Origin of the sequence: Micromonospora sp. NPDC023814 (assembly GCF_040639595.1) — a bacterium.
Taxonomy (GTDB): domain Bacteria; phylum Actinomycetota; class Actinomycetes; order Mycobacteriales; family Micromonosporaceae; genus Micromonospora.
On the sequence record NZ_JBFAAF010000026.1, the window covers coordinates 55,134 to 101,062 of the forward strand.

Below are 45,929 nucleotides of genomic sequence, written 5' to 3' on the forward strand. Positions count from 1 at the left end.
GAGCGATACTCCGACGGCGGTGGGTGGGGCCGGCCAGTGTCACCGCGCCCCGGCGGCGGCACTGCGGAGGGGTGGCCCTGGCCCGGGCAGGACGACCGGGACGAGGGGTCCTGGTCGGGCACCCGCCTGGCGGGCGACGCACCGCGGGCGCGGGCGCTGGGTTCCCTGGCATCAGGCCTGCCGCGATTCGGGTTGGCGCTGGCCAGCAGCCTGGTCGTGGCGCTGCTGCTGCACCGGGTCGGCACCACCTGGCGTTCGGCCACGGTGGCGCTGGCTGCGGCGGTGGTCGGCGGTGGCCTCTCGACGGTCATGATCAGCGCGGTCACCGGGCAGCCGATCGGCTGACGGGCCACTACCCGGCCGGGCCGGCTCGTCGAACGCGAACAGGGCCCGCACCGGTCGGTGCGGGCCCTGTCGTGGTGCTGTGGTGAGGCGTCAGCCCTGGACGACGTTGAGGTCGAACTTGGCGGTCACCTCGGGGTGCAGCTTGATCCGCACCGGGTAGGAGCCGGTCGACTTGATGGGACCGGACAGCTCCAGCCGACGACGGTCGAGGACCGGACCACCGGCGGCCTTGACAGCCTCGACGATCTCGGCCGGGGTGACCGAGCCGAAGAGCCGACCACCGTCACCGGCACGGGCCTTCAGGTTGACCTTGAGGCCCTCGAGCTGGCCCTTGACCTCGTTGGCGTGGCCGAGGTCGCGGATCTCCCGGGCCGAGCGGGCCCGCTTGATGACCGTGACCTGCTTCTCCGCACCCTTGGTCCAGGCGATCGCGAAGCCCTGCGGAAGCAGGTAGTTACGGCCGTAGCCGTTCTTGACCTCGACGATGTCGCCCGGGGCACCGAGGCCGGACACCTCCTGAGTCAGGATGATCTTCATATCGGTGCCTCCTCTCAGCGGGCCGTGGCGGTGTACGGCAGGAGCGCCATCTCACGGGCGTTCTTGACCGCACGGGCGATCTGCCGCTGCTGCTGCGAGGTCACGCCGGTCACCCGCCGAGCGCGGATCTTGCCGCGGTCGGAGATGAACTTGCGCAGCAGCGCGGTGTCCTTGTAATCGATGTAGGTGATCCCGTCCTTGTCGAGCGGGTTCACCTTCTTCTTCGGCTTGCGAAGTGCAGCGGCCTTGGCCATTGCTCGTGCTCCTGGTTTGCGATCGCGGGCGCTCGGCGCCATTAGAACGGGGGCTCCTCGTCGAAGTTTCCGCCACCCGAACCACCGCGCGAGGGTGCCGGCGCGGCCGAGGCCCAGGGGTCGTCGAAGTTGCCTCCGCCGCCGCCCTGGCCACCTCCACCACCGCCGCCGAAGCCGCCGCCACCGCCGCCGGAGCGGGACATCTTCTGCACCTTCGCCGTGGCGTAGCGCAGCGACGGGCCGATCTCGTCGACCTCGAGCTCGATGACGGTGCGCTTCTCGCCCTCGCGCGTCTCGTACGACCGCTGACGCAGCCGGCCCGAGACGATCACGCGGGCGCCCCGCTGGAGCGACTCGGCGACGTGCTCCGCCGCCTGCCGCCACACGGTGCACGCCAGGAAGAGCGGCTCGCCGTCCTTCCACTCGCCGGAGGCCTTGTCCATGAACCGGGGCGTCGAAGCGACCCGGAACTTGGCGACCGCCGCACCGGAGGGGGTGAACCGCAACTCGGGGTCATCGGTCAGGTTGCCGATGACCGTGATGGTGGTGTCTCCTGCCATGACCATCTCCTCGCGCACTCATCTGTTCTGCCGTACAGGCTCTCAGAGCCCTCCGACAGCACCGATGAGGCTGGTCCGGGTGAACCGGGTTTGAATGCTTAGCGCATCTCCGGCCGGATGACCTTGGTGCGCAGCACGGACTCGTTGAGCCGCAGCTGACGGTCCAGCTCGGCCACCGCCGCAGGCGTCGCCTGCAGGTCGATGACGGCGTAGATGCCCTCGGCCTTTTTGTTGATCTCGTACGCGAGGCGCCGGCGGCCCCACACGTCGGTCTTCTCCACCGAGCCACCCGCGGTCCGGATCACGTTCAGGTACGTGTCGAGCGACGGGGCGACGGTGCGCTCCTCGAGGCTGGGGTCGAGGATCACCATGATCTCGTAATGACGCAAGACGTGCTCACCTCCTGTGGGCTAAGCGGCCACGGTCCTTCCGTGGCAGGAGGTCGTGCGTCGTGGCCCACGCCGGTCCCGGGGGGACCCGGCCGGACGCGGACAACCGGACCAGGATACCCGGTCCGGACGATCATGCCCGGAGTGGTCGGTCCACCCGGCCCGGGCAGAGGCGACGGGGGCCCGCCTCGACGTCACTGTCGATGCGAGCCCCCGTGCACGAGGCCGCGGGGCGTCCCGTCCGCATTCCTTGGGTGGGACCTGGGGAGGAACGACCACACCGATGAGGTTGGACCGGGGACGCCCCGCGGAGCTTTATCGTGTTGTTACCTGACGTTACAACGGCTCTTGACCCTTGTCGGTGTAAATGGCGGATTTCTCCGAAATTTTTTGGCCGGCCCCGGTATCGGTTCCGGGGCCGACCCCCGTCGCGCCGGGCCGCGCGACGGGGGTACCCCCGCTTCCCGGGCGGCTCGGCCACCCGGCGGGCCGACCTGCGGCCGCCTCGCCCGGGAGCACCAACCGTGGATCCCACTCGCATCAACGACCGCCGACGTCGGGAGGTGACGCGGGCACGCTTCCCACTCCCCACCGCCGTCGCTCCGGCTGTCGGCGCGGCGACGTAGGCTCCCGTGCATGCGTATCGGAGCCCACGTCGATTCGACCGACCCGCTGGCGGAGGCGACGGCCCGAGAGGCCGGGGCCGTGCAGTTCTTCCTCTCCGACCCGCAGGGGTGGAAAGCCCCGAAGCCCCGGGAGGACGCGGAGCGGCTGCGGGCGGCGAACGTCGACCTCTACGTCCACGCGCCGTACGTCATCAACGTCGCGACCCTGAACAACCGGATCCGGATTCCCAGCCGGAAGCTGCTGCTCGGGCACGCCCAGGCGGCCGCCGCCGTCGGCGCGAAGGGGCTGATCGTGCACGGCGGGCACGTCAACGCCGGGGACGACCTCGCCATCGGTTTCGACAACTGGCGCAAGACCTTCGCGTACGCGGCGGACTCGGGCGGCTTCGAGCTGCCGGTCCTGATCGAGAACACCGCCGGTGGCGACAACGCGTGCGCCCGGCGGCTCGACGCGCTGGCCCGGCTCTGGGACGCCGTGGGCGACTACGAGGTGGGCTTCTGCCTGGACACCTGCCACGCGCACGCCGGCGGCGAGGAGCTGCTCGGTCTGGTCGACCGGGTCAAGGCGATCACCGGACGGATCGACCTGGTGCACGCCAACAACTCCAAGGGAGCGTTCAACTCCGGGCAGGACCGGCACGACAACCTCGACGGCGGGACGATCGATCCCGAACTGCTGGTGGCGGTGATCCGCGCGGCCGGCGCGCCGGTGATCGTCGAAACCCCGGGCGGCGTCGAGGGCCAGGGTGCCGACATCGCCTTCCTGCGTGACCGGCTCGGTGCGGAGAGCCCCGCCGCATGACGACCGACCAGTCCGCCACCGGCGGCCCCCGCCCCGCCGCCGACCCGTCGGCGGCTTCCGGCGACGGCTCGCCGGCCAGTCCACCCCCGGGCCCGACCACCTCCACCGACGCCGCGCGCGCGGGCGTTCCCGACCCGGCCGACCCGGCCAGCGGTACGGATGGCGGCACCACGCCGACGGCCGGTGCTCCCGCCGGGACCCGCTCGACCGACAAGGACCCGGCCACCAGGGACGCCCGCGGCACGAGCGGCAGAGGCAACGACCGGCCGGGCACGGTCAGCGGCACCGGCGACGCCAAGGCCGGCGACGCCACGAACAGCGGAGACGCCAGGACCAGGATCGGCGACGCCGGAACCAAGCCCGGTGACGCCGGAACCAGCGACGACGTCACGACCGACGGCGACGTCAAGGCCGCCGCCGGTGACGCCGGCACCACCGGCGACGGTGGGGCCAAGGGCGCCGACGGCAAGGACCGCAAGGCCAGTGCGGCCGAGGCCGGTGCTGCCAAGGCCGGCAAGGACCGCAAGGACGGTGCCGCCAAGGAGGGTGCCGCCAAGGAGGGTGCCGCCAAGGAGGGTGCCGCCAAGGAGGGTGCCGCCAAGGCCGGCACGGACAAGGCCGGCACGGACAAGGCCGGCACGGACAAGGCCGGCAACGGCAAGGAGAGCGGCAAGGCCGAGGAGGGCGGCAAGGAGGCGGGGAAGCCGGACCGGTGGGCCGCCTTCGCGTCCGCCCCGGAGCCCCGGCCGAGCTGGGTACGGCGGGCCGCCCGGGCGGTCGGTCGCGTGCTGATCCACGAGTGGACGCTCGCGACGCTCGGCTCGCTGGCACTGGTCGTCCTGATGACCTGGCCCACCCTGCGCTACCCGTTGCACACCCTCCCGCAGGACTACTGGGACCCGAGCCTGCAGGCGTGGCAGATGGCCTGGTCCGGGCACATCCTGCTGACCAACCCGGCGCAGCTGTGGCAGTCGAACACCTTCTTCCCGGAGGACTGGAGCTTCGCCTTCTCCGACACGCTGCTCGGCTACGCCCCGGCGGGCATGATCGGCACCGGCCCCGAGGCCGCCGTGCTGCGCTACAACATCATGTTCGTGCTGGCCCACGCGCTCGCCACGCTCGGGGCGTACGCGCTGGCCCGCCAGCTCGGCGCGGGCCGGATCGGCGGGGCGGTGGCCGGGGTCAGCTACGCCTACGCGCCCTGGCTGCTCGCGCAGGCCGGGCACCTGCACGTGATCTCCAACGGCGGCATCCCGCTGGCGCTGGCCATGCTGGCGCGAGGCCACGGCTACTCGCTCCGCCACGGCTACCGCCCGGAGCGCCGGCACGACGGCTGGGTCTACACCGGCTGGCTGGTGGCCGCCTGGCAGCTCAGCCTGGGCTTCGGCATCGGGCTGCCGTTCGCGTACTTCCTCGGCGGCACGGTGGTCGTCGCCGCCGTGACCTGGTATGTCCGGCGAACCTGGTCCTGGGCCGTGAAGCGCCCGTTCGGGCGCCGGCTGCTGGCCGCGGACCTGGTCGGCGGGCTGCTCTTCGCCGGTGTCGGTGCGCTGCTGGCGGTTCCGTACTTCACCGTGAAGGAGCAGCACCCGCAGGCGGAGCGGACGGTCGCCGACATCGGCATCTTCTCCCCGCCGGCGAGCGGCTTCTTCACCGCGCCTGCCGAGTCGCGTGTCTGGGGCGAGCTGCACGAGGGCGCGCGGGCGGCGCTGCCCTGGCACCCGGAGATGACCCTGCTGCCCGGGTTCGTGCTCTACGCCCTCGCCGCCGGCGGGCTCTTCTTCTCCGTCTGGAAACTGCGCCACCGGCTGCTGCTGCTCGCCGGGGTGGTGGTGACCATGGTGCTCGCCATGGGCACCCGGTTCTTCGACGGCACGTACACCTACGTGCCGCTCTTCGAGCACCTGCCCGGGTGGAGCGGCCTGCGCACCCCCGGCCGGCTGATGCTCTGGACCACGCTGCTGCTCGGGCTGCTCGCAGCGGGCGCGGTCAGCGCGTTCGCCACGCGGGTGCGGGAGATCTGCGCCGAGCGGATCCCCTCCTGGCCGGGCCCGTGGCTGCGCCTGGCCACCCTGCTGCCGCTGGTGCTGGTGATCGCCGAGGGCCTGAACGTCACGCCGCACCCGGTCGTGCCGCAGCAGCCCGCCGCGATGCGGACCGTGGCCGGCCCGCTGCTGGTGCTGCCGAGCAGCCAGAACCTCGACCAGCCGGTGATGCTCTGGTCCACGACCAGGTTCCAGGACGTGGTCAACGGGGGCAGCGGCTTCACCCCGCACCAGCTCGACGAGGTACGCCGGGTGACGCTCTCCTTCCCGGATCAGACCAGCGTCGACTACCTGCGCGTCCTCGGTGTCCGCAACGTGCTGCTGATGCGCGACCAGATCGCCGGCACGCCGTGGGAGGTCACGGTCGACGTGCCGGTCGACGGCCTGGGCATCACCCGCGAGGAGATCGGCCAAGTGGTGGTCTACCGGCTCTGACCCGCGTGCCGCCGGCCGCCCGGGTGTCACCTCGGGCGGCCGGCGGGACGGGTCACGCCGGAAGGGGTGCCGGCTCGGCGGGTGCGGTGGGCCGGCGTCGCCAGCGGTCGAACCAGGGTGCGTCCGGCGAGCCGTCGAGGAGACCGCCGTCCGGGTCGTCGGCGTACGTGGCCCGCACCGGGTCGAGTTCCGGCCGCAGGATCTCCCGCACGACCAGCACGCAGAGCACCACCACGGTGGTCAGGCGCAGCGTGGCCGCCAGCACGAAGACTCCCTCCGGGAAGACCGGCTTGCCGGTCGACGCGCCGAGCAGTTCCCCGTAGAAGGCCGCGAAGTAGCAGACCTCGGCCACCTGCCAGGCCAGGAAGGCGCCCCACTTGGGGCGGGCCAGCACCACCAGCGGCAGCAGCCAGAGCACGAACTGCTGCGACCACACCTTGCTGAAGATCAGGAACGCGGCGACCACCAGGAACGCGAGCTGGGCGAGCCGCGGGCGGCGCGGCGCCAGCAGCCCCAGCGCGGCCACCCCGAGGCAGGCCAGCCCGAAGAGGGCGTACGACAGGGCGTTCAGCGCCGGGATGTTGACGTTCAGCCACTCGAAGGGCCCGAGGTCGGCGGGGTTGGCGCTGCCGACCTTTCCGTCCAGGTAGCGCCCGATGTACCAGAGGGTGCCCCAGTCGATCGGCCGGGTCGAGTTCAGCTCGAAGAACCGGTCCCAGTTCTCCCGGTACGGGACGGCGACCGGCAGGTTCACGGCGACCAGGGACACCAGGGCCGCGCCGACGGCGGTGAGGGCGGCACGGAGCCGCCCGGCGCGCAGCGCCAGCACCAGGATCGGGCCGAGGACGAACAGCGGCCACATCTTGGCCGCCCCGGCGAGGCCGAGCAGGACGCCGGCGAGCAGGGGCCGGCTGCGGGCCCAGGCGAACAGGCCGAACGCGGCCAGCCCGATGGCGAGCAGGTCCCAGTTGACCGTGGCGGTGACCATCAGCGCGGGGGCGAGCGCGAAGAGCGCGGCGTCCCAGGGTCGTCGGCGGCGCAGGGCGAGGATCACCGCCACCGTGGCGACCGCCAGCGCGCCGAGCACCAGCGCATTCAGGTTGTAGAACCACTGGCCCTGGTTGATCCCCGGGTCGTTCTCGCCGAGGGCGTGCACGGGCAGGCCGAGCGCGCCCATGAAGTAGCCGGTGAGCACCGGGTACTCGACGGGGTGGTCCCGGTAGGGGACCGCGCCCTCGTTGAGCCGCTCGGCGTAGTAGAGCGCCAGCACGTCGGTGTAGCAGAACCGGGTGTACTGCACGTTGTTCTGCCACGCGCCGTCCTGGCAGGGCGACTTCTGCACCCAGTGCAGCGCCAGGGTCAGGCAGACCAGGGCCAGGACGATCCTGGCCGCCGTCCAGAACCGGCTCTCCCGCCCGGCGGGCCGGTCGAGCGCGACGGCGTGGTCGCCCAGCGGGCCGCCGATGACGCCGGAGACGCCCCGGACGAAGCCGTCGGACCGGGACGGGTGGTCGGCGGCACCGGCGTCGTCGATGCCTCGCGTCGGCTGCGTGCTCATGAGGGTGCATCCTGCCGTACGACCGGCCACCGCGTCCCCTTCAGCACCCGACACGTCGGTACGCGGAAACGCCGCCGGCGGCCGGACAGGTCGTCCGGCCGCCGGCGGCGTTCGTGGCTCAATCGTCGTCGGGTCGGGGTGTGAGGCTCGGGAGCAGCCCGTCACCGCCGCCCCCGCCACCCGGCCGCGGGTCAGTCGGGTCGGTGGGACTGGTGGGACCGCCCGGGTTGCCGCCGCCGTTGTTGCCACCGCCGTTGTTGCCGTCCGGCGGGCAGAACGGGTTCAACGGGTTCGGGCAGTTCGGCGGGGTCGGGGGCGGGGACGGCGGGGGCGCCTCGCCGTTGCCGGAGTTGGGGTCGCCGATGTTCGCCGCAGGCGGGAAGTCCTTCTTCTCCCGATAGTTGTCTGAGGTCTTGTGCGCCTCTTCCATGAACCGCTCCCAGATGTCACCCGGGAGGTTCGAACCACTGACCCGACGGCCGTCCTTCAGCTTGAGCGGCAGTCGGTTCTGCAGGTTGCCGACCCAGACTGCGGTGGCGATCTGTGGCGTGTAACCGATCATCCAGGCGTCGCCGTTCTCCGGGCTGTCCGGCTTCTGCTCCCAGGTGCCGGTCTTGGAGGCCGCCTTGCGGCCCTCCTCCAGCCGGTGGTTGACCTGCGCCGGGTACTGCTCCAGCACCGAGGTCACGTCGGCCACGACGTCCTTCTCGATGCGCGGCTTCGGGGAGAGCTTCTCCCCGCCGACCTTCTTCCACTTACCGGTTATCTCGTCCCGCTCCTCCACCGAGTAGAGGAAGTGGGCCTTGTTGTAGACCCCCTCGTTGGCGAAGGTGGCGACGCCGTTGGCGTGGTCGAGGACGGTGACCGGGTACTGGCCGTAGCCGACCACGTGGAAGAACGGGCTCGGCGCGATCTTCTTCGGATCGGTCTTGGTCAGGTCGTACGCCTTCGCCGGGTTGGTGTCCGTCCGCCACATGGTGGTGACGCCGGCGTCGGCGGCCATCTTGATGACCTTGTCCGGACCGATCTCCTGGGTCACGTGGTAGAAGGGCACGTTGAGCGACTTCAGCGTGGATTCCTTCAGGGTGCAGGAGTCGCCGCACTTCGGGTTGTCGACGCCCGCGTTACTGACCTTGAACTCGGTGCCCTCCGGGGTGAACGCCCGGCCCTTCCAGCGCGACTCCAGAGCCTTCTGCGCCCGGAGTGCCGCAGCCAGCGTGTAGATCTTGAAACTGGAGCCCGGCGAGTGACCGCCGGTGACGTTCCCATTGGCGTCGGTGTTCTTGCCGGCGTAGTCGGTGCCGGTGCCGTTGTCGCCGCCGTAGTAGGCGAGCACCCGGCCGTTGTCCGGGTTGATGGCCACCACCGCCGCCATCAGGTTCTTCGGCTGGCCGGCGAGCTCAGAGCCCTTGGTCTTGCGCTGGGCCGTCTCGACCGCCGCCTTCTGGATCTTCGTGTCGATGGTGGTGCGGATCCGGTAGCCGCCGGACATCAGCGCTTGCGAGCAGAGCTTCTTCTGCTCGGTGACCTGGGACTCGTCGTCGACGCAGAGGCCCTGGTCCCGCATCTCCTGCTTGACGTAGTTGATCACGTTGCCGTACGGGGTGTCGACGCCGTAGTCGAGGCCGGCGCCGCCCTGGTTCGGCTTCTTCACCGTCGGGTACTCGGTCGGCGCCGCCGGCTTGCCCGGGGCGTTCAGCCAGCCCTTCTCGACCATGCCGCTGATCACGTAGTCCCACCGGGACTTGGCCTCGGCGGGGTTGACCGCCGGGTCGTAGCCCTTGTGGCCCGCGCCGGCCTCCGGCTGCTTGATCAGCGCGGCGAGGACCGCGCCCTCGGCGACACTGAGGCTCTTCGCCGGCTTGCCGAAGTAGGTCTGCGCCGCCGCCTCGATGCCGTGCGCGCCCCGCCCGAAGTAGATGATGTTCAGGTAGTGCTGCATGATCTCGGGCTTGCTCTTCTGGTCGTTCAGCTTCGAGGCGAGGATCGCCTCCTTCACCTTCCGGGCGTAGGTGTCGTCCTTCAGGTTGTCGTAGGCGTTGCGGGCGTACTGCTGGGTGATGGTCGAGGCACCCTGCTTGTCGCCGCCGGTGAGGTTGTTCCACGCGGCGCGGGCGATGCCCTTGTAGTCCACACCGGAGTGCTCGTAGAAGTTCCGGTCCTCGGCCGCGGCGACCGCGTCCTGCACGTGCTTCGGGATCTGGTCGATGGTAACCAGGGTCCGGTTCTGCGTGCCGACCTTGGCGATGGGCGTCTTGTTGTCGAACGCGTAAAGGGTGGTCGCCTGCGGCGGCGTGGTGTCCTCGGGAAGCACGACGCTGGTCGAGTAGTAGGTGAAGCCGACCACGCCGAGGCCGGCGAGCATGATGAAGACCGCGAACGCGGCGATCAGCATGTTCATCCGCTTGCGCTTCTTCGCCCGCGCCGCCTTGGCCGGGTCGCCCGAGCCGCGACCGCCGCGGCCGGGGCCGGTCGGCCCCCCGGGGCCACCCGGGCCACCCGAGCCCGGCGAGACGCTCGCCCGCGCCGACGCCCGGCCCGCGACGCCGCCGACGGCCGCCGAGCCGACGCTGGCCCGCCCGGCCGAGGCGGCACCGACCGTGGCGCGGCCGGCCGATCCGCCGGCCGCCGGGGAGACCGGCACCGATGCGCGGCCCGCTCCCGCCCGGCCCGCGGCCGGCGCCGGGGAGACCGGGACGGAGGCCCGGCCGGCGCCGGCACGACCGGCGGAGGCGGAGCCCACCGAAGCCGAGCCGGCGGCCGGACCGCGCGGCGGCACGGCCGCCGAGCCGCCGACCGAGGCCCGCCCACCGGCGGCACTCCGGGGCGCGACCGAGGCGCGACCGGCCGGTGCCGTACCCTCCTGCGCAGCCGACCAACCGCCCCCGCGGGCGTCACCGCCGGGGTCGCCGTGCCGGCCCGGAATATGGGCCCGCCCGCGCGGGGAACTGGGATCGCCGTACGAGTTCATTCCTCACACCCTGCCGTCGCGGTGGGGCACGACCGCGCCGCCACCGGTTTGCCGTGAGATGGGACACCCGCCGGTGTGGCACAAGCGTGCCGGTCGACCGGTGTCAGTTGTGAATCAATCGGGCCAATCAGACCAACGAGCCGTCGGTCACCCCGGGCGCGCGCGTGCTGGCCGGGGTCGGCCGATCGAGCCAGGATCACCGTTGCGCCTCTCGCCTCCGTCGACCGACCGCACCGGTGCCCGAGGCGGCCGCGCCGCCCACCGCGTCCTGCTCCGGCCCGCCCTCCGGGTCCCCGGCCAGCCCGTCCCGGCCGAGCAGGTACTGCTCGACGAGATGGTTCCAGTCACAGCCGAGGCACACCTCCACCACGAAGACCTGGAACTCACGCAGCGTCATCGCCAGCACGGGCAACTCGGCCAGCGTCCGGGCCTGGCCGGCGGACTGCTTGAGTTCGTCGCCGTAAATGTAGTGGACGCGCGTCAGGTTCTCGCTCCGGCAGATCGGGCACCGCTCGTCCGTCGGTTCGCCGTGGTAGCGGGCGGCGTTCTTCAGGTACGGCGACGCGTCGCAGACGTCGTACGTGCCGACCCGACCGGCGAGGAGCTCACGCAGCACCGCTCGCTTCCGGAGCGAGTAGTCCACCACCTGGCGCTGCGTACGCATGCGGAAGAGGGTACGCGGTCTCGCCGGACGGGGCGACCACGGTGACGATGCGTGACCACAGAACCGCGGAAACGGGGGTTTGCCCTGATCACGGTGATCCGCTAGCGTGCGATGTATCGGTCCGATACATCGCGGCGGTTACCACTCCGCGTAGAGGGTACAGAGAGGATGGCCCGTGCTCGAGTTCGCCATCCTCGGCCTCCTGCAGGAGTCTCCGATGCACGGCTACGAGCTGCGCAAGGAGCTGACCGCCAAGCTCGGAGCGATCCGGGCGGCGATCAGCTACGGCTCGCTCTACCCGACCCTGCGTCGGTTGCAGGCGGCGGGGTGGATCACCGAGGCCGCCGAGACACCCGCCACCGCCGAGGAGGTTCCCGCGCTGACCAGCCGACGAGGTCGGGTGGTCTACAAAATCACCGCGGAGGGCAAGGAACGCTTCGCCCAACTGATCGCACAGGCCGGGCCCGAGACGTACGACGACACGGGCTTCGGCGTGCACTTCGCGTTCTTCGCCCGGACCGACCAGGCGACCCGACTCCGCATCCTGGAGGGTCGCCGGCGAAAGATCGAGGAGCGTCGCGAGGGGCTTCGCGACGTGCTCGGCCGGGCGGCCGAGCGCCTCGACGCGTACACGCTGGAACTGCAGCGCCATGGCTTGGACGCCTGTGAGCGCGAGGTCCGCTGGCTGGAGGAGCTCATCGCCAACGAGCGCTCCGGCCGTGCCCCGACGGTCCCGGGAACCGGGACGGCCGGCGGCCGACGAGAAGACAACAGCCCGCCTCCGCCTGGAGAGTCCAGGAAAGAGCGGCCGTGATGAAGAAGAAGGAGGCAGACGCTATGGGCTCCGTCCGCGTCGCCATCGTCGGTGTGGGTAACTGCGCCTCGTCCCTCGTGCAGGGCGTGGAGTACTACCGGAACGCCGACCCGAACGACCGCGTCCCGGGTCTCATGCACGTCACCTTCGGCGACTACCACGTCTCGGACGTGCAGTTCGTCGCGGCGTTCGACGTGGACGCCAAGAAGGTGGGCATGGACCTCGCCGAGGCGATCGTCGCCAGCGAGAACAACACCATCAAGCTCTGCGACGTGCCGCCGACCGGCGTCAGCGTGCAGCGCGGCCCGACCTTCGACGGTCTGGGCCAGTACTACCGCGAGATCGTCGAGGAGTCCGACGCCGAGCCGGTCGACGTGGCGCAGGCGCTGCGCGACGCGCAGGTCGACGTCGTCGTCTCCTACCTGCCGGTCGGCTCCGAGCAGGCCGACAAGTTCTACGCACAGGCCGCGATCGACGCCGGCTGCGCGTTCGTGAACGCCCTGCCGGTCTTCATCGCCTCCGACCCCGAGTGGGCGAAGAAGTTCGAGGACGCGGGCCTGCCGATCGTCGGTGACGACATCAAGAGCCAGGTCGGCGCCACCATCGTGCACCGCGCGCTGGCGAAGCTCTTCGAGGACCGCGGGGTCGAGCTGCTGCGCACGTACCAGCTCAACTTCGGCGGCAACATGGACTTCATGAACATGCTGGAGCGCAACCGGCTGGTCTCGAAGAAGATCTCGAAGACCCAGTCGGTCACGTCCCAGATCCCGCACGAGATGAGCAAGAGCGACGTGCACATCGGCCCGTCGGACCACGTGCCGTGGCTCGACGACCGCAAGTGGGCGTACATCCGCCTGGAGGGTCGCTCCTTCGGCGACACCCCGCTCAACGCCGAGCTCAAGCTCGAGGTGTGGGACTCGCCGAACTCGGCCGGCGTCATCATCGACGCCGTCCGCGCCGCGAAGATCGCGCTCGACCGGAAGATCGGCGGCCCGATCCTGTCGGCCTCGTCGTACTTCATGAAGTCCCCGCCGGTGCAGTACGCCGACCACGACGCGCACGCCGCCGTCGAGGCGTTCATCGCCGGTGAGGTCGAGCGCTGACGCGCCGACCACCAGCACCGCCGAAGGCCGGGTCCGCACGGACCCGGCCTTCGCCGCGTCCGGCTCTCCCACCGCCGTACGCGCGACACCACCGGCGTCGCACGGGGTCGAGCAATCGGCGACGCGCGGTTAGGCTGACCGCCGTGACGTCCGTCCCACGCCCCGGCCGCCGCCGAGCGGCACGATGGGCGATCGGCGCGGTCGCCGGCACCGTGCTTCTTCCGGTCCTCGCCGGCTGCGCGGCTCCGGGCACCGGTCCAGGCACCGGTCCCGCCTCCGCACCGAACGACAGCATCACACCGGCCCTGCCGGCCACCTCCGCGACGGTCACCGAGGCCCGCTGCGTCCGCGCGAAAGCCCCCGTCGCGCGCCCAGGAGAGATCACCCGGGCGGCCGGCGGTGCCCCGACCGCCACGCCGAGCCGACCGGGCAGCGGCCAGCCGCTGACCGACGAGCAGCGGCGCGAGGAGGAGTTCCGCCGTCAGCAGGCGGCCAATGACGCCTTCCGGCAGCGCGGCACGCTCGATGCGGAGGCGGCCAGCGGTGCCCGAGCCTGCGCGGCGGAAGTCATGCGGAGCCTCAACCTCCTGGCCGCTGGTGGGCGGGACGACCCCGGGGAGGAATCCGTCCGGCGGGCCGTCGCCGCGACCGGGCTGACCGACGTCACCGTCCGGCCGCCGGGCCGGCTCGACCTCGGCCCCGGTGACGGCCTGCTCTTCGCGGGGTGGACCGGCCGGGCGTGCGTCTTCGGCAGCGTCCGGGCGGGCGACGTCGCCGTGGAGATCGGCACCCGCATCGCCGACGGCGGCTGCCTGCCCGCCCCGGGCTGACGTCGCCGGGGGCCGGCGGGGCGGCTTGGCCCCAGATCCGGACCAGGCGCGTCGCACAGCGACCCGCATCAGGACCGGCCCGTCGCACGGCGGCCCAGCGTCAGGACCAGGCGCGTTGCAGGGCGACCCCGGCCTCCAGTTCGAGCAGCTTCACCTTGCGGTCCAGGCCGCCGCCGAAGCCGACCAGCTTGCCGCCCGCCCCGACGATCCGGTGGCACGGCACGAGCACCGGGATCGGGTTGCGGTTGCAGGCCACCCCGACCGCGCGGGCGGCGCCCTGGTCGCCGAGCCGCCGGGCCACCTCGCCGTAGGTGAGCGTCTCCCCGTACGGGATGCGGGTCATCTCCCGCCAGACGCCACGCTCGAAGTCGGAACCGCCCGGCACCGCCAGCGGCACCGCGAACTCGGTCAGCTCGCCGGCGAAGTACGCCCGCAGCTCCGTCACGGCCTGCCGGGCCGTCTCGTCGCCCGGCTCCTCGTCGGCCGTGCCGACCCGGCCGAAGTGGGCCCGGCACACGTGTGTCCCGTCGGTGGCGACGGAGAACTCGCCGATCGGGGAGTCGAGCACGGTCCAGCGCATCTCCCCATTGTCCCGGTCGCGCCCGGCCTGGCTGGTGCGCCCCGGCGACGCCGTCGGGTGGCCGCCGGCATCCCGCCCCGGACGGCTCAAAGCAGGGTGAAGCCGAGCAGCAAGGCACCGGCGCTGAGGCTGGCGCCGCCCGCGACCGTCAGCCAGATCAGCTTGTTGGGCCTGGTGTCCTGCGGCCGGGCCACCGAGAGGAAGAAGCCGAGTGGCATCAGGATCGGCGCCGCCACGAGCAGGGTGCGGATGAGCGCGCGGGTGCCGTCGGACGCGTCGGCCTGGTCGGCGTAGGGCAGCACGGCCAGCGCGAAGAGGACCAGCACCCCGGCGTGCGCGTGGCCGGCGGTCCACAGGCCCCGGCGGACCGGGTTGTCGAGGTAGCCGGCCTTGCGCCGGGTCAGGTGCATGAGCAGGGTCAGCCCGCCGTACGCCACCGTGACGACGGTGATCAGCAGGATGCCGGCGGTGGTCAGGGTTGCCGAGGACATGGGCACCTCCGTCTTGTCAATGTCAAGATTGGCTGCTCGCCGGAATCTTGTCAACAGCTAGATTCGTGTCCGGCGAGTTCGGCGGCACGTTGCGCCAGATCGGTACGGTGCGGGTCGTGGCCACGGGGACACTGATCTTCCTCATCATCGGCGGAGCGGGCGTCGCGGTGCTGGCGCTCGCCCTGCTCGGCACCGAGCTGCTGCACTTCGGCAACCCGGACTTCGACGGTCCCGTGTCGGTCGAGGCGGTCGCCGGGTTCACCGGGGCGCTCGGCTTCGGCGCCGCGATCGCCAACGAGCTGCTCGGCGGGCGTACCCCCGGGATGATCGCGGTGGCGCTGGCCGGCGGCCTCGTCGCCGCCGTGCCCACCGCGTGGGCGGCGTCCCGGCTGAGCCGGGCGGCCCGCGACATGCGCACCGACCCCACCCCCACCCGCCACCACCTGGTCGGCGCGCTCGGCCTGGTGGTCACCCCGGTGCCCGCAGACGGCTACGGCGAGGTCCGGGTCCGGGTGGCCGGCCAGCCGGTCAAGCTCAACGCCCGGGCCGACCGACCGATCCCGGTCGGCGCCCAGATCTTCGTGGTCGAGGCGCTCAGCGAGACCAGCGTGCACGTCGAAACCTACTGAACCCCCTCATAGCAGATCAGGACGGTCACATGCCCCTTCTCATCGCCATCGGCGGCGCGGTCCTCCTCGTCATCGTGCTCGTGCTCTTCGTCCTCTCCCGGATCAAGGTCGCCGGACCGAACGAGGCCTTCATCGTCACCGGCCGCAAGGGCCGCACCACGCAGACCGCCGACGGCGGCCGGTCCACCGACATGTCCGGGCAGAAGGTCGTGCTCGGCGCGTCCGTCTTCGTCCTGCCGGTGGTGCAGAAGCTCCAGTCGCTCGACCTGTCCAGCCGGCGCATCGACGTCGGCATCAAGGGCGCGGTCAGCAAGCAGGGCATCCGCGCCGACCTGCACGGCGTCGCGATCGTCAAGGTCGGCGGCACCGAGGACGCCATCCGCGCCGCCGCCCAGCGATTCCTGCACCAGCAGGACGAGATCGAGGACTTCACGCGGGAGGTGCTCGCCGGCGCGCTGCGCTCGATCGTCGGCCGGCTCACCGTCGAGGAGGTCATCCGGGACCGGGCGGCGTTCGCCAGCGCGGTCGCCGAGGAGGCCGAGCACTCGATGACCAACCAGGGCCTGGTGCTGGACACCTTCCAGCTCCAGGACATCCTGGCCGAGGGTTCCTACCTGCAGGACCTGGGCCGGCCGGAGGCGGCCCGGGTGCTCAAGGACGCGGCGATCGCCGAGGCGCGCGCCCGCCAGCAGGCCGAGCAGGAGCGGCTGCTCGCCGAGGAGGCCATCGCCGAGGCCAACCGGAACCTGTCACTCAAGCAGGCCGCTATCCAGGCGGAGATCGACGCGGCCAAGGCCAAGTCCGCCGCGGCCGGGCCGCTCGCCCAGGCCGAGCGGGACCAGGCGATCCTCTCCGAGCAGCAGAAGGTCGCCGAGCGCAACGCCGAGCTCAAGCAGCGCCAGCTCGACACCGAGGTGCGCAAGCCGGCGGACGCGGCCCGGTACAAGGTGGAGCAGGAGGCCGAGGCGGCCCGCAACGCGGCCGTGCTGAACGCCGACGCGCAGCGGCAGGCCGTCATCGCCGCCGCGCAGGCCGCCGCCGAGCAGGCCCGGCTCACCGGTGAGGGCGAGCGGGCCCGCCGGGCCGCGCTGGCCGAGGCCAACGCGATCGAGGGCGCCAAGGAGGGCGAGGCCGAGCAGCGCCGCCGCTCCGCCATCGCCGAGGCGGTCGAGCGGGAGGGCCAGGCCGAGGCCGCGGCCATCCTGGCCAAGGGCCAGGCCGAGGCCGACGCCATGGCACGCAAGGCCGAGGCGTTCGCGGCGTACGGCGAGGCCGCCGTGCTGGACCTGCTGGTCAAGGTGCTGCCGCAGGTGGTCGAGGCGGCCAGCGCCCCGATCGGCGCGATCGACAAGATGACCGTCATCTCCACCGACGGCGCCTCGTCGCTGACGAAGTCGGTGGCGGGCAACGTGGCCCAGGGGCTCCAGCTCGGCAGCGACCTGACCGGGATCGACCTGGCCGGCCTGCTGGCGAAGCTCGGCTCGGCGTCGTCCGTTCCCGGCAACGGCAAGCCGTCGGTCGACGCCACGGCGGTCGAGACCCGCTGACGTCACCGGGGCAGCGGTGTGGCCGCTGCCGCGACAGGGCGCCGTCCCCGGCCCGGGGGCGGCGCCCTGGTCGGGTGGCCGACTACTCGACGATGCCCTCGTCGCGGGCCCAGCGCAGCAGCTCCGCCTCGGCCTCGTCGCGGTCCAGCGGGCCGCGCTCCAGGCGCTGCTCCTTGAGGTGTTTCCAGGCCCGCCCGACGACCGGCCCCGGCGGCACGCCCAGCAGCTCCATGATCGCGTTGCCGTCCAGGTCGGGCCGAACCCTCGCCAGGTCCTCCTCGGCGGCGATCCGGGCGATCCGCTCCTCCAGCGCGTCGTAGTCCGCGGCGAGCTGGGCGGCCTTGCGCCGGTTGCGGGTGGTGCAGTCCGACCGGGTCAGCTTGTGCAGGCGCGGCAGCAGGTCGCCGGCGTCGGCGACGTAGCGGCGCACCGCCGAGTCGGTCCACTCGCCCCGGCCGTAGCCGTAGAACCGTAGGTGCAGCGCGACCAGCGCGGTGACCTTGGAGGTGATCTCCTTGGGGTAGCGCAGCGCCTTCATCCGGGCCTTCGTCAGCCGGGCCCCGACCACCTCGTGGTGGTGGAAGCTGACCCGGCCGTCCGGGCCCACCGCCTTGGTCGCCGGCTTGCCGACGTCGTGCATCAGCGCGGCCATCCGCAGGATGAAGTCCGGCCCCTCGGTCTCGTACGAGACGGCGTTGCTCACCACCGTGAGGGTGTGCTCGTAGACGTCCTTGTGCTGGGCGTGCTCGTCGATCGTGAGCTTCAGCCCGGTCAGCTCGGGCAGGAAGCGCTCGGCGAGCCCGGTGTCGACCAGCAGCCGCAGCCCGGTGATCGGGTCTGCGCCGCAGAGCAGCTTGGTGAACTCGTCGCGGATCCGCTCGGCGGTGATCCGGTCCAGGTCGGCGGCCATCAGGGTCATCGCCGCGTGGACGTCGGGGTGCACCGCGAAGCGCAGTTGGGCGGCGAACCGGGCCGCGCGCAGCATCCGCAGCGGGTCGTCGCCGAAGGACTCCCCGGGCGTGCCCGGAGTGCGGATCACCTTGGCGGCGAGGTCGTCCAGCCCGCCGTGCGGGTCGGTGAAGCGGTGCTCGGGCAGGCTGACCGCCATCGCGTTGATGGTGAAGTCGCGCCGCCGCAGGTCCTCGGCGAGGTCAGTGCCGTACTCCACGATCGGGTTACGGCTGACCTGGTCGTACGCCTCGGCCCGGAAGGTGGTGATCTCCAGCCGCAGCCCGTCGCGCTGGCACCCGATGGTGCCGAACTCCCGGCCGGTCTCCCAGACCGACTCGGCCCAGCCGCGCACGATGCGCAGGGTCTCGTCCGGGTGCGCGTCGGTGCAGAAGTCGAGGTCGTCGCCGAGGCGGCCGAGCAGGGCGTCGCGGACCGAACCGCCCACCAGGTGCAACTCGTGGCCGGCCCGCGCGAACCGGCGGCCCAGCTCGTCGGCAACCGGGGAGACCCGGAGCAGTTCGGCGACGGCGTTGCGCTGCGCGGCGGTGAGTTCGCGGCGGTCGGCGGCGTGGGGAGCGGAGGCTTCGGACATGGGAGCGCCAGACTATCGGTCCCGGCGGGGATGCGGTCCGCCGGGCGCGGGTATCGGGCGACTGTTGACTATCGTCTGTGACGTGCGGGCCCGTGCCCGGCTCGGACGTACCCCCTCTGCCTTGGAGGCGACAAGATGAGCGGCGGTCTCTACCGCAGCGCGAACGCCGCCCAGGGCGGCGCCGCGCCCGGCCGGCCGTCGGACGGCGCCACGTTCATCTCCGCCGAGCCGCTCAACCAGCCGGCCATGGAGTCGACCGCGCCGCCGCAGGAGCAGGTGGCCGAGGCCAGCGCCGCGACCAACAGCGCGGTGATGGCGATCGGCAGCCTCGTCAGCCGGGGTACGGGCTTCCTGCGCACCCTGGTGCTGACCGCCGCGCTGGGCGGCGCGCTGGTCGGTGACGCGTACACCACCGCGCAGATCCTGCCCGGGATGGTCTACGAGTTCCTGCTCGGCGGCATCCTCACCAGCGTCCTGATCCCCGTGCTGGTACGCCGGCGCAAGGCGGACGCGGACGGCGGTCAGGCGTACGCCCAGCGGCTGCTCACCCTCGCGGTGGTCACTCTGGCCGGGGCCGCGCTGCTCGCGGTGCTCGCCGCCTCCTGGCTGACCGAGCTGTACACCAGCGACAACCGCGGCGGCGACTACCAGGACCTGGTCACCAACCTGTCGTACCTGATGCTGCCGATGATCTTCTTCACCGGCCTCAGTGCGCTGATCAGCGCGGTGCTCAACACCCGGGGGCACTTCGCCGCGCCGATGTGGGCGCCGATCCTGAACAACCTGGTGGTGATCGGTACCGCCGGGCTCTACATCGCGATCTTCGGCGCGGACATCATCCGGCCGGAGCAGATGACCCCCGGGCGGATCGTGCTGATCAGCGGCGGCACGCTGCTCGGCGTGGCCATCCAGGCCGCCGGCCTGCTGCCGGCGCTGCGCGAGGTCGGCTTCCGGTGGAAGCTGCGCTTCGACTTCCGCGCCCTGGGGCTGGCCGAGCTGGGCCGCCTGGGCGGGTGGATGTTCTGCTACGTCGCGGTCAGCCAGGTCGGCCTGATCGTGCTGTTCAACCTGCTGAACCGGGCGGGCGACGGCGACGCCGGCGCGCTGATCTACAACAACGTCTTCCTGCTGTTGATGATGGCGCACGGCATCATCGCCGTCTCGATCATCACGGCGCTGATGCCCCGGATGAGCGCGGCCGCCGCCGACGGCCGCTACGCGGACCTCGCCGCCGACCTGTCCCGGGGCACCCGGACCGTCTCGGCGGTGCTGGCCCCGATCGCCGTCTGCTACGCCGTGCTCGCCACGCCGCTGTCGGTGGTGCTGTTCCGCTACGGCGCGTTCAGCGACGACAACGCGGCCGACACCTCGGTGGTGTTGCTGGTGGCCGCGCTCGCGCTGGTGCCGTTCGCGGTCAGCCAACTGTTCACCTTCGCCTTCTACGCGCTCCCCGACACCCGGACCCCGGCGCTGATCAACATCCCGGTGGTGGCGCTTCGGATCGGCGTCCAGATCGTCCTCTTCGCCGCCTTCGCCGCCCACTTCGCGGCCGCCGGAATGATGATCGGCAACGCCGTCTCCTACCTGGCCGCCGCGATCGCCTCCGCCTGGCTGCTCCGTCCCCGGGTCGGCCGGATCGGGCTCGGCGGGATCATGCGCACTCTCGGCCGGGTCGCGGTCGCCGCGCTCGGCGCGGCACTGGCCGGTCTACTGGTGGTCGCCCTGCTGCCCGGCGACGACACGCCGACCCGCCTGGAGGCGATCATCCAGCTCGTGGTCGGCGGCGCGGTGATCGGCGGGACCTACCTCGGGCTCGCGATGGCGCTGCGGATCGGTGAGATCACCGAGGTCGTCGGCATGGTCCGCCGCCGGCTGGGCCGCTGACGCGCCGCGCTCGGGTGCGGGCCGACGACCCGCGGATGGTCTGCACGCTCTGTGAACGAGGATCACCAGCCTGGGGATGCGCCTGTGGATAACTCCGCGAGTCACCGCTCAGCCGCCGGAAGGGCCTGTGGATAACCAGCCGTACGGCTGAGCATGGCGGCACGGTCGGAGGGAACCCGGGGGCGTCGGCGTCGCCGCCACACAGGTCAGCCCCTCCGGCGAACACTTGCGGTCAACGTCTAGATTGGTTAGTACATGTGCCAGCAACGTGGCTGACAACGGTCGCAACCGGACAAGTTGATCGCCGGCCGGCAGCCCGACCCGGGAGCGGCGCGAAGATGACATGTCGGGGAGACCGCCAACCCGGGTAAGGTCGCTCTCGACGGGTACGGCAGGCGCCGACGCTCCGCGTCGACGCCGGTCGGCCGGTTCCTTCGAAGGCAGAGCGGGAAGCCACATGCCCAGCAGCGCGGGTCCATCGATCGACACGATCACCGAGGGAGGACGGGTGACCCAGGTCGGCGAGGGTCAGGAGACGGAGGAGAGCGCTCCGCAGGTCATGACCTTCGGTGCTCCCACGGCCGGTGAGATCCTCGCCGAGCGTTACGAGCTGGTCGAGCACATCAACAACGACAGCGCGGGTCGGCTGGTCTGGCGGGGCGTCGACGTCATCCTGCGCCGTCCCGTCGCGGTCGTGCTGCGCTACCCGGGTGGCGACTCCGCCACCGAGATGCTCCAGGGCGCCGTCGCGGCGAGCCGGGTCATCCACCCCAACCTGGTCGGCGTCTACGACGCGATCGACGAGGCCGAGCGGGCGTACGTGGTGCGCGAGTGGGTCGACGGGCGGTCCCTGCGTGAGCTGGTCGCCGACGGCCCGCTGGACCCGGCCCGGGCCACCACCATCGGCAACGCCGTCGCGAGCGCCCTCGCCGCCGTGCACGCCACCGGCATGGTGCACGGCAACGTCCACCCCGGCACGGTGATGATCAGTGACGACGGCCGGGTGGTGCTGGCCGACGCGCGTACCGACGGCGACGACAGCCAGCAGAGCGACGTTCGCGCGATCGGCGGGATCCTCTACTTCGCCCTGACCGGGCACTGGCCGCACGCCGAGGCCCCGCTGCGCGGCGCCACCGCCGGCCACGGCCGGGCCGCCATCCCCGACGCCGTCCGCGACGCCGCCGGCGCGATCGCCGCGCCCCGGCAGGTCCGGGCGGGCGTGCCGGCGTACCTCGACGACCTCACCATGGACCTGCTCGACGCCGAGATCGCGCCGCCCTCGTCGGACGTGCTCGCCGCCGAGCTGGCCCGCCTGGACGTGCCGGCCGACGAGCAGTTCCTGGACAGCACCGGCCCGCTGCGCTTCGCCGCCGACACCGCCGACGAGCCGTCCCCGCTGGCCGCAGCCGGCGGTCGCAAGGTCGCCATCGGCATCGCCGGCCTGCTGGCGGTCGCCCTGGTGGGCCTGCTGATCGGCATCAGCGTGCTGGGCGGGGGCGACGGGAGCCCACAGACCCCGGTGGCCGCGCCCTCGTCGAACGCGCCCGGCGGCGACGCCACCCCGGCCGCCACCACGGTGCGGGAGCTGAAGATCAGCGGTGCCCGGATCATCGACCCGGAGGGCGACCGGCAGGAACTCCGGAACGCAGACCGGGTGTTCGACGGCGACGAGGACAAGGGCTGGGAGACCCAGACCTACCGCGGGCGCGCCAACTTCGGCAACCTGAAGAAGGGCATGGGGGTCTGGATCGACCTCGGCGGCGAGCACACCGTCAAGTCGGTGCAGGTGCTGCTCTCCGCCCGGGGCGCCTCCGCGCAACTGCTCACCGGAGCATCCAACCCGCCCTCGTCGTCGACGGGCGACGGCCAGCTCTACGCCGAATACAAGGGGAAGCCGATCGGGCAGCCGTTCGAGGAGCACGACGGCACCAAGATGACCTTCAACGGCTTCGACGGCGACAAGAAGTACCGCTACCTGCTGCTCTGGATCACCGAGCTGCCGCCGAGCGACGGCGGCTACAAGCTCGGCGTCCAGGAGATCACGGTCCAGGGATCGTGAGCCGGCCGCCGCGCCCAGGGCACCGCACCCGCCGGACGTGGTGATGGGCGTACGCGGGGAGCGGACGAGCGGTGGACCGGTGGGCGGAGCGAGCGGCCCACCGGTCGCGTCGTCGGTGCCGCCGGCCGGGCCGACGGACCTGGAACTCCTGCACGCCCACGTGGCGGGCGACCGGGACGCCTTCGCCGAGCTGTTCCACCGGCACCGCGACCGCCTCTGGGCGGTGGCGCTGCGGACGCTCGGCGACCGCGAGGAGGCCGCCGACGCCCTCCAGGACGCGCTGCTGTCCGCCCACCGCGCCGCCGGCCGGTTCCGGGGCGACTCGGCGGTCACCACCTGGCTGCACCGGATCGTCGTGAACGCCTGCCTGGACCGGATCCGGCGCCGGCAGGCGCATCCCACGGTCCCGCTGCCGGACGGCGTCCGGGACGGCGACTCCGACTCCGCCACGGGCGGCGTCGAGCCGGCGGCTCCCGTTCACGACCACGACACGGCGCTGGTGGTCCGCCAGGCGCTCGCCGGGCTGCCGGCCGAGCAACGATCGGCGCTGATCCTGGTGGACGTGCAGGGCTACCCGGTGGCCGAGGTGGCCCGGATCCTCGGCGTCGCCGAGGGCACGGTCAAGAGCCGGTGCGCCCGGGGCCGGGCCCGCCTCGCGACGCAGCTCGGGCACCTGCGCCCCCGGCCCGCCCCGCAGCCGTCCGAGCCGCCAGGCCCCGCCCCGCAGCGGCAGGAGTCGCCGCAGCCCGCCCCGGCGGCGGGCCCCAACGTGCCGGCCGTCACCGGAGGGAACCCGCGACCGCCCGAGGGCGTCCGATCGGGGTCGGGACGGTCCCGGCGGGATGCCCACCAGGAGGACGCGTGACGGCCGGGGGGTTCGGAGAGGTCGACCACGACCTGCTCGCCGACTACGTCGGCGGGGCGCTGGACGGCACCCCGGACGAGGCGCGCGTCGCCCGGCTGGTCGACGAGGACGCGGCCTGGGCGGAGGCGTACGCGCTGCTGGCCCCGGCCCTGGCAAGCGTCCGGGCCGACCTGGCCGCCGCCTGGGCCGGCCCCGCCCCCGAGATGCCCACGGACGTCACCGACCGGCTCGTCGCGGCCCTGGCCAACGCCCCCGCGCCCGATTCCGGCCCGCTCGATCCGACGCCGGCCCGCGCCGACCTGGTGCATCCCGAGCCGCCCGACTCCGAGCCGGCCCGCTCCGAGGCCGTTCGCCTCCGCTCCGGGGGCGGCGACGCGCTGCCTGCCGACGAGCCGGGGACGGGCAGGTCGGGCGCGGTCGTGCCGGCACAGCCGCTCGGCGGGTCCGCGCGGCGCCCTGCCGGCGTACCCCGCTCGGAGCCCGGCCGGGGCGCGGCCACGGGGCCGGGCCGACGGCGCCGCCGCTGGTCCCGGCTGGCCGGCCCGGTCGCGCTCGCCGCAGCGTCGATCGCGGCGGTCGGGCTGGGCGTCAGCCAGCTCACCGGGCAGCAGGGGGACGGAGCCGCGGACACGGCGTTGTCCCGGCCGACCAGACCGGAGGTCGCCGGCCCCGCCGGCACGCCGTTCCGGGCGGGCATGCCCACGCTGCGCAGTGGGAGGGACTACACGCCCGAGTCCCTGGCCGACGTCTCGCCGACGATGGGGGCGCAGCGGTTCAGCGCCGATCCCCGGCCCAACGTCGAGGGTGGGCGGCTGCCCGGCGACGCGGTCGGCCTCGACCGGCTCACCGACCCGGCCGCGTTGAGCGACTGCATCGACGAGATCGGTGCCGAGCACGGCGGCGGGCCGCTGGTGGTCGACGTGGTCGACTACGCCCGGTTCCAGGGCCAGCCGGCGCTGGTCGTCCGGTTCACCGACAACAGCGGCGCGCACTGGGCCTGGGTGAGCGGACCGGAATGCGGGGTGCCCGGATCCGGCTCGGACAGCCGCTACCGCACACGGGTAGGGTGAATTCGCGGCCACCGGACGTTTGACCGGCCACGTGACCTGACCCACCGGATGACCGGCTCGGGAATCCCCGGTTCGTACGATGACGTTCTGCACATCAGGCTGCCGGCACCGCGAGGGGCGTCGGCATCGGATCGGCATCGGTGCGCGCGCCGATGGCGAACAACACTATCGGGAGACGGCAGTGGACGAGGTCCGCAACCTGATCATCATCGGCTCCGGGCCGGCCGGTTACACGGCGGCGGTCTACGCGGCGCGCGCCAACCTCAAGCCGCTCATCATCGAGGGCGTGCAGTCCGGCGGCGCGCTGATGACGACGACCGAGGTGGAGAACTTCCCCGGTTTCGCCGACGGCATCCTCGGCCCCGAGCTGATGGACAACATGCGCAAGCAGGCCGAGCGGTTCGGCGCGGAGTTCCTCACCGACGACGTGACGCGGGTGGAGCTGAAGGACACCGGCAGCGTCGGCTCCGACGCGGTCAGCACCGTCTGGGTGGGTCAGACCGCCTACCGGGCGAGGGCCGTCATCCTCAGCACCGGCTCGGCGTGGCGTCCGCTGGGCGTCCCCGGCGAGCAGGAGTACCTGGGCCACGGTGTCTCGTCCTGCGCCACCTGCGACGGCTTCTTCTTCCGCAACCAGCACATCGTGGTCGTCGGCGGCGGTGACTCGGCGATGGAGGAGGCCAGCTTCCTCACCCGGTTCGCCGAGTCGGTCACCATCATCCACCGCCGGGACTCCTTCCGGGCCAGCAAGATCATGGCCGAGCGGGCGCTGGGCAACGAGAAGATCAAGGTCGAGTGGAACACCGTGGTCGAGGAGATCCTCGGCGACGACGGCAAGGTCTCGGGCGTACGGGTGCGCAACACGCACACCGGCGAGTCCAAGGTCCTCGACGTCACCGGCGTCTTCGTGGCCATCGGCCACGACCCGCGCAGCGAGCTCTTCCGGGGTCAGGTGGAGCTGGACGACGAGGGCTACGTGAAGGTCCAGTCGCCGAGCACCCGGACCAGCATGCCCGGTGTCTTCGCCGCCGGCGACTTGGTGGACCACACCTACCGGCAGGCCATCACCGCCGCCGGTACGGGCTGCGCCGCCGCGCTGGACGCCGAGCGCTTCATCGCCACGCTGCAGGGCTGAACAACCGAAAACTCCGGAGGAGGGTCATAGTGGGAGCAACGAAGTCGGTCACCGACGCAAGTTTCGCCGCCGACGTGCTGAAGTCCGACAAGCCGGTTCTGGTGGACTTCTGGGCCGAGTGGTGCGGGCCGTGCCGCAAGGTGTCGCCGCTGCTGGAGGAGATCGCCGGCGAGATGGGCGACCAGGTCACCATCGTCAAGCTCAACATCGACGAGAACCCGGAGACCGCCCGCACGTACCGGGTGATGTCCGTCCCGACCCTCACCGTGTTCAAGAACGGCGAGCCGGTGCAGTCGATCGCCGGCGCCAAGCCGAAGGGTGAGCTGGTCAGGCTCATCGAATCGGCGCTCTGAGCTGCACGTACGCACGTCGACCCCGTACCCGGTCCGCCCGGGGGACGGGGTCGACGTCTTTTCCCGGCGTGCCCACCTGAGGTCCCCGGAACGCATAACCTCAACCCCGGGGCCGCCCGGCCAGCCAGCGTCCGTGCAGAGGGGGTCGTGCGTGCGTCCGATCCGACCCGGTGACCGTGGACCCGCGGTCACCGAGATCCGTACGGTGCTGACCGGCCTCGACCTGCTCGCGCCGATGGCACCCGACGCCGACGAGTTCGACACCCACACCGAACGGGCCGTGCGGGCCTTCCAGCAGTCCCGGGGGCTCAGCGTGGACGGCCGGGTCGGCGCGGAGACCTGGCGGGCCCTGGACGCCGCCCGCTGGCGGCTCGGCGCCCGCACCCTCTACCACGCGGTCCCCGAGCCGCTCACCGGCGAGGACGTCCGGTCGCTCCAGGAACGACTGCTGGAGATGGGGTACGACGTGGGGCGCGCGGACGCGATCTACGGCGTACGGACCTCGCGGGCGGTCGCCCAGTTCCAGCGCGAGGTCGGGCTGACGCCCGACGGCTCGTGCGGGCCGCACACCATGAACGCGCTGCGCCGGCTCGGGCGCAAGGTCGTCGGCGGGCGGCCGCAGTGGCTGCGCGAGTCCGACGCCATCCGGCAGTCCGGCCCGACGCTGGTCGGACGGACCGTGGTCGTCGACCCCGGTCACGGGGGCACCGACCCGGGCGTGGTGGTGCCGGACGGGCGGCTGCGGTGGACCGAGGCGGACCTGGTGCACGACCTGGCCAGCCGGCTGGAGGGCCGGCTCGCCGCCTCCGGCGTCCGGGTGCAGCTCACCCGCGGGCCGGCCCCGGAGGACTGCCTGCCGGACGTCGACCGGGCCGAGCTGGCCAACTCGCTCGGGGCCGACGTGTTCATCTCGCTGCACCTCGACGGGCACGCCAACCCGGCGGCCGAGGGCGTCGCGACCTACCACTACGGCACCGACAACGGGGTCACCTCGGCGACCGGGGAACGGCTCGCCGGGCTCGTGCAGCGGGAGATCGTCGCCCGTACCGGGCTGCGCGACTGCCGTACGCACGCGAAGGCGTGGGACCTGCTCCGGCTGACCCGGATGCCGGCCGTACGCGTCGAGGTCGGCTACCTCACCTCGCCCGGCGACCGGGCCCGGCTGGTCGACCCCCGGTTCCGGGACCGGGTGGCCGAGGCCGTCGTGGCCGCGGTGCAGCGGATGTACTTCCCCGTGGAGCGGGACGTGCCCACCGGCTCGATCGACGTGAGCGAGCTGCGGGCGGTCGTGGCCGCCGGCACGGTGGTGGACTGAACGGCGGCCGGCGCAGGCGTGGGCCGGGCGGTCCTGGGCCGGGCAGCGGCCCGGGCTGTCGTGGACCGAGTGGGCGGTCGGCGCGGTCAGCCGGCGGTGGAACGGGTGGCCGGGGCCGGGCGGACCGGGCGGAGCAGCGTCTCGGGGCTCATCGAGCCGAGCAGCTTCTCCAGCGCGTACTCGACGTCGGACTTCCAGCTCAGGGCCGTGCGCAGCTCCAGCCGGAGGCGGGGGAAGCGCGGGTGCGGGCGGACCGTCTTGAAGCCCACGGAGAGGAAGAAGTCGGCCGGGGCGACGCAGGTGCCGGCCGGGTCCGCCGCGTCACCGAACTTCGCGTCGCCGAACGCCTCGATCGCCTTGATGCCGCGCTTGGTGAGATCCCGGGCGACCCCCTGGACCAGCATCCGGCCAAGCCCGCCACCGGCGAAGGCGGGCACCACGTTGGCCGTCATCAGCAGCGCCGCGTCGGCCGAGACCGGGGAGGTGGGGAACGCCATCGAGCGGGGCACGTAGGCCGGCGGGGCGTACAGGACGTAGCCGGCCGGCATGCCGTCGACGTAGACGAGCTTGCCGCAGGACCCCCATTCCAGCAGCGTCTGCGAGACCCAGGCCTCCTTCTCCAGCCCCGGGTCGCCCGCGGCGCAGGCCCGGTCCGCCGAAACCGGGTCAAGCTCCCAGTAGACGCACTGCCGGCACGGACGGGGCACGTCCTCCAGGGTGTCGAGGGTCAAGCTGACCAGACGTCGCGACATTGGCGCATCCCCACATTAGGCTCGGAGGTGAGACCGGCACGGAACGACAACGCCGCCTTCCTGCCCCCGACGAGCGATCGTACGCCGGTTCCGGACGCCACGGGAGGGGACGCGGGAATGACCACCTCCGGGAGGGCCACCGGTGGTCCGCGATGTGGACGCTGGTCACGTCGTGGCGGCCTTCCTGGCAGGGGCGACTAGGATCGACACCCGGCGTCCCGCGTCGCCATGGTCGCCGGTGTCCCGGGTACGCGGGGCGGGATCCACCCGAGCAGCCATCGAGGTGATGTCATGACCGGCACGACGCTCGACGACTACACCGACCGGTACGCCCGCCGTGTGCGGGGCATGACCGCCTCGGAGATCCGCGCGCTCTTCGCGGTGGCCAGCCGGCCGGAGGTGGTCTCGCTCGCCGGCGGCGCTCCCTACATCGCGGCGCTGCCGCTCGACGCCGTCGGTGAGATGCTCGGCCGGCTCGGCACCGAGCACGGCGTCACCACCCTCCAGTACGGCATCGGCCAGGGCACCCTGGAGCTGCGCGAGCGGATCTGCGAGGTGATGGCGCTCTCCGGCATCGACGCAGCCTGCGGCGCCTCCCCGGAGGACGTGGTCGTCACCGTCGGCGGGCAGCAGGCGCTGGACCTGGTGGCCCGGCTCTTCCTCGACCCGGGTGACGTGGTGCTCGCCGAGGGCCCGACCTACGTCGGCGCGCTCGGGGTGTTCCAGGCCGCCCAGGCACAGGTGGTTCACGTGCCGATGGACGACGACGGGCTGATCCCGGAGGCGCTGGAGGCGGCCATCGCCGAGCAGGCGCGCGCCGGCCGGCGGGTGAAGTTCCTCTACACCATCCCCACCTACCAGAACCCGACCGGCGTGACGCTCACCGAGGAGCGGCGAGAGCGGGTGCTCGACATCTGCGAGCGCGCCGGCCTCCTGGTGGTCGAGGACGACCCGTACGGTCAGTTGGGCTTCGAGGGGGACGCGCCCGCGCCGCTGCGCGCGCGGCGCCGCGACGGGGTCTTCTACCTCAGCACCTTCTCCAAGACCTTCGCCCCGGGCCTGCGGGTGGGCTGGATCCTGGCGCCGCACGCCGTCCGCGACAAGCTGGTGATCGCCAGCGAGGCGCAGATCCTCTGCCCCAGCGGCTACGCGCAGGCCGCCGTCTCCACCTACCTCGGCACCATGCCCTGGCGGGAGCAGCTCAAGGTCTACCGCGAGGTCTACCGGGAACGGCGCGACGCGATGCTCGCCGCGCTGGAGGACCTGATGCCGGCGGGCACCACCTGGACGACGCCGGGGGGCGGCCTCTTCGTCTGGGCGACCCTCCCCGACGGCCTCGACTCGAAGGCGATGATGCCGCGGGCCATCGCCGCACGTGTGGCGTACGTGCCGGGCACCGGCTTCTACGCCGACGGCACGGGTAGCGGCAACATGCGGCTCAACTTCTCCTTCCCGCCCCCGGAGCGGATCCGCGAGGGCGTGCGCCGGCTGGCCGGCGTCATGGAGCAGGACATCGCCATGCGGCGGGTGTTCGGCGCGGTCGGCCGCCCCGGATCGCGGCGGGGGCAGGCCGGCTCGGACACGCCGGGTCCCGACTTGGCATGATTCCGGCATGGCTCCCACCGCTGCCGACCGTTCCGTCGTGACCGACTCCGCCGTCACCGCCGACCTGCGGGTGCTGGTGCTCGCCGGCGGGCTCTCCTACGAACGTGACGTCTCGCTCCGGTCCGGCCGCCGGGTGCTCGACGCGCTGCGCGCCGCCGGGATGGACGCCGAGCTGCGGGACGCCGACGTGACCCTGCTGCCGGCCCTGACCGCCGACCCGCCGGACGCCGTCGTCATCGCCCTGCACGGCGCGACCGGCGAGGACGGCTCGCTGCGCGGCGTGCTCGACCTCTGCGGTGTCCCGTACGTGGGGTGCGACGCCCGCGCGTCCCGGCTCGCCTGGGACAAGCCGTCGGCCAAGGCGGTGCTCCGCGAGGCGGGCATCCCCACCCCGGACTGGGTCGCCCTTCCGCACGATCGCTTCTCGGAGCTGGGCGCAGTGGCGGTGCTGGACCGCATCGTCGACCGGCTGGGGCTGCCGCTCATGGTGAAGCCCGCCCAGGGCGGTTCGGGGCTGGGCGCCGCCGTGGTCCGGGACGCCGCGTCCCTCCCGGCCGCGATGGTCGGCTGCTTCGCGTACGACCAGACCGCGCTGGTCGAGCGGTACGTGCCCGGCATGGACGTGGCGGTCTCCGTGGTCGACCTGGGCGACGGGCCGCGGGCCCTGCCGGCGGTGGAGATCGTGCCCCGCAACGGGGTGTACGACTACGCCGCCCGCTACACCGCCGGCCGCACGACGTGGCACACGCCGGCGCGACTGGCCCCGGAGGTGGCCGGTGCGGTCGCCGACGTCGCGCTGGCCGCCCACACCGCGCTCGGCCTGCGCGACCTCAGCCGCGTCGACCTGATCGTGGACTCGGCGGGGCAGCCGCACGTGCTGGAGGTCAACGTCTCGCCGGGGATGACCGAGACCTCCCTGCTGCCGCTCGCCGTGCAGGCCGCCGGTCTCGACTTCGGCAAGATGATCGGGACACTGGTGGCGCGCGCCGCGACGCGCCGGGCCTGACCGTCCGTTCCTTCCGCCGGCACGGGCGGCCACCCCGCGACCTCGGGTGGCCGCCCGTGCCGCGTCAGTCGTCGGACTGTCCGCCCTCCGGAGCGGCGGCCTCGGCCTCCGGGCTGTCGGCCGCCGGGGCGTGCGACTCCTCGGCGGACTCGATCACGGACACCGCCTCGCCTGTGGTGACGTCGTCCCCGGGCGAGGGCTGCCCGGTGAAGCTGGACGGGGCCTGCCACTGGATGCGCGACGGCTCGGCCAGGGGCCGCCCCCCGAACTCCGCGAGCCAGGCCGCGACCAGGGCGAGATTCTCTCGCCACTGCGCCTCGGAGATGGGCGGCAGGATCGAGTCCCACAGGGAGAGGAAGGTCCCGCGGAGCTGGAGCTGACCGTAGGGCCGGGCGAGGAACCATATGTGCAGGTGCGCCGAGCCGTCGCCCCAGCGGTTGACGTGCACCCTCGCGACCCCGTCAAGCGACCGGATCGCCCGTTCCAGGCGTACGGTCATCACCCCCAGTTCGGCGGCGAGCAGGTTCGGCAGGTCGCCGAGGTCCAGATGCGAGCGGGATTCCAGGATCAGCACCATCGGCAGCCCCGTGGGGCGGTCCATGGCGCGTACCCGCCAGCGCTCGCCCACCCAGATGTAGGCGTCATCGGGGGCGTTGCAGGCCGTGCATTCCCGGTGTCCCTCGCCCTTGCGGGGCGGTTCGACCGGGACCGGATCATCGAGTTGCTTGACGCGAAGGTCACCCTCGAAGGGGAAGGACGGCCACTGGGCGAAGTCCGGGACTGAGGGAGGGGTGTCGTGCACGACGCTGACACTAACCGCTTCCGGTGCCGGTGTCCCTACCCGAAAGAGTCGACGGCGGCTCCGTGCCGGGTCGCCGTGAGATGGCCGCCCAAGGGGCTTGTCCACAGATATCCACAGGGCGCTGAGACCCGGAACACACCCCGTCATCCACAGGCCAGCAACGGGTTTCACGCGGGGTTTCACGTGAAACGAGGCGCGGCTGTGGATAACTGGTGTGGATAACTTTTGGCCCCGATCCGCACCGTCCGAGCGCCATGGGAGGGCGGCCGTTTCACGTGAAACCACCGGCCGCCCCGGGGAACGTCGCGGGCCTTCGCGCACGCGGTCGTGGAGTCTCTCCGCACCGTCGACACCATCCGTCCTCCCGTCGACACCGTTCCCGTCGACGCCGTTCCCGTCGATGTCCCGCCCGACGCTGTCCCGCTCGGCTTCATCGGCTCGTCGGCGTGGCCAGAGCGCCGGGCGGGAGCAGGAAGCCGGGCGGCCAGCGTCGGAGCCACATGCCGAACGGAGGCCACGCTCCGGGAGCCGGAGCCCGGGGTCGGGTCGCCCGGGCCCGGGCTCCGGGTGAGGGGGCCGGACACTCCGCGGGCGTGGGCGGAACCAAGGGCCGGGAGCCGGGGCCAGGTGCCGGGACCCGAACCGGGGAAGCGGGCTGTTGGCTCAAGGCAGGGAGGGCTGGGGCGAGCGGCTGGCGGCGGAAGGCGGGAGGTCCAATACGTCCGGCGCGGCCTTGACGGCGGTTGACTTACGCGCGCAGGCGTCACTGCCCCTGGGCTTCTTGCGATGGCAGCGAGCAAGTGCCATGGCCGCAGCTCCGCAGCAGCATGTCAGTGGCCCTACGCACAGGGCATGGATCGTGAGGCCGTCAGCACCACGTCATGCGCGCAGCGGTGAGGTGCCGCAAAGGCGAGCCCGGTGAGGTGCCGCAAGGCGGCGAGTCGCACCCAGTGGTGGGCGGGGGTGTCATCAGGCAGCTTCCGAAGGACGGGCGGCAGACGGTCGTGGCGCAGCCTCGCCGGCCAACCTCCTTTGAATAGGAGGCGCGGGCGCGGCGGCCTGTTCGCTGCACCGTTTCACGTGAAACCGCACAGCCCGAATTCGGCACCTCGGCGTCAGCGCAACTCCCGCCTCCAGGTTCAAAGGTTCGCGGAGCCTGTGCGCGAAGGTTCACGAGCCACGTGTCGGTGACCGAAGGGAAGCCGCCCGCCCAGCCATCGCGTCCACGACCGCAAACCGCCTGGCGGGCTTTCCGGTTTCACGTGAAACCGGAGAGCCACCGCTACCACCGCACCCGCACCCCCGATCCGGACAGCAGGCCACTTCGGGCACGGACGGAAGCACCTCCTGCTTGCCCCGCAGCGCCAGAAGTGCGAGCGGGCAGGGGTCGGGTAGGGCGGGCCCGCCTCAGGCCCGTGGCGCTCGAATGAGGGGCACTCCGGCACGGTCGGCGGCGGTGGTTGGGCCGAGCTGCTGGAGGCGCCCGCACGGTAGGCGTACCGCCGAGAGTGGACGCCGCCGTCGGACATGGAACGGCCGCGTGGCCCGGTGGGGTCACGCGGCCGGCGGTCGGAGGGTCAGCCCTCCGACTCCTCCTCCTCGCCGACGCCGATGAGGCCAACGATCCGCTCCAGGTCATCGACCGTCGCGAACTCGATGGTGATCTTGCCCTTGCTCCGGCCGATGTCCACCTTGACTCGGGTGTCGAACCGGTCGGAGAGCCGGTCGGCCAGATCCGTCAGCGCGGGCGCGTGCGGCTTGGGCCGGCGCTTGGCCGTCTCCTTCTTGCCCGTGCTGCCGTCGCTCACCGCCAGCATCACGATCTCCTCGGTCGCGCGGACCGAGAGCCCTTCGGCGACGATCCGCTTGGCCAACTGCTCCTGCGCCGTCGGGTCGTCGAGGCTCAGCAGCGCCCGGGCGTGGCCGGCGGAGAGCACGCCCGCGGCGACCCGGCTCTGCACCGGTGCCGGGAGGTTGAGCAGCCGGATGGTGTTCGAGATTTGTGGCCGGCTCCGCCCGATCCGCTGGGCGAGTTCCTCGTGCGTGGCGCCGAACTCGTCCAGCAACTGCTGGTACGCGGCGGCCTCCTCCAGCGGGTTCAGGTTGGCCCGGTGGATGTTCTCCAGCAGCGCGTCCCGGAGCATGGCGTCGTCCCGGGTGTCCCGGACGATGGCGGGGATGCTCTCCCGCCCGACCGCCTGCGCGGCCCGCCAGCGCCGCTCGCCCATGACGAGTTCGTACTTCTCGTCGTCGAGCTGCCGCACGACGATCGGCTGGAGGAAGCCGACCTCCTGGATCGAGGCCTTCAACTCCTCCAGGGCCGCCTCGTCGAAGATGTGCCGGGGCTGCTTCGGGTTCGGCACGATCGCGTCGACCGGGATCTCGGCGAACCGGGCGCCGGGCACCGGGCTGAGCGCGGGCTCGGGCTGCGCCGCGACGGGCGGGCTCACTGCCGGCGGCGGCGTCTCGGCGAGCGTACCGACGGCTACGGAGGCGTCCGGCTCGACAGTGGCGGAATCGGCGGTCGGCGCCGGTCCGGTCGGGATGAGGGCCCCCAGGCCCCGACCGAGACCGCCCCGAGGACGGTTCTTCATGCCACGCCTCCCAGCGACTGTTCCGCACTACGCATTCCGGCTCACCGGCTCCTTGACGCCACGCTCGGCGATCTCCTGGGCGGCCTCGAAGTAGCTCGTTGCCCCCCGCGATCCCGGATCGTAGGTCATCACGGACTGGCCGTAGCTCGGTGCCTCGGAGACGCGGACGTTGCGCGGGATGACCGCCTGGAGCACCTTGTCGCCGAAGTGGTTCCGGACGTCCTGCTCGACCGCGTCGGCCAGCCGCGTACGCCGGTCGTACATGGTGAGCAGGATCGTGGAGACCTCGAGCCTCGGATTGAGGTGCTGCCGAACCAGGTTGATGTTGTTGATCAGCTGGTTCAGCCCCTCCAGCGCGTAGTACTCGCACTGGATCGGGATGAGCACCTCCTGCGCGGCGACGAGCGCGTTGACCGTGAGCAGGCCGAGCGACGGCGGGCAGTCGATGAAGACGTAGTCGAAGTGGCCCGGGTAGGCGGCGATGGCCCGGGCCAGCCGGGACTCGCGGGCGACCACCGACACCAGCTCGATCTCCGCACCGGCCAGGTCGATCGTGGCCGGTACGCACCAGAGGTTGGGGATGCCCTCGACCCCCTGGGCGACCTCCTCCAGCGGCACGCTGTTGATGAGGCAGTCGTAGACGTCCGGCACCCCGGTGTGGTGCGGGACGTTGAGCCCGGTGGAGGCGTTGCCCTGCGGGTCCAGGTCGACCACCAGTACCCGGTTACCGTGCAGGGCGAGCGCCACCGCCAGGTTTACCGTGGTCGTGGTCTTCCCCACGCCGCCCTTCTGGTTCGCGACGCACATGACCCGGGTCCGTTCCGGCCGAGGCATTGTCACCTCGCCACTCGGATTCAGGATCTGCACGGCGCGCATCGCCTCCATAGCCAACGGTGGGTCATCCTCTTCGCGCGTCGGGGTTTCACGTGAAACGTACGCGGCCTCGGTCGCGGCGGGCCCGTAGGCGGCGGCCGGGGACGCGGGCGTGTCCGTGACGGGTACGGGTTCGGGGGCGGCGTCCGGCACCGCGTCCGGGGTCGGCTGCTGTGGCACGGCCGCCTCGAACCGAGCCGAGGCCGAGGGGTTGCGGCGGATGGGGATCACCCGACCGCCGGCGGAGTTACCCGGGCGCGGCAGCCCGTCGGAGGCCGGGCGGGCGGCCGGCAGCCCCGGCCCGGCCGGGTCGGCGGTGTCCCGTTGGACGATCGGATCGCAGTCCGGCGGTCGGGTCGACGAACCGTGGGACGGCCCGTCGAGCGACCAGCTCGGGTGGTCGGTTTCACGTGAAACCGGATCGCCCGCTGATCCGGTCACGCGTGGATCGTCGTACCTGCCGTCGTCATGCACCTGTCATCCCTGCCCGCTTCGGATGGTCGGTCCGCACCCCGTCAACCGGCCGCACGTGGTGCTCGCACCGCGGAGCGTACGGCCGGCGGGAGCGGTCGGGACCCGGTGAACGTCCGTTGCCGCCCGCTCCACACTATCGACGCGCGGCCAGCCTACGGCTCACGGGCGCAGCCGGTCCACGTCGGGTTCTCATCCCTTCCGTCCACCCGTACTGGTTCAACGAAGCAACCGCCGCCCGGGACGCCGGTGGGGCACCCACTCTGACGTCCCTCCCACGTGGAGTCAGCGTCGACGGGACCGCCCGCCGCGCGACCTCTTCGGCGCCTTGGGCCGGACCGGTCCCACCACCCGCTCCCGCACGATCTCCACCACGGTTGTCGGCGGGTCGATGATTCCTTCGCCGCAGCGGTGCATCTCGGGCTCCCCGCCGCCAAGCCGCGCCACCGTCTCCGCGTGCTCGGCGATCTCGTCGGCCGCCGACGCGCCCTTGAGGGCGATGAGCCGACCGCCGGGAACGGCCAGCGGCAGGCACCACGTCGACAGCCGGTCCAGCGGGGCGACGGCGCGTGCGGTGACCACGTCCCCGCTCAGCGGGCCCACCCCGGTCGACCCGGTCGCCGCCTCGTCGGCCCGGCCCCGGAACACCCGGACCGTCTTCGCCAAGCCGAGTTGCTGCACCGCCTCGATGAGGAAGGACGTGCGCCGGGCGAGGGGCTCGATCAGGGTCACCGTCAGGTCCGGCCGCGCGATCGCGAGCACCAGACCGGGCAGTCCCGCCCCGGAGCCGACGTCGAGCACCACCGAGCCCTCCGCGATCCGCTCGGCCACCACCGCGCAGTTGAGCAGGTGCCGGTCCCAGATCCGGGGGGCCTCGCGCGGCCCGATCAGGCCGCGGACCACGCCGTCGGTGACCAGCAGCTCGGCGTACGCGGCGGCCAGGTCGATCCGGTCGCCGAAGAGGGTGCGTGCCGCACCGGCCAGCTCGGGCGGCAGCACCGCGTCGGCCGGCGACGGGGCACGGCCGTCGGCCATCGACGCGGCGGCATCGGAAGGCACGGGTGAGTCGGGCCGGACAGGCGACGGCCCGGGCGGCGTGCCACCCGGGCCAGCCGCGGCACCGGCCGCGGTGTCGTCGTGAGCCACCCGGTCAGTCCGCCGGCCGGACGATGATGCGCCGGTTCGGCTCGACACCCTCGGACTCGCTCTCCACGCCGCTCATCGCGTTGACCACGTCGTGCACGCACTTACGCTCGAACGCGGACATCGGCTCCAGTCGCACGGGCTCGCCGTACTCCTTGACCTTCTCGACGGCGTTCTTGGCGACGGCGGCGAGCTCCTTGCGGCGGTTCGCCCGGTAGCCGCCGACGTCGAGCAGCAGCCGGCTCGGCGTGCCGGTCTGCCGGAAGACGGCGAGCCGGGCGAGCTCCTGGAGCGCCTCCAGGGTGGCACCGCGCTGGCCGACGAGGTTCTGCAGCCGGCCGCCGACCACCTCGACGACCGGACGGCCGCCGGAGACCAGCTCGTCGATGTCGCCGTCGTAGTCGAGGATGTCGAGCAGGCCCTCGACGTAGTCGGCCGCGATCTCGCTCTGCCGGAACAGTTCGCTCTCGCCGACGGGCTTCTTCTCCTTGGTGACCGACTCCTCGTCGGTCTCCTCGATCTCGCCGTTCACCGCGGTCGGCTCGGTCCCCTCGGAGTCCAGGGACTGCTCAGCGCGGGGGGTGCTGGTGTCGGTCACGGTCTCATCTCCGTACTCGCTCGGCCGGACCGTCGGGTCCGCTGGTTTCCCGGGGCCGGCGGGAGGTCGCCGATACCCACGGGCACGTCTGTCGTACGGGCAGTGTCGCCCGTGACCGCGCCGCGCGCGGCGGGTTCCGCCCGGCGCCGGCCGTACGGCGGCTGCACGGTGCGGAACGGGCCGCCGCCGGTCTCCCGACGGCGGCCCGGAGGTCCTCAGCCCTGCCGCTTGGCGGGGCGGCCCTTCTTGGGGTTGGCCGGCTTGGCGCCCGGCTTGGGGCCGGCGACCTTCGGCGCGACCGGCTTGGCCGGGGTCTGGGGGGCCGGCTTGGCACGGCCCAGCAGGCCGGTCTTGGCCGGCTGCACCGGGTTGCGGGCCGAGGTGCCCGCCTTGCCGGTGGTGGCGGTCGGCGGCGGCGGGAACTTGCGCAGCACCCACTGCTGCTGCGCCAGCGTGGAGAGGTTGTTGGTGACCCAGTAGATGATCACGCCGATGGGGAAGATGGCACCGGAGACGAGCAGCGACGCCGGGATGCCGTAGAGCATCAGCTTCTGGATCATCCGCTGCTGCGGATCCTCGGCCCAGCCGGTCTTGAGGATCATCTGGCGGCTGGTGAGGTAGGTCGTGCCCATCATCAACAAGACCAGGATGCCGGCGATGACCTTGACGGTGGTGCCGTTGGCGTTCAGCGCCGCCAGCTCGTCGGCGGTCGAGCCGAACTTGCCGGCGATCGGCGCGGTGAAGAGCTTCGCGGCCGAGGCACTCTCGAACTGGCCGACCGTCCAGCCGTAGAGGGTCTTGCCGCTCTCACTCTTCCCCGGATCGAGTCGGCGGAGCACGTGGAACAGGCCGAGGAAGACCGGAATCTGGAGGACCATCGGAAGGCAGCCCATGAGCGGGTTGGCCTTTTCCTTCCGGTAGAGCTCCATCATCTCCTTCTGGAGCGTCTCCCGGTCACCCTTGTGCTTCTCCTGCAGCGCCTTCACCTGCGGCTGGAGCGCCTGCATCGCCCGCTGCGACTTGATCTGCTTGACGAAGACCGGGAAGAGGATCACCCGGACGGTGACCACCAGGAAGACGATGGCGAGGATCCAGGCCCAGTTCGTGCCGAGCACCGCCGCGTCCGGCACCCCGATGGCCTCCCAGGCCCCATGCCAGGCCAGCAGGATCCACGAAATCGCGTAGTAGATCCAGTCGAGACTCAATTCTCAGGCTCCAGTCACATCGGCACGGCGGCGTCCGCCCGGCTCCGGCACCGGGTCGTGTCCACCTGGGTGGAAGGGGTGGCAGCGCAACAGCCGCCGGACCGTCAGGCCAGCTCCCCGGACAGCGCCGTGCCGGGCCACCGCCTCGAGGGCGTAGGCGCTGCACGACGGGTAGAACCGACAGCGGGCCGGCAGAGCCGGACTTATCCACCGACGGTACGCGATGATCGGCCCGCTCAGCACCCGGGCACCGATCGTCGCAGGCCGTGGCGCGGCCGGCCCGGCGGTCACCGCGACCGCCGTCCGCGGGGCGCCCGCGCGGCGGCGATCGCCGCGTCCAGGTCGGCGCCCAGTCGCGGGTACGCCGCCTCGGCTGCCGCCGGCAGCGCGCGGACGACCAGGGTGCTCCCGGGGGGCAGCTCCGTCAGCCGCTCGCGGACCAGGTGCCGCAGGCGGCGGCGGACCCGGTTGCGGACGACCGCGTTGCCCACTGCCTTGGACACGACGAAGCCGGCGCGGGCCGGTGCGGAGGGTTGCTCCGCACCGCTACTCCGCGCCGGCTCCGGCGAGGTTGCTGTCGGGGCGTCGGGGGTCGACGGCAGGCTCAGGTGGACGACGATCGCGCCACGGCCGGCGCGGCGGCCACCCCGGACCGCTGCGGCGAAGTCAGTGCTGCGCCGCAGTCGCTGTGCGGCCGCCAGCACGACTGCCCACGTCCCCCGGACCTGACCCGGTCGGCCTCAGGCCGACAGGCGGGCGCGGCCCTTGGAGCGACGGGTCGAGATGATGGCGCGGCCGGCACGGGTGCGCATGCGCAGCCGGAAGCCGTGGGTCTTCGCGCGCCGGCGGGTGTTCGGCTGGTAGGTGCGCTTGCTCACGTCAGGCTCTCCGTTTTCGTACGCCCCGAACGAGGGGTCGCCGGGGTCGTGTGGTGGTCCAGGCCACCTCGGCGGTGGCCCCCGATCGGTGCTGCCCGGCGATGCGGGACCTCGGCGATGCGGGGAAGCGACCGCGGACAGCAAGCACCCATCACCCTAGCAGAGGGCGAGAGAGCAGCCGATCCAGCCTACGCAGGCGGGCAACCACCGTCAAACACCCCCACCAGGGCGGACACCGGTGCTCGCCGACGACCGAAGCGGCGGTTTTCGCTGATGTTGCCAAGGGTCGCCGCGCGTCGGCGGTTGATGGCGCGCGGACAACGCTGTTACCGTGCCCGATTGCGGTCAGCGTCGAAAGGTCCGGTCGTCGCTGGCGGGCAAGACCGGACAAGGCAGTGAATCGTTCGGCACGGTGAACCCGCTTCAGCGCCCGTTCAGGCAGGGGGCAGGTCCGACCCGCATCCGGCGGGCAGCCACAATCGGTACGTACACAGGCTGTGGATAACTTGTGGACGAGGACCGGTCGAGGCGTCCGGGTGGGTGTCGTTCCGCCCGTGAACGCGGCGGGCCCGGGGCGACCGACCGGAGAAGACGGCGGCGTCGGCGGAGCAGAGGCGAGGGGGTGGCACGACGGTGACCGGCACGACCGACCTTGCCGCGGTGTGGACGGCGACGACCGACGAACTCGCCGACGAGATCATCTCCGCGCAGCAGCGGGCGTACCTGCGGCTGACCCGGCTGCGGGCCATCGTCGAGGACACCGCGCTGCTCTCCGTCCCGGACGCCTTCACCCGGGACGTGATCGAGTCCCGGCTGCGCCCGGCGATCACCGAGGCGCTCACCCGCCGGCTGGGCCGGCCGATCCAGGTCGCGGTGACCGTACGCGTGGCCGACGACAGCTCCGGCCGCCCGGCGGGCACCGTCTACCGCAGCGCCCCGGAGCCGGGGCCGGTGGACCACGACGGCGGGCCGCGCGACTTCGGCGACGGGCCGGTGGCGTTCGACGGCGCGGCGGTGGGCCTGCTGGACGGCGCGGCCCTCGACCCCGGGCAGCAACCGCCGCTCATCCCCGAGCAGGCGCACCCGGAGCGGCGGCCGGACGGCCCGGTCCCGGCCGCGCTGCCGGTCGACGACGGGCTCCGGCCCGGCCCGGGCGACCGGGACGGCCAGGAGGCCCTGTTCAGCACGACGTTCGCCGAGCCGCCGCGGCCCGACCGGGCGGCACCGGCCCGGCGCGCGCCCGACCGACGCGGCTTCGACGAGCAGGCCGCCCGGCTGGACCCGCCGACCGCGGACACCCGGGGGTTCGAGCCGCGTTACCGCGAGGACGCCGTCTCCCCCCGGGACCAGCACGTGATCCGGGCGCTGCCCCGGGACACCGGCACCGACAGCGGGCCGGGTCGGAGTGGCGTGGATCACCGGCCCGGCGGCCGGGACGACCGGCGGCTGCCCGGCGGCGTCGAGAGCGGCGGCAACCGGCTCAACCCGAAGTACATGTTCGAGACGTTCGTCATCGGCTCGTCCAACCGCTTCGCCCACGCGGCGAGCGTCGCGGTGGCGGAGTCGCCGGCGAAGGCGTACAACCCGCTGTTCATCTACGGCAGCTCGGGGCTGGGCAAGACGCACCTGCTGCACGCCATCGGGCACTACGCCACGACGCTGGGCAACGCCCGCTCGGTCCGGTACGTCTCGACCGAGGAGTTCACCAACGACTTCATCAACTCGCTCCGCGACGACAAGACCAGCGCGTTCCAGCGGCGCTACCGCGACGTCGACATCCTGCTGATCGACGACATCCAGTTCCTGGAGACCCGCGAGCGCACCCAGGAGGAGTTCTTCCACACCTTCAACACGCTGCACAACGCCAACAAGCAGATCGTGATCACCTCCGACCGGTCGCCGAAGCAGCTCGCCACCCTGGAGGACCGGCTGCGTACCCGGTTCGAGTGGGGGCTGCTCGCCGACATCCAGCCGCCGGACCTGGAGACCCGGATCGCGATCCTGCAGAAGAAGGCGGCGCAGGAGCGCCTCTACGCCCCGCCGGACGTGCTGGAGTTCATCGCCTCGCGGGTGTCGAACTCGATCCGGGAGCTGGAGGGCGCGCTGATCCGGGTGACGGCGTTCGCCAGCCTGACCCGGTCCACGGTCGAGCTGTCGCTCGCCGAGGAGGTGCTGCGGGACTTCATCCCCGACGGCGCCGGGCCGGAGATCACCGCCGACCAGATCATGGTCTCCACCTCCGAGTACTTCGGCGTCAGCCTGGAGGACCTGCGCGGGCACTCCCGCTCCCGGGTGCTGGTGAACGCCCGCCAGGTGGCCATGTACCTGTGCCGGGAACTGACCGACCTGTCGCTGCCCCGGATCGGGCAGGCGTTCGGCGGGCGGGACCACACCACCGTCATGCACGCCGACCGCAAGATCCGCCAGCAGATGGCCGAGCGCCGCTCGCTCTACAACCAGATCGCCGAGCTGACGAACCGGATCAAGCAGAACACCTGACGCGTACGCCCACCGTCGCGCGGTGGGCGAGAGGTGACGGAAGCGCCCGGCCGGACCACCGGCCGGGCGCTTCCCTTCCTCCACAGCCGGCCCGGCTTGACCCTCGACATGGTGGAGACCACACCATCGAAGCCGTGTCCGTCCACCGCCCGGATCGTTGTCCACAGCTCGCCGTCCACCGCCTGTGGATAACTACCGTCCGCGCAATCCTCGGTTACCCACAGGTTGTGGAGAAACCCTGGGGACGACCCTGTGGACGCCTGGGGACAACGTCGTCGTTGTCCACCGACGACGGTCCGCCTGTGGGCGAGCTGTTGAAGGTTCTGGGGATGACGCCCGTTTAGCCGGTTCCGCCTGTCCACAGGACTGGGGAGAAAGTCCGTGGATTACCGGTGGATTACCGGTGGACAACGGTGGAAAACCTGGGGGAAGCCGCCGCCTGTGGATTGCGACACGGGTTGTACCCCTGGTTCTCCACAGCCAAACCACCGGTGGATAACGTGTCTGACCTGCGCAGACGGCGGTTCTCCACAGTTTGCACAGGTGCGATGAAGATGACGAGTTATCTCTTCTAAGACAACAAAAACCAATCACCACCGTTGGACTTCCTGTGGATTGGCCGGGACCCGCCGTGGGCGGGCCTCCGGCACCGGGGAGTCCACGGGGTCGGGCGCACAGCCGATGCCCGCGCGCCCTAAGGTGCGATGGGTACCCGCACGGACAGGCGGGTCGGTAGGCAGCGGTCGGCATGAGAGAGTTGTCGCTGACGTCGACGCGGAGGCATTGATGAAGTTCCGAGTGGAGCGCGACGCGCTCGCCGAGGCCGTGGCCTGGACCGCGAAGAGCCTGCCCAGCCGGCCGTCCGTACCGGTGCTCGCGGGCGTGATGCTGCGCGTCACCGACGGGAACCTGCAGGTCTCCGGCTTCGACTACGAGGTCTCCAGCCAGGTGACCGTCGAGGTGCAGGGGGACGCCGACGGGGCCGCCCTGGTCTCCGGCCGGCTGCTTGCCGAGATCACCAAGGCGCTGCCGGCCAAGCCGGTGGACATCGCCGCCGTCGGGGCGCATCTCGAACTGGTCTGCGGCAGCGCCCGGTTCACCCTGCCCACCATGCCGGTCGAGGACTACCCGTCCCTGCCGGAGATGCCGGAGAGCGCCGGCACCGTCGACGCGGCCGCCTTCGCCGCCGCCGTCGCCCAGGTCGCCGTCGCCGCCGGCCGCGACGAGACGCTGCCGATGATGACCGGCGTACGGATCGAACTCTCCGGCGGCACGCTGGCCATGCTCGCCACCGACCGCTACCGGCTGGCCCTGCGCGAGATGGAGTGGAACCCGGACGACTCCGAGGTCAGCATCAACGCCCTCGTGCCGGCCCGGACGCTGCACGACACCGCCAAGGCCCTCGGCCCGCTCGGCGGTCAGGTCACCATGGCGCTCTCCCAGGGCGCGGCCGGCGAGGGGATGATCGGCTTCGCCGGCGGCACCCGGCGCACCACCAGCCGGCTGCTCGACGGCGCGAACTACCCGCCGGTGCGCTCGCTCTTCCCGGCCGCCCACAACGCCGAGGCCCGGGTGGCCGTCAGCACCCTGATCGAGGTCGTCAAGCGGGTCGCCCTGGTGGCCGAGCGGACGACCCCGGTGCTGCTCAGCTTCAGCGCCGACGGCCTGGTGGTCGAGGCCGGCGGCACCGAGGAGGCGCGGGCCAGCGAGGCCATGGAGGCCACCTTCACCGGCGACCCGCTCACCATCGGCTTCAACCCGCAGTACCTGATCGACGGCCTCGCCAACCTGGGGGCCCAGTTCGCCGTGCTCTCGTTCGTCGACGCCTTCAAGCCCGCGGTGATTTCGCCCGCCGGCGAGGATGGCGAGGTCGTCCCGGGGTACCGCTACCTCATCATGCCGATCCGCGTCTCCCGCTGATCGCGCCCGAGAAGACCCCGACGCACGGAGGTAGGAACACATGCAGCTCGGCCTGGTAGGGCTCGGCCGGATGGGCGGCAACATGCGCGAGCGGTTGCGCGCCGCCGGGCACGAGGTGGTCGGCTTCGACCACAACGCGGAGCTGAGCGACGTCGCGACCCTGGCAGAGCTGGCGGCGAAGCTGGAGTCGCCGCGCGCGGTCTGGGTCATGGTCCCCGCCGGTGTCACCGACGCGACCATCGACGAGCTCGCCGGCGTCCTCGGCGAGGGCGACATCATCATCGACGGCGGCAACTCGCGGTTCAGCGACGACGCGCCGCGCGCCGAGCGGCTCAACGAGCAGGGCATCGGTTACCTCGACGCCGGCGTCTCCGGCGGCGTCTGGGGCCGGCAGAACGGCTACGCGCTGATGGTCGGCGGCGCCCGGGAGCACGTCGACCGGCTCATGCCGATCTTCGAGTCGCTGAAGCCGGAGGGCGAGTTCGGCTTCGTGCACGCCGGGCCGGTCGGTGCCGGGCACTACGCCAAGATGGTGCACAACGGCATCGAGTACGGCCTGATGCACGCCTACGCCGAGGGCTACGAGCTGCTGGCGAAGTCCGAGCTGGTCACCAACGTGCCGGGGGTGTTCAAGTCCTGGCGCGAGGGCACCGTGGTGCGCTCCTGGCTGCTCGACCTGCTCGACCGGGCCCTCGACGAGGACCCGGAGCTGGCCGAGCTGAGCGGCTACACGGAGGACACCGGCGAGGGCCGGTGGACGGTCGACGAGGCGGTCCGGCTCGCCGTGCCGCTGAACGTGATCACCGCCTCGCTCTTCGCCCGGTTCGCCTCCCGGCAGGACGACTCGCCCGCCATGAAGGCCGTCGCCGCGCTGCGTCAGCAGTTCGGCGGGCACGCCGTCCGCAAGCGCTGACCGGTATCCACAGGCTGTGTACGTCCGCCGGCTCGAACTGGTCGACTTCCGCTCGTACGAGCGGGTCGGCGTGGACCTGGAGCCGGGGGCGAACGTCCTGATCGGCGCCAACGGCGTCGGCAAGACGAATCTCGTCGAGGCGCTGGGCTACGTGGCGACCCTGGATTCGCACCGGGTCGCCACGGACGCCCCCCTCGTCCGGATGGGCGCCGCCTCGGCGGTGATCCGCTGTGTGGTGGTGCACGAGGGGCGCGAGCTGCTGGTCGAGCTGGAGATCGTGCCGGGCAAGGCCAACCGGGCGCGGCTGGGCCGCTCCCCGGCCCGCCGGGCGCGGGACGTGCTCGGCGCGCTGCGGCTCGTGCTGTTCGCCCCGGAGGACCTGGAGCTCGTCCGGGGCGACCCGGCGGAGCGCCGCCGCTACCTCGACGACCTGCTGGTCAGCCGCCAGCCCCGCTACGCCGGGGTACGCGCCGACTACGAGCGGGTGGTCAAGCAGCGCAACGCCCTGCTGCGCACGGCGTACCTCGCCCGCAAGACGGGCGGGTCGCGGGGCGGGGACCTGTCGACCCTGGCGGTCTGGGACACCCACCTGGCCCGGCACGGCGCGGAGCTGCTCGCCGGCCGGCTGGAGCTGGTCGCCGCGCTCGCCCCGCACGTGGCCAAGGCGTACGACGCGGTGGCGGCGGGCCGGGGGGCGGCCGGGATCGCGTACCGGCCCTCGGTGGAGTTGGCGGAGCCGACCACCGACCGGGAGGCGCTGGCGGCGGCGCTGACCGCCGCGCTCGCCGAGGCCCGCACCGCCGAGGTCGAGCGGGGCACCACGCTGGTCGGCCCGCACCGCGACGAGCTGGCGCTGACCCTCGGTCCGTTGCCCGCCAAGGGGTACGCCAGCCACGGCGAGTCGTGGTCGTACGCGCTGGCGCTGCGGCTGGCCGGGTACGACCTGCTCCGCTCCGACGGCATCGAGCCGGTGCTGGTGCTCGACGACGTCTTCGCCGAGCTGGACGCCGGGCGGCGGGAGCGGCTGGCCGGGCTGGTCGGCGGGGCGAGCCAGCTGCTGGTGACCTGCGCGGTCGCCGACGACGTGCCGGCGTCCCTGCGCGGCACCCGGTACGCCGTCGGCGACGGGACGGTGCGCCGTGTCGGATGAGCAACTGCCCCCCGCCCGCCTGGGCCCGGGGCGCGGCGGGCCGGCCGGCGGCGACTCCGGCCGGAGGACAGGTGATCCCGGCGGCGCGGCGGGCGACGGGGACGCGCCGGCCGGCG

41 protein-coding genes (1 of these 41 only partly in view) are annotated in these 45,929 nt (G+C 72.5%); 21 read left to right on the top strand and 20 right to left on the bottom strand.

The window, feature by feature from the left end; genetic code table 11:
• Positions 1–345, top strand: partial view of a hypothetical protein gene (locus tag AB0G14_RS16300; protein ID WP_357697993.1) — the 3' portion only. Its footprint begins 90 nt before the window's first position; 345 of the gene's 435 nt are visible here — the last part of the coding sequence; the start codon falls outside the window, past its left edge; its stop codon occupies positions 343–345.
• A gap of 90 nt (positions 346–435) precedes the next feature.
• On the opposite strand, the gene rplI is transcribed toward AB0G14_RS16300, so the two are convergent.
• The 4 genes from rplI to rpsF all read right to left on the bottom strand — a co-directional run bounded on the left by rplI (position 436) and on the right by rpsF (position 2,085).
• The gene (gene rplI / locus AB0G14_RS16305) at positions 436–882 is read right to left on the bottom strand and encodes a 50S ribosomal protein L9 (protein WP_357697995.1); all 447 of its coding nucleotides are present in this window, start codon (positions 880–882) and stop codon (positions 436–438) included.
• 14 nt (positions 883–896) lie between these two features.
• Positions 897–1,136 (bottom strand): 30S ribosomal protein S18, encoded by a 240-nt coding sequence (gene rpsR, locus AB0G14_RS16310; RefSeq protein WP_007073789.1) that lies wholly within the window; start codon positions 1,134–1,136, stop codon positions 897–899.
• A gap of 41 nt (positions 1,137–1,177) precedes the next feature.
• Positions 1,178–1,714, bottom strand: a complete 537-nt coding sequence (locus AB0G14_RS16315; RefSeq protein WP_172896610.1) for a single-stranded DNA-binding protein — start codon at positions 1,712–1,714, stop codon at positions 1,178–1,180.
• Between the two features lie 80 nt (positions 1,715–1,794).
• Positions 1,795–2,085, bottom strand: a complete 291-nt coding sequence (gene rpsF, locus AB0G14_RS16320; RefSeq protein WP_076468436.1) for a 30S ribosomal protein S6 — start codon at positions 2,083–2,085, stop codon at positions 1,795–1,797.
• A 636-nt stretch (positions 2,086–2,721) separates the two neighbouring features.
• Between rpsF and AB0G14_RS16325 the strand changes: the two genes are divergently transcribed.
• Both AB0G14_RS16325 and AB0G14_RS16330 read left to right on the top strand, forming a co-directional pair.
• The gene (locus AB0G14_RS16325) at positions 2,722–3,513 is read left to right on the top strand and encodes a deoxyribonuclease IV (RefSeq protein WP_357697997.1); all 792 of its coding nucleotides are present in this window, start codon (positions 2,722–2,724) and stop codon (positions 3,511–3,513) included.
• On the top strand, positions 3,510–5,993 hold the full coding sequence (locus tag AB0G14_RS16330) for a hypothetical protein (RefSeq protein ID WP_357697999.1): 2,484 nt from the start codon (positions 3,510–3,512) through the stop codon (positions 5,991–5,993). Before AB0G14_RS16325 ends, AB0G14_RS16330 begins: the two co-directional genes overlap by 4 nt.
• 52 nt (positions 5,994–6,045) lie before the next feature.
• Here AB0G14_RS16330 and AB0G14_RS16335 read toward each other — a convergent pair whose 3' ends face one another.
• From AB0G14_RS16335 to AB0G14_RS16345, 3 genes are all read right to left on the bottom strand, one after another.
• A complete protein-coding gene (locus tag AB0G14_RS16335) occupies positions 6,046–7,551 on the bottom strand; it encodes a glycosyltransferase 87 family protein (protein ID WP_357698001.1) in 1,506 nt (501 codons plus the stop codon).
• A 118-nt stretch (positions 7,552–7,669) separates the two neighbouring features.
• Positions 7,670–10,522 (bottom strand): transglycosylase domain-containing protein, encoded by a 2,853-nt coding sequence (locus tag AB0G14_RS16340; RefSeq protein ID WP_357698003.1) that lies wholly within the window; start codon positions 10,520–10,522, stop codon positions 7,670–7,672.
• Positions 10,523–10,718: 196 nt separating this feature from the next.
• A complete protein-coding gene (locus AB0G14_RS16345) occupies positions 10,719–11,186 on the bottom strand; it encodes a DUF5318 domain-containing protein (RefSeq protein ID WP_357698005.1) in 468 nt (155 codons plus the stop codon).
• 175 nt (positions 11,187–11,361) lie between these two features.
• Between AB0G14_RS16345 and AB0G14_RS16350 the strand changes: the two genes are divergently transcribed.
• The 3 genes from AB0G14_RS16350 (at position 11,362) to AB0G14_RS16360 (ending at position 13,933) form a co-directional block, all read left to right on the top strand.
• Positions 11,362–12,000 carry a PadR family transcriptional regulator gene (locus AB0G14_RS16350; RefSeq protein WP_357698007.1) on the top strand — a complete coding sequence of 213 codons (639 nt, stop codon included), beginning with the start codon at positions 11,362–11,364 and terminating at the stop codon, positions 11,998–12,000.
• A 23-nt stretch (positions 12,001–12,023) separates the two neighbouring features.
• Positions 12,024–13,103 carry an inositol-3-phosphate synthase gene (locus AB0G14_RS16355; protein ID WP_357698068.1) on the top strand — a complete coding sequence of 360 codons (1,080 nt, stop codon included), beginning with the start codon at positions 12,024–12,026 and terminating at the stop codon, positions 13,101–13,103.
• Positions 13,104–13,246: 143 nt separating this feature from the next.
• Positions 13,247–13,933, top strand: a complete 687-nt coding sequence (locus AB0G14_RS16360; RefSeq protein ID WP_357698009.1) for a hypothetical protein — start codon at positions 13,247–13,249, stop codon at positions 13,931–13,933.
• 100 nt (positions 13,934–14,033) lie between these two features.
• Here AB0G14_RS16360 and AB0G14_RS16365 read toward each other — a convergent pair whose 3' ends face one another.
• Together AB0G14_RS16365 and AB0G14_RS16370 are read right to left on the bottom strand one after the other, a co-directional pair.
• On the bottom strand, positions 14,034–14,513 hold the full coding sequence (locus AB0G14_RS16365; RefSeq protein ID WP_357698011.1) for a methylated-DNA--[protein]-cysteine S-methyltransferase: 480 nt from the start codon (positions 14,511–14,513) through the stop codon (positions 14,034–14,036).
• 86 nt (positions 14,514–14,599) lie between these two features.
• Positions 14,600–15,004, bottom strand: coding sequence for a hypothetical protein (locus tag AB0G14_RS16370; protein ID WP_357698013.1), 405 nt, complete (start codon positions 15,002–15,004; stop codon positions 14,600–14,602).
• A 107-nt stretch (positions 15,005–15,111) separates the two neighbouring features.
• Between AB0G14_RS16370 and AB0G14_RS16375 the strand changes: the two genes are divergently transcribed.
• Entirely contained in the window at positions 15,112–15,633 is a 522-nt protein-coding gene (locus tag AB0G14_RS16375; protein ID WP_357698070.1) for a hypothetical protein, read from the top strand.
• A 29-nt stretch (positions 15,634–15,662) separates the two neighbouring features.
• Positions 15,663–17,180 carry an SPFH domain-containing protein gene (locus tag AB0G14_RS16380; protein ID WP_357698015.1) on the top strand — a complete coding sequence of 506 codons (1,518 nt, stop codon included), beginning with the start codon at positions 15,663–15,665 and terminating at the stop codon, positions 17,178–17,180.
• 82 nt (positions 17,181–17,262) lie between these two features.
• Here the strand turns inward: AB0G14_RS16380 and AB0G14_RS16385 are convergent, their stop codons facing one another.
• Complete coding sequence (locus AB0G14_RS16385) at positions 17,263–18,723, bottom strand: CCA tRNA nucleotidyltransferase (RefSeq protein WP_357698017.1); 1,461 nt, start codon at positions 18,721–18,723, stop codon at positions 17,263–17,265.
• 135 nt (positions 18,724–18,858) lie between these two features.
• On the opposite strand from AB0G14_RS16385, the gene murJ reads away from it, so the two are divergent.
• The 7 genes from murJ to AB0G14_RS16420 all read left to right on the top strand — a co-directional run bounded on the left by murJ (position 18,859) and on the right by AB0G14_RS16420 (position 27,404).
• A complete protein-coding gene (murJ, locus tag AB0G14_RS16390; RefSeq protein WP_357698019.1) occupies positions 18,859–20,607 on the top strand; it encodes a murein biosynthesis integral membrane protein MurJ in 1,749 nt (582 codons plus the stop codon).
• 457 nt (positions 20,608–21,064) lie between these two features.
• A complete protein-coding gene (locus tag AB0G14_RS16395; RefSeq protein WP_357698021.1) occupies positions 21,065–22,666 on the top strand; it encodes a protein kinase family protein in 1,602 nt (533 codons plus the stop codon).
• Between the two features lie 43 nt (positions 22,667–22,709).
• Positions 22,710–23,531: an RNA polymerase sigma factor SigM gene (gene sigM, locus AB0G14_RS16400; protein ID WP_357698023.1), complete on the top strand. Its 822-nt coding sequence runs from the start codon at positions 22,710–22,712 to the stop codon at positions 23,529–23,531.
• Positions 23,528–24,601: a hypothetical protein gene (locus AB0G14_RS16405; RefSeq protein WP_357698025.1), complete on the top strand. Its 1,074-nt coding sequence runs from the start codon at positions 23,528–23,530 to the stop codon at positions 24,599–24,601. Before sigM ends, AB0G14_RS16405 begins: the two co-directional genes overlap by 4 nt.
• 181 nt (positions 24,602–24,782) lie before the next feature.
• Positions 24,783–25,736, top strand: coding sequence for a thioredoxin-disulfide reductase (gene trxB, locus AB0G14_RS16410; protein ID WP_357698027.1), 954 nt, complete (start codon positions 24,783–24,785; stop codon positions 25,734–25,736).
• Positions 25,737–25,765: 29 nt separating this feature from the next.
• Positions 25,766–26,089: a thioredoxin gene (gene trxA / locus AB0G14_RS16415; protein WP_151452747.1), complete on the top strand. Its 324-nt coding sequence runs from the start codon at positions 25,766–25,768 to the stop codon at positions 26,087–26,089.
• A gap of 151 nt (positions 26,090–26,240) precedes the next feature.
• Complete coding sequence (locus AB0G14_RS16420; protein ID WP_357698029.1) at positions 26,241–27,404, top strand: N-acetylmuramoyl-L-alanine amidase; 1,164 nt, start codon at positions 26,241–26,243, stop codon at positions 27,402–27,404.
• Positions 27,405–27,490: 86 nt separating this feature from the next.
• Here AB0G14_RS16420 and AB0G14_RS16425 read toward each other — a convergent pair whose 3' ends face one another.
• Positions 27,491–28,156: a GNAT family N-acetyltransferase gene (locus AB0G14_RS16425; RefSeq protein WP_357450258.1), complete on the bottom strand. Its 666-nt coding sequence runs from the start codon at positions 28,154–28,156 to the stop codon at positions 27,491–27,493.
• A 291-nt stretch (positions 28,157–28,447) separates the two neighbouring features.
• Here AB0G14_RS16425 and AB0G14_RS16430 point away from each other — a divergent pair, with 291 nt between their 5' ends.
• Entirely contained in the window at positions 28,448–29,761 is a 1,314-nt protein-coding gene (locus tag AB0G14_RS16430) for a PLP-dependent aminotransferase family protein (protein ID WP_350702458.1), read from the top strand.
• A gap of 7 nt (positions 29,762–29,768) precedes the next feature.
• Positions 29,769–30,767, top strand: coding sequence for a D-alanine--D-alanine ligase (locus AB0G14_RS16435; protein ID WP_357698032.1), 999 nt, complete (start codon positions 29,769–29,771; stop codon positions 30,765–30,767).
• Between the two features lie 64 nt (positions 30,768–30,831).
• On the opposite strand, the gene AB0G14_RS16440 is transcribed toward AB0G14_RS16435, so the two are convergent.
• From AB0G14_RS16440 to rpmH, 9 genes are all read right to left on the bottom strand, one after another.
• Complete coding sequence (locus tag AB0G14_RS16440) at positions 30,832–31,569, bottom strand: hypothetical protein (protein ID WP_357698034.1); 738 nt, start codon at positions 31,567–31,569, stop codon at positions 30,832–30,834.
• Between the two features lie 1,577 nt (positions 31,570–33,146).
• Positions 33,147–34,163, bottom strand: a complete 1,017-nt coding sequence (locus tag AB0G14_RS16445; protein ID WP_357698036.1) for a ParB/RepB/Spo0J family partition protein — start codon at positions 34,161–34,163, stop codon at positions 33,147–33,149.
• 27 nt (positions 34,164–34,190) lie between these two features.
• Positions 34,191–35,510, bottom strand: a complete 1,320-nt coding sequence (locus AB0G14_RS16450; RefSeq protein ID WP_357698038.1) for an AAA family ATPase — start codon at positions 35,508–35,510, stop codon at positions 34,191–34,193.
• A 282-nt stretch (positions 35,511–35,792) separates the two neighbouring features.
• Positions 35,793–36,542 carry a 16S rRNA (guanine(527)-N(7))-methyltransferase RsmG gene (gene rsmG, locus AB0G14_RS16455; RefSeq protein WP_357698040.1) on the bottom strand — a complete coding sequence of 250 codons (750 nt, stop codon included), beginning with the start codon at positions 36,540–36,542 and terminating at the stop codon, positions 35,793–35,795.
• A 115-nt stretch (positions 36,543–36,657) separates the two neighbouring features.
• Positions 36,658–37,248: a R3H domain-containing nucleic acid-binding protein gene (locus tag AB0G14_RS16460; RefSeq protein ID WP_357698042.1), complete on the bottom strand. Its 591-nt coding sequence runs from the start codon at positions 37,246–37,248 to the stop codon at positions 36,658–36,660.
• 215 nt (positions 37,249–37,463) lie between these two features.
• Positions 37,464–38,453, bottom strand: a complete 990-nt coding sequence (gene yidC, locus AB0G14_RS16465) for a membrane protein insertase YidC (protein ID WP_357698044.1) — start codon at positions 38,451–38,453, stop codon at positions 37,464–37,466.
• A gap of 3 nt (positions 38,454–38,456) precedes the next feature.
• Positions 38,457–38,696, bottom strand: a complete 240-nt coding sequence (yidD, locus tag AB0G14_RS16470) for a membrane protein insertion efficiency factor YidD (RefSeq protein ID WP_350677800.1) — start codon at positions 38,694–38,696, stop codon at positions 38,457–38,459.
• A gap of 44 nt (positions 38,697–38,740) precedes the next feature.
• Positions 38,741–39,157, bottom strand: coding sequence for a ribonuclease P protein component (gene rnpA, locus AB0G14_RS16475; protein WP_357698046.1), 417 nt, complete (start codon positions 39,155–39,157; stop codon positions 38,741–38,743).
• Positions 39,158–39,193: 36 nt separating this feature from the next.
• Positions 39,194–39,331 carry a 50S ribosomal protein L34 gene (gene rpmH / locus AB0G14_RS16480; protein WP_091100492.1) on the bottom strand — a complete coding sequence of 46 codons (138 nt, stop codon included), beginning with the start codon at positions 39,329–39,331 and terminating at the stop codon, positions 39,194–39,196.
• A 633-nt stretch (positions 39,332–39,964) separates the two neighbouring features.
• Here rpmH and dnaA point away from each other — a divergent pair.
• The 4 genes from dnaA to recF all read left to right on the top strand — a co-directional run bounded on the left by dnaA (position 39,965) and on the right by recF (position 45,813).
• Positions 39,965–41,830, top strand: a complete 1,866-nt coding sequence (dnaA, locus tag AB0G14_RS16485) for a chromosomal replication initiator protein DnaA (protein ID WP_357698049.1) — start codon at positions 39,965–39,967, stop codon at positions 41,828–41,830.
• Positions 41,831–42,616: 786 nt separating this feature from the next.
• The gene (gene dnaN, locus AB0G14_RS16490) at positions 42,617–43,750 is read left to right on the top strand and encodes a DNA polymerase III subunit beta (RefSeq protein ID WP_357698051.1); all 1,134 of its coding nucleotides are present in this window, start codon (positions 42,617–42,619) and stop codon (positions 43,748–43,750) included.
• A gap of 40 nt (positions 43,751–43,790) precedes the next feature.
• Positions 43,791–44,663: a phosphogluconate dehydrogenase (NAD(+)-dependent, decarboxylating) gene (gnd, locus tag AB0G14_RS16495; RefSeq protein ID WP_357698053.1), complete on the top strand. Its 873-nt coding sequence runs from the start codon at positions 43,791–43,793 to the stop codon at positions 44,661–44,663.
• Between the two features lie 16 nt (positions 44,664–44,679).
• Positions 44,680–45,813, top strand: a complete 1,134-nt coding sequence (recF, locus tag AB0G14_RS16500; protein ID WP_357698055.1) for a DNA replication/repair protein RecF — start codon at positions 44,680–44,682, stop codon at positions 45,811–45,813.
• Positions 45,814–45,929: the final 116 nt, after the last annotated feature.

What these genes read in the sequence shown, in the direction of transcription:
- AB0G14_RS16365 (WP_357698011.1), bottom strand. Translation starts at nt 14,513, where the DNA reads ATGCGCTGGACCGTGCTCGACTCCCCGATCGGCGAGTTCTCCGTCGCC.
- AB0G14_RS16370 (WP_357698013.1), bottom strand. Translation starts at nt 15,004, where the DNA reads ATGTCCTCGGCAACCCTGACCACCGCCGGCATCCTGCTGATCACCGTC.
- AB0G14_RS16340 (WP_357698003.1), bottom strand. Translation starts at nt 10,522, where the DNA reads ATGAACTCGTACGGCGATCCCAGTTCCCCGCGCGGGCGGGCCCATATT.
- AB0G14_RS16435 (WP_357698032.1), top strand. Translation starts at nt 29,769, where the DNA reads ATGGCTCCCACCGCTGCCGACCGTTCCGTCGTGACCGACTCCGCCGTC.
- AB0G14_RS16395 (WP_357698021.1), top strand. Translation starts at nt 21,065, where the DNA reads ATGCCCAGCAGCGCGGGTCCATCGATCGACACGATCACCGAGGGAGGA.
- AB0G14_RS16330 (WP_357697999.1), top strand. Translation starts at nt 3,510, where the DNA reads ATGACGACCGACCAGTCCGCCACCGGCGGCCCCCGCCCCGCCGCCGAC.
- AB0G14_RS16380 (WP_357698015.1), top strand. Translation starts at nt 15,663, where the DNA reads ATGCCCCTTCTCATCGCCATCGGCGGCGCGGTCCTCCTCGTCATCGTG.
- AB0G14_RS16345 (WP_357698005.1), bottom strand. Translation starts at nt 11,186, where the DNA reads ATGCGTACGCAGCGCCAGGTGGTGGACTACTCGCTCCGGAAGCGAGCG.
- AB0G14_RS16325 (WP_357697997.1), top strand. Translation starts at nt 2,722, where the DNA reads ATGCGTATCGGAGCCCACGTCGATTCGACCGACCCGCTGGCGGAGGCG.
- murJ (WP_357698019.1), top strand. Translation starts at nt 18,859, where the DNA reads ATGAGCGGCGGTCTCTACCGCAGCGCGAACGCCGCCCAGGGCGGCGCC.
- gnd (WP_357698053.1), top strand. Translation starts at nt 43,791, where the DNA reads ATGCAGCTCGGCCTGGTAGGGCTCGGCCGGATGGGCGGCAACATGCGC.
- sigM (WP_357698023.1), top strand. Translation starts at nt 22,710, where the DNA reads ATGGGCGTACGCGGGGAGCGGACGAGCGGTGGACCGGTGGGCGGAGCG.
- AB0G14_RS16385 (WP_357698017.1), bottom strand. Translation starts at nt 18,723, where the DNA reads ATGTCCGAAGCCTCCGCTCCCCACGCCGCCGACCGCCGCGAACTCACC.
- AB0G14_RS16425 (WP_357450258.1), bottom strand. Translation starts at nt 28,156, where the DNA reads ATGTCGCGACGTCTGGTCAGCTTGACCCTCGACACCCTGGAGGACGTG.
- rsmG (WP_357698040.1), bottom strand. Translation starts at nt 36,542, where the DNA reads ATGGCCGACGGCCGTGCCCCGTCGCCGGCCGACGCGGTGCTGCCGCCC.
- dnaN (WP_357698051.1), top strand. Translation starts at nt 42,617, where the DNA reads ATGAAGTTCCGAGTGGAGCGCGACGCGCTCGCCGAGGCCGTGGCCTGG.
- rplI (WP_357697995.1), bottom strand. Translation starts at nt 882, where the DNA reads ATGAAGATCATCCTGACTCAGGAGGTGTCCGGCCTCGGTGCCCCGGGC.
- AB0G14_RS16355 (WP_357698068.1), top strand. Translation starts at nt 12,024, where the DNA reads ATGGGCTCCGTCCGCGTCGCCATCGTCGGTGTGGGTAACTGCGCCTCG.
- AB0G14_RS16430 (WP_350702458.1), top strand. Translation starts at nt 28,448, where the DNA reads ATGACCGGCACGACGCTCGACGACTACACCGACCGGTACGCCCGCCGT.
- rpsR (WP_007073789.1), bottom strand. Translation starts at nt 1,136, where the DNA reads ATGGCCAAGGCCGCTGCACTTCGCAAGCCGAAGAAGAAGGTGAACCCG.
- AB0G14_RS16445 (WP_357698036.1), bottom strand. Translation starts at nt 34,163, where the DNA reads ATGAAGAACCGTCCTCGGGGCGGTCTCGGTCGGGGCCTGGGGGCCCTC.
- AB0G14_RS16335 (WP_357698001.1), bottom strand. Translation starts at nt 7,551, where the DNA reads ATGAGCACGCAGCCGACGCGAGGCATCGACGACGCCGGTGCCGCCGAC.